Origin of the sequence: Streptomyces sp. T39, assembly GCF_008042045.1 — a bacterium.
In the GTDB taxonomy this organism is placed as follows: domain Bacteria; phylum Actinomycetota; class Actinomycetes; order Streptomycetales; family Streptomycetaceae; genus Streptomyces.
In genome coordinates, this window is record NZ_RDBP01000012.1 from 2,535,677 (window position 1) to 2,588,716 (window position 53,040).

51 protein-coding genes and 1 pseudogene (1 of these 52 running past the window's edge) are annotated in these 53,040 nt (G+C 73.1%); 19 read left to right on the top strand and 33 right to left on the bottom strand.

The features are described from left to right. Nucleotides 1-17: the 3' portion of a DUF6304 family protein gene (locus tag EAO77_RS12605; RefSeq protein ID WP_147988086.1), read on the top strand. It extends 424 nt beyond the left edge of the window; only the last 17 of its 441 coding nucleotides appear in the window; the start codon falls outside the window, past its left edge; the stop codon is at nt 15-17. Between the two features lie 458 nt (nt 18-475). Here EAO77_RS12605 and snpA read toward each other — a convergent pair whose 3' ends face one another. Next, nucleotides 476-1,150: a snapalysin gene (snpA, locus tag EAO77_RS12610; protein WP_147988087.1), complete on the bottom strand. Its 675-nt coding sequence runs from the start codon at nt 1,148-1,150 to the stop codon at nt 476-478. 203 nt (nt 1,151-1,353) lie between these two features. Here snpA and EAO77_RS12615 point away from each other — a divergent pair, with 203 nt between their 5' ends. After that, on the top strand, nt 1,354-2,331 hold the full coding sequence (locus EAO77_RS12615) for a LysR family transcriptional regulator (RefSeq protein WP_147988088.1): 978 nt from the start codon (nt 1,354-1,356) through the stop codon (nt 2,329-2,331). A gap of 141 nt (nt 2,332-2,472) precedes the next feature. Here the strand turns inward: EAO77_RS12615 and sodN are convergent, their stop codons facing one another. Continuing rightward, nucleotides 2,473-2,868: a superoxide dismutase, Ni gene (sodN, locus tag EAO77_RS12620; protein ID WP_100109020.1), complete on the bottom strand. Its 396-nt coding sequence runs from the start codon at nt 2,866-2,868 to the stop codon at nt 2,473-2,475. Between the two features lie 150 nt (nt 2,869-3,018). Between sodN and sodX the strand changes: the two genes are divergently transcribed. Further along, the gene (gene sodX, locus EAO77_RS12625; RefSeq protein WP_147988089.1) at nt 3,019-3,438 is read left to right on the top strand and encodes a nickel-type superoxide dismutase maturation protease; all 420 of its coding nucleotides are present in this window, start codon (nt 3,019-3,021) and stop codon (nt 3,436-3,438) included. Here sodX and EAO77_RS12630 read toward each other — a convergent pair. Next, nucleotides 3,342-3,971 (bottom strand): CGNR zinc finger domain-containing protein, encoded by a 630-nt coding sequence (locus tag EAO77_RS12630; RefSeq protein WP_147988090.1) that lies wholly within the window; start codon nt 3,969-3,971, stop codon nt 3,342-3,344. The two genes, sodX and EAO77_RS12630, sit on opposite strands and share 97 nt — an antisense overlap. An 89-nt stretch (nt 3,972-4,060) precedes the next feature. Between EAO77_RS12630 and EAO77_RS12635 the strand changes: the two genes are divergently transcribed. Next, the gene (locus EAO77_RS12635) at nt 4,061-4,828 is read left to right on the top strand and encodes a class I SAM-dependent methyltransferase (protein ID WP_261993879.1); all 768 of its coding nucleotides are present in this window, start codon (nt 4,061-4,063) and stop codon (nt 4,826-4,828) included. Nucleotides 4,829-4,887: 59 nt separating this feature from the next. Here the strand turns inward: EAO77_RS12635 and EAO77_RS12640 are convergent, their stop codons facing one another. Genes EAO77_RS12640 through EAO77_RS12650 form a run of 3 tightly spaced genes read right to left on the bottom strand, consistent with a single transcriptional unit; the run spans nt 4,888 to nt 7,617 of the window. Further along, a complete protein-coding gene (locus EAO77_RS12640; RefSeq protein ID WP_147988091.1) occupies nt 4,888-5,649 on the bottom strand; it encodes an amino acid ABC transporter ATP-binding protein in 762 nt (253 codons plus the stop codon). Further along, entirely contained in the window at nt 5,646-6,608 is a 963-nt protein-coding gene (locus EAO77_RS12645; RefSeq protein ID WP_147988092.1) for an amino acid ABC transporter permease, read from the bottom strand. The genes EAO77_RS12640 and EAO77_RS12645 overlap by 4 nt, the downstream gene beginning before the upstream one ends. A gap of 43 nt (nt 6,609-6,651) precedes the next feature. Then, entirely contained in the window at nt 6,652-7,617 is a 966-nt protein-coding gene (locus tag EAO77_RS12650) for an ABC transporter substrate-binding protein (protein WP_147988093.1), read from the bottom strand. Between the two features lie 517 nt (nt 7,618-8,134). On the opposite strand from EAO77_RS12650, the gene EAO77_RS12660 reads away from it, so the two are divergent. Continuing rightward, a complete protein-coding gene (locus tag EAO77_RS12660) occupies nt 8,135-9,346 on the top strand; it encodes an NADP-dependent malic enzyme (RefSeq protein WP_147988095.1) in 1,212 nt (403 codons plus the stop codon). Nucleotides 9,347-9,523: 177 nt separating this feature from the next. Then, nucleotides 9,524-10,489 carry a zinc-binding dehydrogenase gene (locus EAO77_RS12665; RefSeq protein ID WP_147988096.1) on the top strand — a complete coding sequence of 322 codons (966 nt, stop codon included), beginning with the start codon at nt 9,524-9,526 and terminating at the stop codon, nt 10,487-10,489. A 61-nt stretch (nt 10,490-10,550) separates the two neighbouring features. On the opposite strand, the gene EAO77_RS12670 is transcribed toward EAO77_RS12665, so the two are convergent. Continuing rightward, complete coding sequence (locus EAO77_RS12670; protein WP_147988097.1) at nt 10,551-11,546, bottom strand: PadR family transcriptional regulator; 996 nt, start codon at nt 11,544-11,546, stop codon at nt 10,551-10,553. Between the two features lies 1 nt (nt 11,547). Next, nucleotides 11,548-12,408 carry a DUF4097 family beta strand repeat-containing protein gene (locus EAO77_RS12675; RefSeq protein WP_147988098.1) on the bottom strand — a complete coding sequence of 287 codons (861 nt, stop codon included), beginning with the start codon at nt 12,406-12,408 and terminating at the stop codon, nt 11,548-11,550. A 205-nt stretch (nt 12,409-12,613) separates the two neighbouring features. On the opposite strand from EAO77_RS12675, the gene EAO77_RS12680 reads away from it, so the two are divergent. Beyond that, nucleotides 12,614-13,399 (top strand): hypothetical protein, encoded by a 786-nt coding sequence (locus EAO77_RS12680; RefSeq protein WP_147988099.1) that lies wholly within the window; start codon nt 12,614-12,616, stop codon nt 13,397-13,399. A gap of 55 nt (nt 13,400-13,454) precedes the next feature. On the opposite strand, the gene EAO77_RS12685 is transcribed toward EAO77_RS12680, so the two are convergent. The 8 genes from EAO77_RS12685 to EAO77_RS12720 form a co-directional block, all read right to left on the bottom strand. Then, the gene (locus EAO77_RS12685; protein ID WP_005312030.1) at nt 13,455-13,637 is read right to left on the bottom strand and encodes a DUF6104 family protein; all 183 of its coding nucleotides are present in this window, start codon (nt 13,635-13,637) and stop codon (nt 13,455-13,457) included. A 422-nt stretch (nt 13,638-14,059) separates the two neighbouring features. Continuing rightward, nucleotides 14,060-17,839: a multifunctional oxoglutarate decarboxylase/oxoglutarate dehydrogenase thiamine pyrophosphate-binding subunit/dihydrolipoyllysine-residue succinyltransferase subunit gene (locus EAO77_RS12690; protein WP_147988100.1), complete on the bottom strand. Its 3,780-nt coding sequence runs from the start codon at nt 17,837-17,839 to the stop codon at nt 14,060-14,062. A gap of 268 nt (nt 17,840-18,107) precedes the next feature. Next, nucleotides 18,108-19,211 (bottom strand): ATP-binding protein, encoded by a 1,104-nt coding sequence (locus EAO77_RS12695; RefSeq protein WP_147988101.1) that lies wholly within the window; start codon nt 19,209-19,211, stop codon nt 18,108-18,110. Then, on the bottom strand, nt 19,208-19,945 hold the full coding sequence (locus EAO77_RS12700; protein ID WP_147988102.1) for a response regulator transcription factor: 738 nt from the start codon (nt 19,943-19,945) through the stop codon (nt 19,208-19,210). The genes EAO77_RS12695 and EAO77_RS12700 overlap by 4 nt, the downstream gene beginning before the upstream one ends. Nucleotides 19,946-20,048: 103 nt before the next feature. Continuing rightward, complete coding sequence (locus EAO77_RS12705; RefSeq protein WP_147989101.1) at nt 20,049-20,750, bottom strand: spermidine synthase; 702 nt, start codon at nt 20,748-20,750, stop codon at nt 20,049-20,051. 150 nt (nt 20,751-20,900) lie between these two features. After that, nucleotides 20,901-21,197, bottom strand: a complete 297-nt coding sequence (locus EAO77_RS12710; RefSeq protein ID WP_147988103.1) for a hypothetical protein — start codon at nt 21,195-21,197, stop codon at nt 20,901-20,903. Nucleotides 21,198-21,441: 244 nt separating this feature from the next. Next, nucleotides 21,442-22,092 (bottom strand): GNAT family N-acetyltransferase, encoded by a 651-nt coding sequence (locus tag EAO77_RS12715; protein ID WP_147988104.1) that lies wholly within the window; start codon nt 22,090-22,092, stop codon nt 21,442-21,444. Between the two features lie 252 nt (nt 22,093-22,344). Beyond that, entirely contained in the window at nt 22,345-22,929 is a 585-nt protein-coding gene (locus EAO77_RS12720) for an SMI1/KNR4 family protein (RefSeq protein WP_147989102.1), read from the bottom strand. A 459-nt stretch (nt 22,930-23,388) separates the two neighbouring features. Here EAO77_RS12720 and lon point away from each other — a divergent pair, with 459 nt between their 5' ends. Then, on the top strand, nt 23,389-25,806 hold the full coding sequence (gene lon, locus EAO77_RS12730; RefSeq protein ID WP_147988105.1) for an endopeptidase La: 2,418 nt from the start codon (nt 23,389-23,391) through the stop codon (nt 25,804-25,806). A 140-nt stretch (nt 25,807-25,946) separates the two neighbouring features. After that, nucleotides 25,947-26,744 (top strand): pentapeptide repeat-containing protein, encoded by a 798-nt coding sequence (locus EAO77_RS12735; protein ID WP_147988106.1) that lies wholly within the window; start codon nt 25,947-25,949, stop codon nt 26,742-26,744. 42 nt (nt 26,745-26,786) lie between these two features. On the opposite strand, the gene EAO77_RS12740 is transcribed toward EAO77_RS12735, so the two are convergent. Beyond that, nucleotides 26,787-27,608, bottom strand: coding sequence for a lysozyme (locus EAO77_RS12740; RefSeq protein WP_147988107.1), 822 nt, complete (start codon nt 27,606-27,608; stop codon nt 26,787-26,789). 281 nt (nt 27,609-27,889) lie between these two features. Between EAO77_RS12740 and EAO77_RS12745 the strand changes: the two genes are divergently transcribed. After that, nucleotides 27,890-28,321 (top strand): MarR family winged helix-turn-helix transcriptional regulator, encoded by a 432-nt coding sequence (locus EAO77_RS12745; RefSeq protein WP_187283198.1) that lies wholly within the window; start codon nt 27,890-27,892, stop codon nt 28,319-28,321. Between the two features lie 66 nt (nt 28,322-28,387). Here the strand turns inward: EAO77_RS12745 and EAO77_RS12750 are convergent, their stop codons facing one another. Then, entirely contained in the window at nt 28,388-29,179 is a 792-nt protein-coding gene (locus EAO77_RS12750) for a protein phosphatase 2C domain-containing protein (protein WP_147988109.1), read from the bottom strand. Between the two features lie 366 nt (nt 29,180-29,545). Here EAO77_RS12750 and EAO77_RS12755 point away from each other — a divergent pair, with 366 nt between their 5' ends. From EAO77_RS12755 to EAO77_RS12775, 5 genes are read left to right on the top strand one after another with little or no spacing between them, the layout of a single operon-like run. After that, the gene (locus EAO77_RS12755; protein ID WP_410088433.1) at nt 29,546-32,776 is read left to right on the top strand and encodes a nitrate- and nitrite sensing domain-containing protein; all 3,231 of its coding nucleotides are present in this window, start codon (nt 29,546-29,548) and stop codon (nt 32,774-32,776) included. Continuing rightward, nucleotides 32,773-33,258: a roadblock/LC7 domain-containing protein gene (locus EAO77_RS12760; protein ID WP_147988111.1), complete on the top strand. Its 486-nt coding sequence runs from the start codon at nt 32,773-32,775 to the stop codon at nt 33,256-33,258. The genes EAO77_RS12755 and EAO77_RS12760 overlap by 4 nt, the downstream gene beginning before the upstream one ends. Next, nucleotides 33,255-33,665: a DUF742 domain-containing protein gene (locus tag EAO77_RS12765; protein ID WP_147988112.1), complete on the top strand. Its 411-nt coding sequence runs from the start codon at nt 33,255-33,257 to the stop codon at nt 33,663-33,665. Before EAO77_RS12760 ends, EAO77_RS12765 begins: the two co-directional genes overlap by 4 nt. Then, complete coding sequence (locus EAO77_RS12770; RefSeq protein ID WP_410088434.1) at nt 33,646-34,365, top strand: GTP-binding protein; 720 nt, start codon at nt 33,646-33,648, stop codon at nt 34,363-34,365. The genes EAO77_RS12765 and EAO77_RS12770 overlap by 20 nt, the downstream gene beginning before the upstream one ends. A 27-nt stretch (nt 34,366-34,392) precedes the next feature. Then, entirely contained in the window at nt 34,393-35,628 is a 1,236-nt protein-coding gene (locus EAO77_RS12775) for a styrene monooxygenase/indole monooxygenase family protein (protein ID WP_147988113.1), read from the top strand. Nucleotides 35,629-35,959: 331 nt separating this feature from the next. Here the strand turns inward: EAO77_RS12775 and EAO77_RS12780 are convergent, their stop codons facing one another. The 4 genes from EAO77_RS12780 to EAO77_RS12795 all read right to left on the bottom strand — a co-directional run bounded on the left by EAO77_RS12780 (nt 35,960) and on the right by EAO77_RS12795 (nt 39,275). Then, on the bottom strand, nt 35,960-37,039 hold the full coding sequence (locus tag EAO77_RS12780; protein WP_147988114.1) for a hypothetical protein: 1,080 nt from the start codon (nt 37,037-37,039) through the stop codon (nt 35,960-35,962). 174 nt (nt 37,040-37,213) lie between these two features. Then, nucleotides 37,214-37,489 (bottom strand): hypothetical protein, encoded by a 276-nt coding sequence (locus EAO77_RS12785; protein WP_147988115.1) that lies wholly within the window; start codon nt 37,487-37,489, stop codon nt 37,214-37,216. A 78-nt stretch (nt 37,490-37,567) separates the two neighbouring features. After that, complete coding sequence (locus EAO77_RS12790; RefSeq protein WP_147988116.1) at nt 37,568-38,296, bottom strand: TetR/AcrR family transcriptional regulator; 729 nt, start codon at nt 38,294-38,296, stop codon at nt 37,568-37,570. A gap of 43 nt (nt 38,297-38,339) precedes the next feature. Then, nucleotides 38,340-39,275 carry an AurF N-oxygenase family protein gene (locus EAO77_RS12795; protein WP_147988117.1) on the bottom strand — a complete coding sequence of 312 codons (936 nt, stop codon included), beginning with the start codon at nt 39,273-39,275 and terminating at the stop codon, nt 38,340-38,342. A gap of 176 nt (nt 39,276-39,451) precedes the next feature. Between EAO77_RS12795 and EAO77_RS12800 the strand changes: the two genes are divergently transcribed. Continuing rightward, nucleotides 39,452-40,579, top strand: coding sequence for a ferritin-like domain-containing protein (locus tag EAO77_RS12800; protein WP_147988118.1), 1,128 nt, complete (start codon nt 39,452-39,454; stop codon nt 40,577-40,579). A gap of 28 nt (nt 40,580-40,607) precedes the next feature. Here the strand turns inward: EAO77_RS12800 and EAO77_RS12805 are convergent, their stop codons facing one another. The 8 genes from EAO77_RS12805 to ligD form a co-directional block, all read right to left on the bottom strand. Beyond that, the gene (locus tag EAO77_RS12805; RefSeq protein WP_147988119.1) at nt 40,608-41,657 is read right to left on the bottom strand and encodes an amidase family protein; all 1,050 of its coding nucleotides are present in this window, start codon (nt 41,655-41,657) and stop codon (nt 40,608-40,610) included. A 427-nt stretch (nt 41,658-42,084) separates the two neighbouring features. Then, on the bottom strand, nt 42,085-43,542 hold the full coding sequence (locus EAO77_RS12810; RefSeq protein WP_147988120.1) for a penicillin-binding transpeptidase domain-containing protein: 1,458 nt from the start codon (nt 43,540-43,542) through the stop codon (nt 42,085-42,087). Next, nucleotides 43,539-44,921 (bottom strand): FtsW/RodA/SpoVE family cell cycle protein, encoded by a 1,383-nt coding sequence (locus tag EAO77_RS12815; RefSeq protein WP_147988121.1) that lies wholly within the window; start codon nt 44,919-44,921, stop codon nt 43,539-43,541. Before EAO77_RS12815 ends, EAO77_RS12810 begins: the two co-directional genes overlap by 4 nt. A gap of 144 nt (nt 44,922-45,065) precedes the next feature. Continuing rightward, nucleotides 45,066-45,392 (bottom strand): zinc-ribbon domain-containing protein, encoded by a 327-nt coding sequence (locus EAO77_RS12820; protein WP_147988122.1) that lies wholly within the window; start codon nt 45,390-45,392, stop codon nt 45,066-45,068. 56 nt (nt 45,393-45,448) lie between these two features. Beyond that, nucleotides 45,449-47,533 (bottom strand): HEAT repeat domain-containing protein, encoded by a 2,085-nt coding sequence (locus EAO77_RS12825; RefSeq protein WP_147989104.1) that lies wholly within the window; start codon nt 47,531-47,533, stop codon nt 45,449-45,451. 347 nt (nt 47,534-47,880) lie between these two features. Then, a complete protein-coding gene (locus EAO77_RS12830) occupies nt 47,881-48,312 on the bottom strand; it encodes a nuclear transport factor 2 family protein (protein WP_147988123.1) in 432 nt (143 codons plus the stop codon). A gap of 103 nt (nt 48,313-48,415) precedes the next feature. Then, nucleotides 48,416-49,324 (bottom strand): ATP-dependent DNA ligase, encoded by a 909-nt coding sequence (locus EAO77_RS12835; RefSeq protein WP_261993881.1) that lies wholly within the window; start codon nt 49,322-49,324, stop codon nt 48,416-48,418. Then, nucleotides 49,321-50,196 carry a non-homologous end-joining DNA ligase gene (gene ligD, locus EAO77_RS12840; RefSeq protein ID WP_147988124.1) on the bottom strand — a complete coding sequence of 292 codons (876 nt, stop codon included), beginning with the start codon at nt 50,194-50,196 and terminating at the stop codon, nt 49,321-49,323. The genes EAO77_RS12835 and ligD overlap by 4 nt, the downstream gene beginning before the upstream one ends. Before the next feature lie 127 nt (nt 50,197-50,323). Between ligD and EAO77_RS41300 the strand changes: the two are divergent. Further along, nucleotides 50,324-50,971: pseudogene (locus tag EAO77_RS41300) on the top strand (Ku protein); the annotation flags it as partial. On the opposite strand, the gene EAO77_RS41305 reads toward EAO77_RS41300, so the two are convergent. After that, nucleotides 50,893-51,576: a pentapeptide repeat-containing protein gene (locus EAO77_RS41305; protein WP_410088539.1), complete on the bottom strand. Its 684-nt coding sequence runs from the start codon at nt 51,574-51,576 to the stop codon at nt 50,893-50,895. The pseudogene EAO77_RS41300 and the gene EAO77_RS41305 overlap by 79 nt on opposite strands. On the opposite strand from EAO77_RS41305, the gene EAO77_RS12850 reads away from it, so the two are divergent. Beyond that, the gene (locus tag EAO77_RS12850; protein WP_147988126.1) at nt 51,575-52,207 is read left to right on the top strand and encodes a hypothetical protein; all 633 of its coding nucleotides are present in this window, start codon (nt 51,575-51,577) and stop codon (nt 52,205-52,207) included. The genes EAO77_RS41305 and EAO77_RS12850 overlap by 2 nt on opposite strands. Before the next feature lie 77 nt (nt 52,208-52,284). Beyond that, nucleotides 52,285-52,359 (top strand): 50S ribosomal protein bL37, encoded by a 75-nt coding sequence (locus tag EAO77_RS41310; protein WP_372449862.1) that lies wholly within the window; start codon nt 52,285-52,287, stop codon nt 52,357-52,359. A gap of 82 nt (nt 52,360-52,441) precedes the next feature. Here the strand turns inward: EAO77_RS41310 and EAO77_RS12855 are convergent, their stop codons facing one another. Further along, nucleotides 52,442-52,645 (bottom strand): acyl-CoA carboxylase subunit epsilon, encoded by a 204-nt coding sequence (locus tag EAO77_RS12855; protein WP_147988127.1) that lies wholly within the window; start codon nt 52,643-52,645, stop codon nt 52,442-52,444. Nucleotides 52,646-52,665: 20 nt separating this feature from the next. Beyond that, nucleotides 52,666-53,040, bottom strand: a 375-nt coding sequence (locus EAO77_RS12860) for a carboxyl transferase domain-containing protein (protein WP_315986090.1), incomplete at its 5' end; no start/stop codon positions are given.

The following is a 53,040-nucleotide window of genomic DNA, read 5'->3' on the forward strand; positions in this document are numbered from 1 at the left end:
AGCCCGCCGAGGCCTGAACACCGCCGCGCGGGGCCACCGCGCCACATCCGGACCGCGCCGGCGCCCGGCGCGGTCCTCTTCCGTTCCGGTACGCCGAGCGCCGAGCGCCGAGCGCCGGACGCCTGGACGCGCTAACGCCCGGACTCCCGGAGCCTGGAGGTGCCGACGCCTGGACGCGCCGACGCCCGGACGCCCGGAGCCTGGAGGTGCCGACGCCCGGACGCCCGGGATCTGGAGGTGCCGACGCCCGGACGTCCGACGCCTGGACGCGCCGACGCCCGGACGCCCGGAGCCTGGACGCGCCAACGCCCGGAGCCTGGAGGTGCCGCCGCCTGGACGCGCCGACACCCGGGCGCCCGACGCCCCGACGCCGCCGGCGGCGCGAAGCGCCCCGCCGGCGGACCAGCGGGGCGCGCGTGCGGCGAGGGTCACCCCAGCGGCCGCGGGGCGGCTGCGGCGGGGCCGAAGCCGCCGGTCAGGAGACGCGGGCGATCGCGGCCGCGAGCCCGTTGGCCCACAGCTGGTTCACCCGGCTGCGCTCCTGGGAGTTCGGGTAGGCGTTGGTGCACGACGTGCCGGGGCCGCCGCCGGACATCAGCTCGCTGCACGGGCCGGAGTAGTGGTCCGGCAGACCGAGCACATGGCCGGTCTCGTGGGCGGTGACGCGGGTCGAGTTGTAGATCTGGTTCTGGCGGTAGTCCAGGAAGATGTAGCCGCGCCCGTGGCCGTCGGTGCTGGCGTACGAGCCGCGCGAGTCGTTGCCCTCGTAGTAGGAGAAGTCCGCGCCGGAGCCCTCCACCAGCCGCACGTTGGACACCGAGCCGTTCCAGATTCTGGTGCTGCTGGCTATCTGGGAGCGGAAGCTCGGGGCGTTGGCGGCGTTGTAGACGACCGTCACGGCCTGGGCGCCCGGGTTCGCGGCGCGCTTCTTCGCGACCGAGGCGACGACCGCGTCGAAGAACGCCCGCGTCGCCTTCTCGTCCTCGGCCGAGCCCTCGTAGGCGGCGTAGGAGGCGGTGGCCGTCGTGGCCGCCGTGGCCGTGGGGGAGCCGGCGGCGGTGGACGTGGCGGCGGTCGCGGGCACGGCGCTCAGCGCGGCGGCGAGGCCGAGGCCGAGAACGGCGGAGAGTAACGTACGGGGATGACGCATGGGGGGCTCCTGCTCGTCTTGTCGAGACGTTCGGTGAGCCGAGTGTGGGGGAGCCCCGGCGCCGCGGGGAGGATGCCGGGAGGCGATAGCACGAGAGCATCACCCCTCGTGCGCGGGTCCGCCGGCGGACCTGTCCGGATCCGTCCGGCGTATCCCGACTAGGGTGTCTGGTGGGACAGTTGGGGCCGCTCTACGCTCGACGCATGGAGCTCGAGGTGAGGCACCTGCGTGCGCTGTGCGCCATTGCCGACACCGGCAGCCTGCACAAAGCGGCCCGTCGGCTCGGCGTCAGCCAGCCGTCCCTGACCACCCAGCTGCGCCGGATCGAGAACTTCCTCGGGGCGCCGCTGTTCTCCCGCGAGCGCACCGGCTGCCGGCCGACCCCGCTGGGGCGTGCCGTGCTGAGCCGCGCCCGCCCGGTCGTCGCCGAGATGACCGCGCTCGTCGTCGAGGCCCAGGCCGCGGCGGCCCGCGAGGGCGGTCCGGTGCTGCGCATCGGCTCCACCGCGAGCCGGGCGCTCGCCGGCTGGCTGCGGCTGCTGCGGGGGCGGTTCCCCGGCACCGACCTCTCGCTCCACATGGACGTCTCCGCCAACGCGCTGCTGGCGATGGCCGCCGCCGGGCAGCTCGACGTGGCCTTCGTGCACGAGGTGGAGGGCTGTCCGCTGCGCATGCCGGACGGTCTCCACGTCCGCGTACTGGTCGAGCGGGAGCCCCAGTTCGTCTCCCTGGCGGGCGACCATCCCGCCGCCGCGGCCGCCGAGGTGGACCTCGCCGACCTCGCCCACGACCGGTGGATGGTCGACCCCACGGTGGACGGCGAATGGGACGGGCTGCGGCGGGTGCTGGCCGCGGCCGGGATCAACCCCCCGGTGCTGCACGGGGATTACCACACGGCGGCCTCGCTGATCGCCGTGGGCGAGGCGGTCGCCCCCTGCCAGCCCACGTCCGTGCCGCGCGACGACATGGCGATCCGGCCCCTGCGGGGCGATCCGCTCGCCGTGCGGCTGCTGCTGTGCTCACGCCCGGGGACGCGGGAGCTGTTCGACGCGGCCTACGCGGACCTCGCAGCGGCCTACCGGGAGGCGGCGCTCCGGGCGGCGGCGTACCGCCAGTGGCTGCTGCGCCAGGGGAGCCCGCTGCTGCGCCCCGCCGACCCGACACCGGTCCCGGCGGCGTGAGCCCCCGCCGGGCCGTGGACCGTCCGGCGCGGGTGCCGGGACCGGACGTGGTCCGGTCCTTGACGGCCGCCGTCGGCGCCCCGGGACGCGGAAGGACCCGGCCCGGGGGTGCCGGACCGGGTCCTTCCGAGAACGGCCGGGTCAGGCCTTCTTCGTCTCCCAGAAGATCTTGTCGATCTGGGCGATGTAGTCGAGCGCCTTCTGGCCCGTCGCCGGGTCGGTGGAGCCCTTGGCGGCCGAGAGGGCCTTCAGGGTGTCGTTGATGAGCTGGTGCAGCTCCGGGTACTTCTCGAAGTGCGGGGGCTTGAAGTAGTCGCTCCACAGCACCGACACGTGGTGCTTGGCGAGCTCCGCGCGCTGCTCCTTGATGACGGTGGCGCGGGCGCGGAAGTGCGGGTCCTCGTTGGCCTGGTACTTCTCCTGGACGGCCTTGACCGACTCCGCCTCGATGCGGGCCTGGGCCGGGTCGTAGACGCCGCAGGGCAGGTCGCAGTGGGCGCTGACCTTGACCTTGGGGGCAAACAGGCGGGAGAGCATGAGCTGTCCTTCCTCGTGATCGTCTTCTCAGGTGGGACATTACTCCGTGAGAAGCGTGATTTCGCGAGTGCCCCCTGGGGCTTAGGGCAAAAGTCCGGGCCCGGAACGGGACCACGGGCGGAACGTACGGACGGGAGCGGGAGGCGACCGATGGCGGAGCAGGGCCTGGAGCCCGGTGCGCGGTTCGGGCTGGCCGAGGTGACGGGGCCGTCGATGGTGCCCACCCTCGTGCACGGTGACCAGCTGCTGGTGGACTACCGCGCGACGCTGCGGCAGGGGGACGTGGCCGTGCTGCGCCATCCGCTGCAGCAGAATCTGCTCATCGTCAAACGGCTGGCCGAGCGCCGCCCGGACGGCTGGTGGGTGCTGGGGGACAATCCGCACGCCCACGGCGACAGCCGTGAGTTCGGCGTCGTGCCGCCCGAGCTGCTGCTCGGGCGGGTGCGCACCCGCTTCAGGCCGCGCCCGCCGGATCAGCGGTCCGTGGCCGGGGTGGCGTCCTGGCTGGTGTCCGCGCTGAGGCCGGTGCTGCCCGACCGGTCGCTCTCCAGGCGCTTGCGGGCCCGGTAGGCCGCGACATTGGCGCGGGTGGCGCAGCGGTCCGAGCAGTAGCGGCGCGAGCGGTTGGTCGAGGTGTCGAGGTAGGCGTTGCGGCAGGGGGCGGCCTGGCACAGTCCGAGGCGGTCGACGCCGTGCTCGGTGAGGTGGAAGGCGAGTCCCATCGCGGCGATGGCCGCGTACCCCGAGGTCGCGTTCGACGAGTGGTCCGCGAGGTGCATGTGCCACAGCGGGCGGCCGTCGTCGTCGCGCTGGTCGTGCCCCGAGATCTGGGGGCTGACCGGGAACTCCAGCAGGAGCGAGTTGAGCAGGTCGACGGCGAGGGACTCCTCGCCGGCGTCGGCCGCCGTGAAGACGGCGCGCAGCCGGGCCCGTACCGAGCGGAACCGGGTGACGTCCGCGTCCGTGGCGCGCCGGGCCATCTGGGTGGAGGCGCCGAAGAGCTCGCGCACCGCGTCGACGGAGGTCAGCGAGTCCTTGCTGCGGGCCGGCTCCTCGGTGTTGACCAGGCGGACGGCGTAATCCGAGTAATGGGCCAGTTCCACTTGTAGTCCTTACTGCAAGGGTCTACCGTCGACAGGGCAGCCGTAACAGCTGCCATGTATTCGAGGGTATTACGGACGGGAGGGTTCCGGTGGCGGGAACCACGGCGGACACGGGAAGCGACTGGCGGGCCTGGCAGGAGAGCTGGGACCGCCAGCAGGAGTGGTACATGCCCGACCGCGAGGAGCGGTTCCGCGTCATGCTGGACATGGTCGAGGCCACGGTGGGCACCGCCCCCAGGGTGCTCGACCTCGCCTGCGGTACGGGCAGTATCACGGACCGGCTCCTCGCCCGGTTCCCGGACGCCACCAGCACGGGTGTGGACCTCGATCCCGCGCTGTTGACGATCGCCCGGGGCTACTTCGCCGGGGACGACCGCGTCACCTTCGTGACGGCCGACCTGACCGATCCCGGCTGGACCGCCGCGCTGCCGCACACCCGTTACGACGCGGTGCTCACCGCCACCGCGCTCCACTGGCTGCGCACCGGGCCGCTCACCACCCTCTACGGGCAGCTCGCGGGGCTGGTCCCGGAGGGCGGCGTGTTCATGAACGCCGACCGGATGAAGGACGGGTCGACGCCCCGGATCAACGCCGCCGAACGCGCCCACCGGCACGCCGGCATGGACCGCGCCCGGGCGGCGGGCGTGCTCGACTGGGCCGACTGGTGGGCCCTCGCCGCCGCGGACCCGGTGCTCGCCGCCCCGACCGCCGAGCGCTTTCGCATCTACGGCGAGCACGCGGACGGCGAGACCCCCTCGGCGGCCTGGCACGCCGAGACCCTGCGCGCGGCCGGCTTCGGCGAGGCGCGCCCCGTGTGGGCGTCGCCGAGCGACGCCCTGGTCCTGGCGATCAGGTAGGCGTACGCCACAGGGGCGGTCGGGGATCCCCCGTACCGCCCCTGTGCCACGGGTCCGGCTCAGAGCACCTTGGAGAGGAACGCCTTGGTGCGGTCGTGCTGCGGGTTGGTCAGGACGTCGCGCGGGTTGCCGGACTCGACCACCACGCCGCCGTCCATGAAGACCAGCGAGTCGCCGACCTCCCGGGCGAAGCCCATCTCGTGGGTGACGACGATCATCGTCATGCCCTCCTCGGCGAGTCCGCGCATCACGTCGAGGACCTCGCCGACCAGCTCCGGGTCGAGAGCCGAGGTCGGCTCGTCGAAGAGCATCAGCTTCGGCTCCATCGCCAGCGCACGGGCGATGGCGACACGCTGCTGCTGGCCGCCGGAGAGCTGCGCGGGGTAGTTCCCCGCCTTGTCCGACAGGCCGACCCGGTCGAGCAGGCGCTCGGCGCGGGCCCGGGCCACGGCCCTGGTCTCGCCCTTGACCTGCATCGGGGCCTCCATGACGTTCGCGAGCGCCGTCATGTGCGGGAACAGGTTGAAGCGCTGGAAGACCATGCCGATGTCCCGGCGCTGCGCCGCGACCTCGCTGTCCTTCAGCTCGTAGAGCTTGTCGCCCTTCTGCCGGTACCCCACCAGCCGGCCGTCGACCGACAGGCGGCCCGCGTTGATCTTCTCCAGGTGGTTGATGCACCGCAGGAAGGTGGACTTGCCGGAGCCGGACGGACCGACCAGGCAGAACACCTCCTGGGGGGCGACCTCCAGATCGATACCGCGCAGGATGTGCGCGGCCCCGAAGGACTTGTGGACGCCTTCGGCCTTCACCATGGCGTTCATGACCACGCTCCTTGGCGCTTGCCGGTGACGTTCAGCAGGTTCCTCTTGACCCGCTGCCAGGGGGTGGGCGGCAGCTGCCGCAGCGACCCGCGGGCGTAGTGCCGCTCGACGTAGTACTGGCCGACACTGAACACGCTGGTCAGGGCCAGGTACCAGACCGAGGCCACGAGCAGGGTCTCCATGATCGCGAACGACGTGGAACCGATGTTCTGCGCGGCCCGCAGCAGCTCGGTGTACTGCACGGCCGACACCAGGGACGAGGTCTTCAGCAGGTTGATGAACTCGTTGCCGGTGGGCGGCACGATCACCCGCATCGCCTGCGGAAGAACGATTCGCCGCATGGTCTTGGAGCTGGACATGCCCAGGGCGTTCGAGGCCTCCGTCTGGCCCTCGTCGACCGACTGGATGCCGGCCCGGACGATCTCGGCCATGTAGGCGCCCTCGTTCAGGCCGAGACCCAGCAGGGCGACCATGAACGGGGTCATCACGTCCACCATCTCGTCCTTGTAGAAACCAAGGTTGAGAACGGGGAAGATCAGCGCCAGGTTGAACCACAGCAGCAGCTGGACGTAGACCGGCGTGCCGCGGAAGAACCAGATGTAGAGCCAGGCGACGGCGCCGGTGACCGGGTTCTTCGACAGCCGCATGACGGCGAAGAGGACGCCGAGGACCAGGCCGATCAGCATGGACAGCACGCTGATCAGCAGCGTGGCCCCCATGCCCCGGACGATCCGGTCGTCGAAGATCAGGTCGCCGACCGTTCCCCAGTTCACATCGCCCTGGGAGAACGAATAGATCAGCGTGCCCAGCAGGGCGACGACGATCACGGCGCTGATCCAGCGGCCCCAGTGGCGGACCGGGATGGCCTTGATCTGCTCAGGGGGCGTGTACGTCCCCTTGTCGACCGCCGAGTGGGCGGATGGCCCGTCGGCGGGGGTCTTGTCGAACTTGTCAGTCACGATGACTGCCCTTCGGTGAACGCGTGAGGCAGGGGCGCCGGGATCACTTGCCGGCGTTGATGGTCGCCTCGGTCACGGCGCTGTTCGTGACGTCCCACTTCTCCAGGACCTTCTTGTACTCGCCGTTCTCGATGATCGCGTTCAGGGCGTCCTTGAGCGCGTCGCGCAGCTGGGTGTCGTCCTTGTTGACGGCGATGCCGAACGGCCCGGCGTCGGTCTGTCCGCCCGCGACCTCGAAGTCGTCGCCGCCGCCCGCGGTCTTCGCGATGTGCGCGGCGACCGGGTAGTCGTTCAGGTCGGCCACGGCACCGCCGGACTTCACCCGGGTCTGGGCCTCGGCGTCGGTGTCGAACGCCTCGATCGTCAGGGCGCCCTTGCCGTCCTTCTTACAGGTCTCGGCCTGCGCCTTGAAGGTGTCGTGGTAGATGGTGCCGCGCTGCACGGCGACCTTCTTGCCGCACAGGTCGTCCAGGGACGTGATGTTGTCCGGGTTGCCCTTCTTGACCAGCAGGGAGACGCCCGAGGTGAAGTAGTCGACGAAGTCGACGCCCTCACCCGTCTTCTTCCCCGTGTCGTCCAGGCCCTCCTGGCGCGCCTTGGTGTCGCTCATGGCGGACATCACGATGTCCTGGCGACCGGTGTTCAGGGAGGAGATGAGGCCGTCGAAGGTGCCGCTGGTGAAGACGAACTTGACGCCCAGCTCCTTGCCGAGGGCGGCCGCGATGTCGGGGTCGATGCCGACGATCTTGCCGCCCTCCTCGTACTCCATCGGGGCGTAGGCGGCGTCGGTGCCGACCTTGATCACGCCGGCCTTCTGGATGTCCTCGGGCAGCTTGTCGAACAGCGGCGCACCGGTGGCCTTGGTGCCCTCGCTCGTGGCGGTGTCCGAGCCGGAGTTGGTCTGGTCGCCACATGCGGTGAGCGTCAGGGCGCCGACGACCGCGATCGCGGCGACCGCGGTGATCCTGGACCTGGCGGCAGTCGTGCGACGGGTGGTGCTTGCGGTCATGATCGGGGTCCTCCGGCTGTGTAGAGGGGACTACGACGAGTCGTGCACTCACCTTCGAGTGTCGCGACCTTGTGTGTTTTCGGCATCTTGCCATTCGGACTAGCCCATTCAGGGGGCCGCGCATGTCAAAATCGGGTAACGGGTGATCCCCGAACATCGGCGACGGCATACCTGGACCGGACCATTCGCCGAGATGCCTGCTTCCCACCGGAAGATCTCTTGCCGGTGCGCCTTCTGGGTGGATTCCGCCGTACGGCGGGAGTTGACCCGGTTCCCCGCTATGAACCGCGTCACCGCGAAGGAAACGACTCGTGCGCGGTGCGGTCTGTCCGGTAAGAAGGATCCTTACACCCCTCATCCGGGGCTCAGGGCGCGTTGTGCGGCGCGCCCGCGCGTACGAGACACCCCCTGCCACGGCGGGCCAACCGCCTGGCGCAGAGGTCGTACGCGGGTCCGCCCACCCCTCCTCAACCAGGAGTGGCCACCCTCAACATGCAGACTTAAGGGGTCAACCCACATGGCAGCGGAGATCGTCAATCCTCGCAGCGACAGCGTCACCACGGAGAGTGCCGACGAGCCCTTCGATGCGGCGTTCGCCCTGCACCGCGGCGGCAAGATGGCCATCCAGGCCACCGTGCCGGTGCGGGACAAGGATGACCTGTCCCTCGCGTACACACCCGGCGTCGCCAAGGTGTGCACCGCAATCGCCGAGCAGCCCGAACTCGTGCACGACTACACCTGGAAGTCCCAGGTCGTCGCGGTCGTGACGGACGGGACCGCGGTGCTCGGCCTCGGCGACATCGGCCCGGAGGCGTCCCTCCCGGTCATGGAGGGGAAAGCGATCCTCTTCAAGCAGTTCGGCGGCGTGGACGCGGTCCCGATCGCGCTCGCCACCACCGACACCGACGAGATCGTCGAGACCGTCGTCCGGCTCGCCCCCTCCTTCGGCGGCGTGAACCTGGAGGACATCTCGGCGCCGCGGTGCTTCGAGATCGAGCGCAAGCTCCAGGAGCGCCTCGACATCCCCGTCTTCCACGACGACCAGCACGGCACCGCCGTCGTGACCCTCGCGGCCCTGCGCAACGCGGCGAAGCTGACCGGCCGGGGTCTGGGCGACCTCCGCGCCGTCATCTCCGGCTCCGGCGCGGCCGGTGTGGCCATCGCGAAGTTCCTGCTGGAGGCCGGCCTCGGCGACGTGGCGGTCACCGACCGCAAGGGCGTCGTCAGCCGCGACCGCACGGACCTCACCGACGTCAAGCGCGAGATCGCCGGGCTCACCAACCGGGCCGGGCTCTCCGGCACGCTGGAGACCGCGCTCGCCGGCGCGGACGTCTTCATCGGCGTCTCCGGCGGCACCGTCCCGGAGGAGGCCGTCGCGACGATGGCGCCGGGCGCGTTCGTCTTCGCCATGGCCAACCCGAACCCGGAGGTCCACCCCGACGTCGCGCACAAGTACGCGGCCGTCGTGGCCACCGGACGGTCGGACTACCCGAACCAGATCAACAACGTGCTCGCCTTCCCCGGCATCTTCGCCGGCGCGCTCCAGGTGCGGGCCTCCCGCATCACCGAGGGCATGAAGATCGCGGCGGCGAACGCGCTGGCCGACGTGGTCGGGGACGACCTGTCCGCCGACTACGTGATCCCGTCGCCGTTCGACGAGCGGGTCGCTCCCGCGGTGACCGCCGCGGTGGCCGCCGCGGCGCGTGCCGAGGGGGTCGCGCGGCGCTGAGCCGTCCGCCCGGAGCGCCATGTGCGGCGGGCCGGTCCACATCCCGTGCGGGGGTGGGGCCGGCCCGCCGGCGTTCCCGGGGTGCGTGGCGGGGTCGGACGCCGCCCGGGGGTGTGCGGGGCGTGTCACACAGGTGTGCGGTTCCGTGGGGAGGGCTGTCGCCCTACGCTCATGGTCATGTTCGCCGCCTACGCCGCACGCATCGACCGCGACCAGCCGTTGAACGGCCTCGAACTGGGTGAACGGCCCGCGCCCGGGGCGCGCCCGGGCTGGACGACCGTGACCGTCAGGGCCGCCTCCCTCAACCACCACGACCTGTGGTCCCTGCGGGGCGTCGGCCTCTCCGAGGACAAGCTGCCGATGATCCTCGGCTGCGACGCCGCGGGCGTCGACCAGGACGGCAACGAGGTCGTGCTCCACTCCGTCATCGGCCAGAGCGGCCACGGCGTGGGGCCCGACGAGCCGCGGTCCATCCTCACCGAGCGCTACCAGGGCACCTTCGCCGAGCAGGTGAGCGTGCCCACGTGGAACGTGCTGCCCAAGCCCGCGGAGCTCACGTTCGAGGAGGCCGCCTGCCTGCCGACCGCGTGGCTCACCGCGTACCGCATGCTCTTCACCAACGCCGGTGTCCGGCCCGGTGACTCGGTCCTCGTCCAGGGCGCGGGCGGCGGTGTCGCGACCGCCGCGCTCGTGCTCGGCCGGGCGGCCGGGCTGCGGATGTACGCCACCAGCCGCGACGAGGCCAAGCGCCGGCGCGCCGTCGAACTCGGCGCCGAGGAGGCCTTCGAGCCGGGTGCGCGGCTGCCGCGCCGCGTGGACGCCGTCATCGAGACGGTCGGGGCCGCCACCTGGTCCCACTCGGTCAAGTCGCTGCGCCCCGGGGGGACCCTCGTCATCTCGGGGGCGACCAGCGGCGACCGCCCCTCCCATGCCGAACTGACCCGCATCTTCTTCCTGGAGCTGAAGGTCGTCGGTTCCACCATGGGATCCCGGGACGAGCTGGAGGACCTGCTCTCCTTCTGCGCGGTGACCGGGGTCCGGCCCGTGATCGACCAGGTGCTCCCGCTGGACCGGGCCCGCGAGGGCTTCGAGCGGATCGAGAAGGGCGACCTCTTCGGGAAGATCGTGCTGACCGGGGCCTGACCCGGCCGCGGGCGCGAGGATGCCGCCGCGCCGTGGCGCGGCGGCATCCTCGCGACGCGACTCAGTCGCGGGGGGTGTTCAGCAGCGCGACGATGTGCGCCGCCGCCGTGGACAGATGACGCCGGGCCTCGCCGAGCTGGTCCGCGGTCACCCCGCGGTCGCGCGCCGCGTCCCGGACGTCGTCACGGAAGCGGTCCAGCAGCCGTTCCAGGTCCCGTACGGGATCCGCCGACGGCTCCGGGACGGTGTCCTTCGCCCATTCGGGATCCGTGGCGCCCGCGTCCGGCTCCACGTGCGGCGGCCAGGCGGTGCCGCGGGCCAGTCCGCCGAGCTGGCCCGCCAGTTCGGACAGGCCGTCGCGCACCCCGGCGGGCCAGTCGCCGCGCGCGAAGTGGACCTGGACCTGGTCCTGCACCTGGCGGGCGATGCGCTGCATCTCGGAGCGGGCGTGCTCCCGGGCCTCCTCGGCCTGACGGCGCGCCTTGCGGGCGTCCTCGCGCGCCCGGCGGGACTCGTCCTTCGCGCGGCGCGCCTGCTCCTTCCACTCCTGACGGGCGCGGCGCAGCTCCTCCTTCGCCGTCCGCCAGCCCTCGCCGTCGGTGGCCGGGTCCCCCGGATCCCCGAAGCCGTCCCCGGCCGCCGGGCCGCCGGGCCCGCTCGCGCCGCGTCCGCGCGCCTCGCCGGCCGCCGCGCGCATCTCGCTGCGCAGCCTGCCCGCCGCGCCCCGCACGTCGTCGCGGATCTCCGCCGCGAGTTCGGAGACCGACTCGCGGATCTCGAGTTCGAGGTCGGCCAGCTCGGCGCCGCGTCCGGCGAGTTCGGCGCGTCCGGCGTCGGTGATCGAGTAGACCTTGCGGCCTCCCTCGGTGGCATGGGTGACCAGGCCCTCGGCCTCCAGCTTGGCCAGCCGCGGGTAGACGGTGCCGGCGCTCGGCGCGTACAGCCCCTGGAAGCGTTCCTCCAGCAGCCGGATGACCTCGTAGCCGTGGCGCGGGGCCTCGTCGAGCAGCTTGAGCAGGTAGAGCCGGAGCCGGCCATGGGCGAATACGGGGGGCATGTCAGAGCGCCTTTCCGGTCGGGGCGTCGGCGTGCGTCCCGTCCTCGTCCGCCGGGGGCCTGCGCAGCAGGGCGATGGATCCGGACACCGTGGTCGCCGACAGGGTGCCGGTGCCCGCGCCGAGGGTGCCGGTGATCCGCTTGGCGCCCCACTGCCCGCGGACCCGCAGGTCCTCGAAGGCGTTGGACACGGCGCCGCTGGCGGTGTTGGCCTCCACCGTGGCGTCGGCCGGGTGGGGCAGCCGGATGGCGACCTCGCCGGAGACCGTGGTCAGCCGGATGTCGGCCGGTTCTCCGGCGGCGCCGATGTCGACGACCATGTTCCCGGTCACCGTCTCGGCCTTCACGGTGGAACCGGCGCCGTCGACGACGGTGAGGTCGCCCGAGACGCTGTGGAAGCGGAGGGCGCCGGTCAGCGCCTGTGCCTCGAGGTCGCCCGAGACCGTCTCGGCGAGCACCGGTCCGGCCAGCCCGACGAGCGTGGTGTCGCCGCTGACGCCGCGTACGGAGGTGGTGCCCCGGACGCCGGAGACGACGGCCCCCGCGCCCACGACGCCGACCTCGACCGAGGCGCCGGCGGGGACGACGAGGGAGACGACCGCGCTGCGGTGCCGACCCGTGAAGTCGAGCAGCTTGAGGAAGCCCTGCCAGGGCAGGTCCTCGTACGCGACGGTCAGGGTGCCGCCGTCACGGGTGACGACGAGCGGCGGCCCCTCGATCCGGGAGACCTCCAGCCGGGCGGAACCCTCGTCGGTGCCCACGACGTTGACCGTGCCGTTGACGATGCGCACCTTGAGGGTGGTCACCGGGTCGTCGAAGTCGAGCTTCTCCGGCTCGGCGACTACCCATGCCGTCTCTGTCATGGTGCTGACCTCCCGGGGCCGCCACGACGCAACATATCGCGTCTCCTGTCGAACACGATATATCGCGGGCCGACGATGTCAAGCGCCCTCTCGCGCGCTTCTCGCCGAGCGGACTGCGGGCAGACGGCTCCGGGCCGTGTCCGGCGGACGGCGCAGTCCGCCGCGCGCCGGGCGGGATGTGCCGGACTCGGCCTAGCGTGGAGGCATGAACGCGACACCCGTGGGCGCCCTGCTGCTGTGCCGGGCCGAGCCCGACGACGTACGCCGGCAGGTCCGGCTGCTGCGCGAGAACCTCCTCCTCGCCCCCGCGGGCGAGGGATGGAGCGTCATCGTCCCCGAGGGCCGTCCCTGGGTCGACGGCGGCGAAGCGGTCGACGCGGTGCTCGCCGGCTGGGCCGCCGCCGCGGCCGTCGGCACGGACCGTCCCGTCATCGCCCTCTGGTGGGACGGCGACCGGTCCGGGTTCACCCTCGTGTCCGGTTTCCGCCGCCCGGTCGGCTACGTCTGGCTCGCCGACGGCACCCCGGCCGGCGAGGACGAGGCCATGCGCACCTTCGCGGCCCGCCTCGGCCTCGACCCTGTGTTCGATCTCCAGGCCCTGGAGCCGCTGACCCTGCCCGATCCGGAGTCCGACGCCCACGCCCGGATGACCGCTCTCGCCGCGGTGCTCGCCCGGACCGGGCTCGACCTGCCCGAAGGGCTGACGCCGGGGCAGCCGGCCGACTGGCTGCGCGCGGCCGCCCGTGAGCGGGGCGCCGAGCACCTCGCCTGGTCCGGCTGGCGGGACGCCGTCGAGGAGGGCGCACTGGAGCCGTGGCTGCACGGCCCCGGCGCCCGCGTCCTCGGCACCGCCCAGCTCGCCGCGGGCCTCCCCTTGACCGCCTGGGCCCTGCGCCGCCGCAGCCCCGGCTGGGCCGCCGCCGGCGCGCTGCTGATCGCCCACGGGGCGCTGGGCCTGACCTACGCCCGCCTGCGCACCTCGGAGCCCTGACGGGTCCCCCCGGGGTCCACGCCCCCCGGGGGGACCCGTCAGGGCGCGGGCCGGATCACTCCTCGTCGTCCTCGTCGTCCAGCCGGGCCAGCCAGGTGGCCAGGCGCTCGACAGGGACCTCGAAGTCCGGGTTGAGATCGACGAACGTCCGCAGCTGCTCGGCGAGCCACTCGAAGGTGACCTCCTCCTCGCCGCGCCGCTTCTCCAGTTCCTCGATGCCGCGGTCGGTGAAGTACAACGGTGCTCCGTTTGCAGGGATCGTGTCGGACGCGGGATACGCGCTTCACCCGCCAGGATATGCACCGTTCCCTCGCGCCCGTCCCGCCCCCGGGGTCCGCGCCCGGCCGCCGAGCCGTGCGAGGCCCGCCCCGCGGCACGCCCTGCGAGCGCGGGGCGGGGTGCGGCCGCTTCCGCACCGCGTACGAAGCCGCTGCCGCCCGCGTGCGACCGCGGCACCGGGCCCCCGGCCCGGCGGGAGCACGCGCTGCGCGCCCGGAACGTCACCGCCCCCGCCCCGGGCGCCTGCGCCCACGGCGTGCGGCCGCCCGGACGCCACCGGGACGCGCTCGCCCGCACCGGCGGTCCGCCGAACGGACGCGCGAGGGCCCGGCACCCCGKGGGGTGCCGGGCCCTTCACGTCGTACCTGCCGGGAGGCCGGGTCAGGCGTCGAAGACCTCGTTGACGAGCTGCTCCTGCTCCTGCTCGTGACGCTTCTTCGAGCCCACGGCCGGCGACGAGCTGTGCGGGCGCGAGATGCGGCGCAGGCGCTCGCCGTGCGGGATGTCCGCGCCGACGGCCAGGTCGAGGTGGTCGATCAGGTTGAGCGCGATGAACGGCCAGGCACCCTGGTTCGCCGGCTCCTCCTGCGTCCACAGGTACTTCTCGGCGTTCGGGTACTTGGCGATCTCGGCCTGGAGCTCGGCACCCGGCAGCGGGTACAGGCGCTCCAGACGGATGATCGCGGTGTCCGTCGTGCCGCGCTTCTTCCGCTCGGCGTCGAGGTCGTAGTAGACCTTGCCCGCGCAGAAGACGACCTTGCGCACCGCGGCCGGGTCGACGCTGTCGTCCCCGATCACCGGACGGAAGCCGCCGGTGGTGAACTCCTCCGCCTTGGACGCCGCGGCCTTCAGACGCAGCATCGACTTCGGGGTGAAGACGATCAGCGGCTTGTGGTGCGGGTTGTGGACCTGCCAGCGCAGCAGGTGGAAGTAGTTCGACGGCAGGGTCGGCATCGCGACCGTCATGTTGTCCTGCGCGCACATCTGGAGGAAGCGCTCGGGGCGCGCGGAGCTGTGGTCCGGGCCCTGGCCCTCGTAGCCGTGCGGCAGCAGCAGCGTGACGCCGGAGTGCTGGCTCCACTTCTGCTCGGCCGAGGAGATGAACTCGTCGACGACGGTCTGCGCACCGTTGACGAAGTCACCGAACTGGGCCTCCCACATGACCAGCGCGTCGGGGCGGGCCAGCGAGTAGCCGTACTCGAAGCCCATCGCCGCGTACTCGCTGAGCAGCGAGTCGTAGACGTTGTAGCGGGCCTGCTCCTCGGTCAGGTAGAGCAGCGGGGTGTAGTCCTCGCCGGTCTCCTGGTCCACGAGCACCGCGTGGCGCTGGCCGAAGGTGCCGCGGCGGGTGTCCTGGCCGGACAGCCGGACCGGGGTGCCCTCCATCAGCAGCGAACCGATGGCCAGGGTCTCGCCCATGCCCCAGTCGATCGTGCCGTCCTCGACGGAGGCGGCGCGGCGCTGCATCTGCGGCAGCAGCCGCGGGTGCACGGTGATGGTGTCCGGGATGTTGACCTGGGACTCCGCGATCCGCTTGACGACCTCCTGGGAGACCGCCGTGTTGACCGCGACCGGGAACTCCGGCTCGGCGTCCGGGACATGCGTCGGGGCCGGGTTGCTGGTGGCCTCGCGGACCTCCGCGAACACCTTCTCCAGCTGGCCCTGGAAGTCCTGGAGCGCCTGCTCCGCCTCTTCCAGCGTGATGTCGCCGCGACCGATCAGCGACTCGGTGTAGAGCTTGCGCACCGAACGCTTCTTGTCGATCAGGTTGTACATCTGCGGGTTGGTGAACTGCGGGTTGTCGCCCTCGTTGTGACCGCGGCGGCGGTAGCAGATGAGGTCGATCACGACGTCCTTGTTGAACGCCTGGCGGAACTCGAAGGCGAGCCGCGCGACCCGCACGACGGCCTCCGGGTCGTCGCCGTTCACGTGGAAGATCGGCGCCTCGATCATGCGGGCCACGTCGGTGGCGTACATCGAGGAGCGCGAGGACTCCGGGGCGGCGGTGAAGCCGACCTGGTTGTTGATGACGATGTGGACCGTGCCGCCGGTGCGGTAGCCGCGCAGCTGCGACATGTTCAGCGTCTCGGCGACGACACCCTGCCCGGCGAAGGCCGCGTCACCGTGCAGGGCGACCGGCAGGACGGTGAAGTCCGTGCCGCCCTTGTTGATGACGTCCTGCTTGGCGCGGGCGACACCCTCCAGGACCGGGTCCACCGCCTCCAGGTGGGAGGGGTTGGCGACCAGGGAGACCTTGATCTGCTCGCCGTCGAGCCCGGTGAAGGTGCCCTCGGCGCCCAGGTGGTACTTCACGTCGCCGGAGCCGTGCATCGACTTCGGGTCGAGGTTGCCCTCGAACTCGCGGAAGATCTGGGCGTACGACTTGCCGACGATGTTGGCCAGCACGTTGAGGCGGCCGCGGTGGGCCATGCCGATGACGACCTCGTCGAGGCGGGACTCGGCGGCCGAGTCGATGACCGCGTCGAGCAGCGGGATGACGGACTCGCCGCCCTCCAGGGAGAAGCGCTTCTGGCCGACGTACTTCGTCTGCAGGAAGGTCTCGAACGCCTCGGCGGCGTTCAGCCGGCGCAGGATGCGCAGCTGCTCCTCGCGCTCCGGCTTGGAGTGCGAGCGCTCCACCCGGTCCTGCAGCCACTTGCGCTGCTTCGGGTCCTGGATGTGCATGAACTCGATGCCGGTGGTGCGGCAGTACGACTCGCGCAGCACGCCGAGGATGTCGCGCAGCTTCATCATCGACTTGCCGGCGAAGCCGCCGACGGCGAACTCGCGCTCCAGGTCCCACAGGGTGAGGCCGTGCTCGGTGATGTCCAGGTCGGGGTGCTTGCGCTGGCGGTACTCCAGCGGGTCGGTGTCGGCCATGACGTGGCCGCGGACCCGGTAGGAGTGGATCAGCTCGAAGACCCGCGCGGCCTTGGTGACGTCGTCGTCGTGCGAGGCGTCGATGTCCTTGAGCCAGCGGACCGGCTCGTAGGGGATGCGCAGCGACTCGAAGATGTCGTCGTAGAAGCCGTCCTCGCCGAGGAGGAGGTTCGCCACGATGCGCAGGAACTCGCCCGACGCGGCACCCTGGATGACCCGGTGGTCGTAGGTGCTGGTGAGGGTCATCACCTTGGAGATGCCCAGCTTGTTCAGGGTGTCCTGCGAGGTGCCCTGGAACTCGGCCGGGTAGTCCATCGAGCCGACGCCCATGATGACGGACTGACCGGGCATCAGACGCGGCACCGAGTGGACGGTGCCGAGGCCGCCGGGGTTGGTCAGCGAGACGGTGACGCCGGTGAAGTCGTCCATCGTCAGCTTGTTGTTGCGGGCGCGCCGGACGATGTCCTCGTAGGCCTGCCAGAACTCGAAGAAGTTCAGGGTCTCGGCCTTCTTGATGCCCGCGACGACCAGCTGGCGGTCGCCGTTCGGCTTCACCAGGTCGATCGCCAGGCCGAAGTTGATGTGCTCCGGCTTGACCAGCGTCGGCTTGCCGTCCTTCTGCGTGAAGGACCAGTTCATCGACGGCATGGCCTTGATGGCCTGCACCATCGCGTACCCGATGAGGTGGGTGAAGGAGATCTTCCCGCCACGGGCGCGCTTGAGGTGGTTGTTGATGACGATGCGGTTGTCGAACAGCAGCTTCACCGGCACGGCGCGCACGGACGTGGCCGTGGGCAGCTCCAGGGAGGCGCCCATGTTCTTGGCGACCGCGGCGGCCGGGCCGCGCAGCGTCACGAACTCGGGGCCGTCGGCGGCCTCCGCGGGGGCGGCCGCGGCCTTGGCCGGTGCGGCCTTCGCCGGAGCTGCCTTCGGGGCGGGCGCCGGCGCGGCGGCGGGCTCGGCGGCGGCAGGAGCCGGAGCCGGTGCCGCGGGGGCGGCCTGGGCGGGCGCCGCCTGCTGCGCGGCGGGCGCGCTCGCGGTCGTGGTGGGGGCGGTCGTGGCGGCGGGTGCCGCCTTGTCCTTGTCCGCCGCGCCGGCTCCCGGCTTGTAGTCGGCGAAGAAGTCCCACCAGGCCCGGTCGACCGAACTCGGGTCCTGGAGGTACTGCTGGTAGATCTCGTCGACGAGCCACTCATTGGCACCGAACGCGGCGGCAGGGTTGGAACCCTGCCCGCCTTGGTCGGCCTGGAGGCTTGAGTTACTGGGGGACTGAGACGACACGGCGAGAACCGCCCTCTTCCGCTTCACAAGGTGATGGACAGCGGAAATAAAGGCTACGCCTCCTTGGCCGAGAGGTGCAGGCCGGGCCGGTCATCGTCGCGCAAGTCACACCGAAAGGCGGGTTTCGGGCTTGTGAATGGCGGGAAACAAGTCCAGTTTCGCCTCTGTGAGGGTGCGACGCCTCACGACTGCACCCGTGTGGCCTGCAGCCTTCTGCCCGCTCTGCTTCCCACCACGCAGAACGACCCGCTCCGGTTCGAACCCTACGTCAACCTCTCGGTGCGGGGATTCCCGGAAGGGTGACCCGTATCCGGCAACCGCGCGCAGATTCGGCCACTCCGATACGACCGCCGTGCAGATCCACCGCCCAGCGCGCGATCGCGAGCCCGAGCCCCGTGCCCCCGTCGCTGCCCGGCCCGTGCGGCGCGGCGACCTGACCGCGGTTGAACCGCTCGAAGACACGGTGCCGTTCCTGCTCCGGGATGCCCGGACCCTCGTCCAGCACCTCCAGGTCCAGCGACTCCCGGCCGAAGCCGCGCCGGGCCCGTACCGTGACCCGGCCGTGCGGCGGCGAGTGCTTCACCGCGTTGTCGATGAGATTCGCCACTACCTGGTGCAGCCGCTCCGCGTCCGCGTGCGCGGTCAGCTCGGGCGGCGAGACGTCCAGGTGCAGATGCACGTCCGTCCGCGTGTGATGGCCCGAACCGGAGGCGAGCCCGCGCTGCGCCGACGCCAGGTTGGCCTCCTTCAGCACTCCCGAAAGGTACGGCCACACCTCGAATCGGCGGGCCCGCAGCGGCAGCACCCCGTTGTCCAGCCGGGAGAGGTCCAGCAGCGTCTCCACCAGCCGGCCGAGGCGCTCCGTCTGCTTCAGCGCGGTCCGCATGGTCTCCGGATCGGCCGCGGACACCCCGTCGACCACGTTCTCCAGCACGGCGCGCAGAGCGGCGATCGGCGTGCGCAGTTCGTGCGAGACGTTGGCGACCAGCTCCTTGCGGTTGCGGTCAACCGCCTCCAGGTCGTCCGCCATGCGGTTGATGGTCGACGCGAGGTCGCCCAGCTCGTCGCGGCGGTCGGCGCCGCGCACCCGGCGGGTGTAGTCGCCGTGCGATATGCCCCGGGCGACCTTGTTCATCTCGTCCAGCGGCGCGGTCAGGCCGTGCGCCACGAACTGCGTGATCAGCAGCGTGGCGATCATCGTGAAGATGGTGATGAACCGCACCTCGGTCTTGCTGTGGAAGGCCATCAGCATCAGACCGGTGGTGATCAGGACCGAGACGACGACGAGCGTGCTCAGTTTCGTCTTGATCGAGATCGTGAGGGAGTCGATGCCCAGCCGCCTGCGCAGCCGGCCGCGCGGCCGCCCGCTCATGGCGCCGGCGTCTCCAGGGCGTAGCCCACGCCGTGGACGGTGCGGATCCGCTCCGCGCCGATCTTCCGCCGCAGCGCCTTGATGTGGCTGTCGACCGTCCGGGTGCCGGAGGCGTCGGCCCAGTCCCAGACCTCGGCGAGCAGCTGCTCGCGGGAGAGGACGGCGCGCGGGGTGTTGGCCAGGCACACCAGCAGATCGAACTCGGTCGGCGTCAGATGGACGTCCTCGGCCCGCACCCGCACCCGGCGCTGGGCGTGGTCGATCTCCAGCTCGCCCAGGCGCAGGATGCCGCTGCGCGGGGTGACCGCGGCGAGCGCGGCCCGTTCGACGCGGCGCAGCAGGACATGGACCCGGGCGGCGAGCTCGCGCATCGAGAACGGCTTGGTCATGTAGTCGTCGGCGCCGACGCCGAGCCCGACCAGCATGTCCGTCTCGTCGTCACGCGCGGTGAGCATGAGCACCGGCACGGGACGCTGGGCCTGCACCCGGCGGCAGACCTCCAGGCCGTCGAAGCCCGGGAGCATGACGTCGAGCACCATCAGATCGGGCTGCCACGCCTCGGCGGCGTCGACGGCGGCGGGCCCGTCGAGCGCGGTCTGGACCAGGAAGCCCTCGGCCCGCAGCCGTGCCGCGATGGCGTCCACGATCGTGGCGTCGTCCTCGACGACGAGCACCCGGCGCTGGGCTCCTGGCGTGGCCGCGACGCCGTTGTGCGTGGTGTGTGTCTGCTCCATCGCCCCGCCCCTGTTACCTGTTCACTGCGTGCTGCACATGGTGACGGACCGCTGCCGGGCCCGTTTGTGTCCCAGCAGCGTAAGGGCATCGAGCGGGTCCCGGCTACGCAGGGCGAACTCCGAGGTGCACCACGTCCGGTACGCCTCGGGCAACGCGGATCTCTTCGGTTCTTACCCCGCTGAATCCGGCATTCCGCAATGCTTCCTCGAACGCGGACGACGGCTGCGCCGACCAGACGGCGAGCACCCCGCCGGGCTTCAGCACCCGTGCGCAGGAGGCCAGTCCGGCGGGCGAGTACAGCTCCCCGTTGCCCTCGGTCACCGTCCAGTCGGGCCCGTTGTCGATGTCCAGGCACAGGGCGTCGAACCGGTCCTCCGTCGTCCGCAGATGCTCCACGAGATCCGTGTGCAGGATCACGCAGCGCGGATCGCCGAGCGCCGCACCGGAGACGGCCGCGAGCGGCCCGGAACGGTGCCATTCGATGATCGCCTCCTCGCGCTCCACCACCACGATGTGGCGCCAGTGCTCGCTCTCGGCGGCGTGGGCCAGCGAGAAGCCGACCCCGAGCCCGCCGATGAGCAGACTCGGCGCGACGTTCCCCGTCTCCAGGGCGCCGGACGCCGCGTCGACGAGCAGCCGTTCGGACCGCCCGTCGGAGGTGTCCATCAGGAAGCAGCCGTTGGCGATGATCTCGTGCACCGGCTCCCCGCCGGTCTGGCGCCTGCGCAGCACCACCTCGCCGTGCGGGCCCTCGCGCCGGTCCAGGACGACGGGCGCTCCGGTGTCGGACGCGGGGAAGGGCATGGGGACGACCTCCGGACGGCTGGCGGTGACGACAGGGATCCGCATCCATCCTCGCGGCAAGCGGACGGTGCATTCAAACCACTTCCCGCAACGGGACGCCGTACGCGGGCCCCGGCCGCTCCCTCGTGCCCGGCCGGGACCCGCGCGGGTTCAGCGGCGGCCCCGGAAGGCGCCCCGGTAGGCGTACAGGGCCGCACCCAGCACGAGGACGGCCCCCGCCACCGCCCAGGAGACCGGCTCGGTGCCCGGCTGCGCGGGCCAGAGCCAGGACGGGGCGCCGCCGCCCGCGGCGCGGGGCGGAAGATGCACGGCGCAGGTGCAGGCGGCGACCGGCAGCCAGCTCGCCCGTGCGTCGGCGGCCGACGCGGCGGCCGCCGTGACGCCGGCCGCGGCGGCGGTGTCGCGGATCACGGCGAGCGCCGCCGCGCCGCCGTCCCGGCTGGCCACCCCGCGCCCGACGCCGCGCGACGGCGCGGCGGGGCGAGGTGGTTGGCCACGGCCGGCGGCGGGGCTGCGGCGACGGCGCTGCGGGGCCCCGCCCACGGCGGCGGTCGGTCGCCCGGCCCGGAGAGCCGTGCCCGGCTGGAGGGTGCTGCCCACCGGCCCGGAGAGCCGGGGCGGGCGCGGCGGCGAGGCGCGGTCGTGCACCGGTGCGGGGTGTGCCGGGGCCGGGGCCGGGCACGAGCGCGGGTCAGCCGTCCGCGGCGTGGAAGAGGCTGACCAGCGGGGCCTGGACGTGCCAGCCGAGCGACTCGTACAGCGCGCGGCCGTCGGGCGTGCCGCCGAGGATCGCGACGCCGGCGCCCTGATCGATCGCTGCCTGCTGCAGGGTGTGCATCACCAGCCGCCCGAGGCCCTTGCGCCGGTGCTGCGGTGCGGTCTCGATCTGGTCGACGACGGCGGTCGCCCCGGTCGCGGCGATCTGGCCGCGGGCGGCGAACGAACCGTCGGCGTCGGTCACCAGGACGCGCACGACGCCCCCGCGGGTCCAGGTCCGCAGGGTGTGACCGGCGGGCGGGGCCACCGCTGCGGGCGCCGGGCGCAGCCGGGTCCACATCAGCCAGCCCGGCTCGTCGACCTGCCAGTCGGGCCCGGCCCACCGCACGACGGCCGCGGGCTCGGCGAACACCTTCAGCCACACGGTCGGCGCGGAGACCTCGGCGGCGACCGCGCGCACGGTGGCCTCGTCGTCGGCGGTCAGCACATGGCGGGTGGCGTGCCGGACCTGTCCGACGTCGACCGTGAACCCCCAGGGGGTGGCCACCGGGTCGGCGGCCCCACGGGAGACGACCCAGCCGCGCACCCATGCGTCGACGGCGGCGGCAGTGGACTCGAAGGCCATCGGAACTCCCCGTCCCCACAACAGATGTAATAGACGTTTCTTGCTGGTGGCTATTACAACCCGCTGAGGCGTCCGCGTCGAGGTGATGTGGATCACGTCGGGTCGGCGGTGGCTGTCTTGTGAGATTGATCTCTGGATTCAGAAGGGGCTGCGACCTCGGGAACGCAAAGTGATTCGACCTGTGAGGAGGACACTCTGTGCAGACTTACCCTGCGTTTTCCTTGTCCATGGGGATCGCCACATGGGTCACGTTCAGTTGCTGACGTCCTGCTTGATCTGCACCAGCGCCTCGTCCCACACGTCCCCTCCATCCGCCCAGGTCCACAGCCATTGGCGCAGAGACGGTGCTGCGTAGCACAGGCCATCGTGAGGGTTCTGGCCCCAGTCTGGCTCCCAGCCGTCGGCGTCCCAGAGGAGCACTGGGTTGTCTATCGCTATAAGGGAGACGTGCCACTCCATGGTGCAGCCGCCACCCGTCAGGAAGAACCACGACGCCGGTGGCCCCCATCCTGGCCGCTGGTCGTGGACGGTGGTTGCGCAGTGCCAGTCCTGGACGTGCCAGTGCGGAATGCTGCGCGGTATCAGTGATGCGAGCCCGCCCTCCGGCCCGAACCCTCCGTCACCGATCTCGGTGTAGATGCGCCGGAGCAATTCGGGCAGCCGATAACCGAGCTTCTGTTCCGCGTGCTCGACTTGGGCGAACGTGACAGGCGGGAAGGGCTTGTCGGGGAGGCTTCCGCGGGAGGGGATCGCGCCTCCGGCGCCCCATGCGAGTGCGTGCAGTTTCTCCAGAAGCGCGTCGTCGTCCGCAGCAGTGCGGTGGGTGGCATCGGTCACGAGCCGGAACTGTAGTGGGGAAGGGTTGCTGCTTCGGGGACCGCCGACCGTCGCAGACCACCACAGGCCCGGCAGATGCGCTATCCCTTGTACGACTTGAACGCGCGCACCGGCGCTACGTCCTCGAACCGCACCGCCCGGGCGTCCAGCAGAGGCAGGCGGAACTCCGACCCGCACCGGTCGGCGTACGCGACCTCGAACCCCTCCGCCGGCGGCTCCGAGACACCACCCGGCAGAACCCCCAACGCACGTGCCACGACGCGCTAACCCCGCCCCGCAGCGAAAGGTCACTCTGCAAGGCGAACGATCACGCGAAGAGTAAAGCTGCGAAGCGAAGAGACCGGCGTCACAGGACAGTGGCGGAGGGTGATCGCTCAGAGCGAACGCAGCCGGGGGAACATCTCCGGGCTCACGTGCATTGAGTCCATACAGCTCAACTTGACTGCGTTAGGGGAGATCATGGCTGCCGATGCCGACGACTTCACTGTCCACTCGCCGCTCACTCTGCCCGTGCTGCCGCTCGACGACGAGGTCGTGCTGCCGGGCATGGTCGTACCGCTCGACCTGTCCGACACCGAGGTGCGGGCCGCGGTCGAGGCCGCCCAGGCGGCAGCCCGTCCCTCGGGCAACAAGCCGAAGGTGCTGCTCGTTCCCCGGGTCGACGGCACGTACGCCGCGACGGGTGTGCTCGGCACGGTCGAGCAGGTCGGCCGGCTGTCCGACGGCGACCCCGGCGCGCTGATCCGCGGCGTCGGCCGGGTGCGCATCGGCGCCGGGACCACCGGCCCCGGCGGGGCGCTGTGGGTCGAGGGAACCGTGGTCGAGGAGGCCGTCACCGGTGCGCCCGGCGCCGTCTCCGAGCTCGTCACCGAGTACAAGGCCCTCGCCACCGCCTGGCTGAAGAAGCGCGGTGCCTGGCAGGTCGTGGACCGGGTCCAGCAGATCGACGACGTCGCCCAGCTCGCCGACAACTCCGGATACTCGCCGTTCCTCACCACCGCCCAGAAGATCGAACTGCTGGAGACCTCCGACCCGGTCGCCCGTCTGCGGCTCGCCACCGAGCAACTGCGCGAGCACCTCGCCGAGCAGGACGTCGCCGAGACCATCGCCAAGGACGTCCAGGAGGGCGTGGACAAGCAGCAGCGCGAATTCCTGCTGCGCCGTCAGCTCGACGCCGTCCGCAAGGAGCTGCGCGAGCTCAACGGCGAGGCGGAGGGCGACGAGTCCGACGACTACCGCGCCCGTGTCGAGGCCGCCGATCTGCCCGGCAAGGTCCGTGAGGCCGCCCTCAAGGAGGTCGAGAAGCTGGAGCGGGCGAGCGACCAGTCGCCCGAGGGCTCCTGGATCCGCACCTGGCTCGACACCGTCCTCGAACTGCCGTGGAACGAGCGCACGGAGGACGCCTACGACATCCAGGGCGCCAAGGCCCTGCTCGACGCCGAGCACGCGGGTCTGGCGGACGTGAAGGAGCGGATCACCGAGTACCTGGCGGTGCGCAAGCGGCGCGCCGACCGGGGGCTGGGCGTGGTCGGCGGCCGCAGGGGCGGCGCCGTGCTCGCGCTGGTCGGTCCGCCCGGCGTCGGCAAGACCAGCCTCGGCGAGTCCGTCGCGCACGCGATGGGCCGCACCTTCGTCCGGGTCGCCCTCGGCGGCGTGCGCGACGAGGCGGAGATCCGCGGACACCGGCGCACCTACGTCGGCGCCCTGCCCGGCCGGATCGTCCGGGCGATCAAGGAGGCCGGCTCCATGAACCCGGTCGTCCTGCTCGACGAGATCGACAAGGTCGGCTCCGACTTCCGCGGCGACCCCGCCGCCGCCCTGCTGGAAGTCCTCGACCCGGCTCAGAACCACACCTTCCGCGACCACTACCTGGAGGTCGAACTCGACCTCAGCGACGTGGTGTTCCTCGCCACCGCCAACGTCCTGGAGTCCATCCCGGAGGCCCTGCTCGACCGTATGGAGCTGGTCAGGCTCGACGGCTACACGGAGGACGAGAAGGTCGTCATCGCCCGGGACCACCTGGTGCCGCGGCAGCTGGAGCGGGCGGGCATCGAGCCCGGCGAGGTCACCCTCGACGACTCGGCCCTGCGCCGGCTCGCCGGCGAGTACACCCGCGAGGCCGGCGTGCGGAACCTCGAACGCTCCGTCGCCCGGCTGCTCCGCAAGATCGCGGCCCAGCACGAGCTGGGCGACCGGGAGCTGCCGTTCACCGTCACCGACGCCGATCTGCGCGACCTGATCGGCCGGCCGCACCATGTGCCGGAGTCCGCCCAGGACCCCTCGGAGCGCAGGACCGCGGTGCCGGGCGTGGCCACCGGTCTCGCCGTCACCGGCGCGGGCGGGGACGTGCTGTTCGTGGAGGCGTCGCTCGCCGACCCGGAGACGGGCGCGGCGGGACTGACCCTGACCGGCCAGCTCGGCGACGTGATGAAGGAGTCCGCGCAGATCGCGCTGAGCTTCCTGCGCTCGCACGGCGCGGAGCTGGAGCTCCCGGTCGCCGACCTCAAGGACCGCGGAGTGCACATCCACTTCCCGGCGGGCGCGGTCCCCAAGGACGGCCCGAGCGCCGGCGTCACGATGACCACGGCCCTCGCCTCGCTGCTCTCCGGACGCCAGGTGCGCACGGACGTGGCGATGACCGGCGAGGTGTCGCTGACGGGGCGGGTCCTGCCCATCGGCGGGGTGAAGCAGAAGCTGCTGGCCGCCCACCGGGCGGGCATCACCACGGTGATCATCCCGAAGCGGAACGAGGCCGACCTGGACGACGTCCCGGCCGAGATCCTCGACACGCTGGACGTGCACCCGGTGACCGATGTGCGGCAGGTGCTGGAGCTCGCGCTCTCGCCGGCCGGGTCCCTGGTCACGGCCGCCGCCTGACCGGGCGGCGGGCGGGGAGCGCCACGAGGCCCGGCCGCGGACGGATCGTCCGCGGCCGGGCCTCCGGCGTGCCCGCGAGGCACGCGGGAAGGTGGTCGGCCGGGTCGGCCGGCGGCCGCCGGGCCCCGCACAATGGACGGATGGACACCCTGCGAGCCGACTGCTCGAACTGCTTCGGGCTGTGCTGCGTCGCCCTGCCCTTCGCCGCCTCCGCCGACTTCGCCGCCGACAAGGCCGCCGGCACGCCGTGCGCCAATCTGCGCACCGATTTCCGGTGCGGCATCCACGACAGGCTGCGCGCCGACGGCTACCAGGGCTGCACCGTCTACGACTGCTTCGGCGCCGGCCAGCAGGTCTCGCAGATCACCTACGCCGGTACCGACTGGCGCACGGCGCCGGACACGGCGGGCGAGATGTTCGCGGTGTTCCCCGTGATGCGTCAGCTCCACGAGCTGCTGAGGTACCTGGAGGAGGCGCTCGCCCTGCCGGCCGCCGCCGGGCTGCATCCCGGCCTGAGCGCCCAGCGCGCGGCGGTCCGCGAGCTGACGGGACTGGCTCCCGCCGGCCTCCTGGAGCTGGACGTGGCCGCCCGCCGCCAGGAGGTGAACGTCCTGCTGCTGCGCACCAGCGAGCTGGTGCGCGCGGAGGTCCGGCGCAGGAAGAAGGACCGCAGGGGAGCGGACCTGCTGGGCGCCCGGCTGCGCGGCGCGGACCTGCGCGGGGTGAGCCTGCGCGGCGCGTGCCTGATCGCCGCCGATCTGACGGGCGCCGACCTGCGGCTCACCGATCTCATCGGCGCCGACCTGCGCGACGCCCGGCTGGCGGGCGCGGATCTGACCGGCGCGTTCTTCCTCACCCAGCCGCAGCTCAACGCCGCACGCGGGGACGGGGCGACCCGGATCCCGGACGGGCTGACCCGCCCCGCGCACTGGTCGTGACAGAGCGGCGGGGCGGGCCCGGGGAAGGGGTGCGGGGGCGGCTCAGCCGTTGGCGAGCGCCACGACGCGGTCGTAGGCGCCGTTGAACTTGTTGTGGTCGCCGACGATCGGTCCGGACGACGTGTACTGCCACATCGTGTAGTAGGGCCAGCCGGCCGGCAGGGTGCCGGGCGTGGTGTTGTAGCGGGCCACCCACAGCGGGTTCGTGGCGCCGAAGCCGGCGTAGTTGCCGGTGCACTGGGTCCACCAGCTGGTCGCCGTGTAGATGACGGCGTCCCGGCCGGTGCGGGCCTTGTAGCGGTTCAGGAAGTCGCGGATCCAGGTGACCATCGCGGACTGCGACTTGCCGTAGCAGGCGGCGCCGTACGGGTTCCACTCGATGTCGAGCGCGCCCGGGAGCGTCCTGCCGTCCCTGGACCAGCCGCCGCCGTTGTTGACGAAGTAGTCCGCCTGGGCTGCGCCGGTCGTGGTGTCGGGGGTCGCGAAGTGGTACGTGCCGCGGATCATGCCGATGTTGTAGGAGCCGTTGTACTGCTGCGTGAAGTACGTGTTCTTGTAGTACGTGCCTTCGGTGGCCTTGACGTAGGCCCACCTGACGCCGCTGTTCCACAGCGCGGCCCAGTCGACGTTCCCCTGGTGGCTGGAGACGTCGACGCCTTCGGTCTGGACCGCGCGGGTGTCGCGGGGGGTGCCGCCCTGGCCGTCGTGGGCGACGACGCCCATGCCCATGTGGGCCGAGCCGCGTTCCGGCTTCGGATCGGCGGCGGCCCCGGGGGCGGTGAGGAGGAGGGAGAGGACTGCGACGAGAGTGCCGGTTGCCGCGAGACGCGTACGACCGGTCTTTCCGGATCTGTGCACGGGCATAGCGTGCCTCCGAAGACCTCGGTGGGGGGATCTGACGACGTGTCGACATGCCGTGGCGGAACCGTATGGTGTGGACATGCCAGCAAAAACTCTACGCACGTAGAACCCGGGGAGGAAGGGCACCCGGGTGCCGCCGTTGGTCTACTCCTGCGAAATACTTGCCCAACTGCGGCGATGACGGCCCGCGGAGGAAACTTTCAGAACCGGGAAAGCGCGCGATGGGTGCTGACGTGCACGAAAGTGGTACGGCGAGTGAAGCCGGGCTCAAGGGAGGAAGTGGTATGGACCGCGAATTCCTCGCTCTCGAACGCGAGTTGGCGGTCTTCCTCCGCCGGGCACGGGCCTCTTCGGGCGAGATGGCCCGCGAGGTCCACCCCGATCTGGAGCCCGCCGCGTACGGGCTGCTGGTCCGCCTGGAGGAGGCCGGGGCGCAGCGCGGCACCGAGCTCGCCGGCTACTTCGGGGTCGGCAAGGCGACCATGAGCCGGCAGCTGCGCGCGATGGAGGAGGTCGGCCTCGTCACCCGTGAGCCGGACCCGGCCGACGGCCGGGCGTCCCTCGTACGGCTCACCGGCGAAGGGGTGGCCCGGTTCCGCCATGTGCGCGATGCGCGCCGGGACCGCTACATGAGCAAGCTCGCGGGCTGGGACCGCGGGGAGATCGCGGAGCTGGCCCGGTTGCTCCACCAGCTCAACACGAGCGCCGAGAGCTGACGCGGGCCGCGCCCGGGCGGTCCTTCGGCGGCGCCGTCCGCGGCGGGCTCCGCGGAGCTCCGCCCCTCAGAGCTCCGCGAACACCGCCGACGCGTCGTCGTGGAGCTTGAAGCGCCGGGCGCCCGGACGCTGCCCGGCGCCCGCGTCCTCCAGCGCCCGCACCCGCTCGACCAGCGACCGGGCGCCCTCCTTGCGCAGCACCTGGACGCAGGCGTGCCAGTCGCCCTCCCCGAAGAGGTCCACCCAGCGCGACGCGCCGTCCGTCAGCGCCGCCACCGCCCGCACGCCCGCCCGGGGCACGCTGCCCGTCACCGCGCGCGCCGCCACCGCCGGGTCGGCGGCCGCCGTGAAGAAGCCGCCCTCCGCGTTGCGCAGGGCGTCCGCCGACGCGAGGGTGCGCAGGGCCTCGCGAGGCAGCCGGTCGAGCCGGTCGTCCAGCACGGCGGTCACCGCGCCGTCCGGTGACTCCAGGAGGAGGGCGGAGTCGGAGAGCACGAGGTACTCCACCTCTCCCTCCGGCCCGCCCCACCGGGTCAGGACGACGGTTGCCTGCGGAGTCCGGACGTGAGAAAGGTCACATGTGCCGCGGTGCGCGTCCGCCGTGCGCCGGATCGCCGCGGCGAGGACGTCCGCAAGCGACAGATCGCGCCGTGAAGCGGACAGTTCGGTCAGCGCGCCGCCCAGCCGGGCCGTGAACCAGGGGACGTCGTGCACGCACCCGGCGTCGTCGAGCGGCGGAGTGACGCCGTCCAGCACCACCAGCGCTCCGCCCTGGCCCGAAGCGGGAAGGGACGCCGACACCCAATCCTCGTTGGGGCGTTCCCGGCTGCCGGGTTCGGTCGCGAGGTCGATACGCATGGACGCCAGTCTGCATGACTCCTTCACCGCTCCTGCACGAAGCGCGGATTGGCCCGTACCAGCAGGTCAGGCGGGTGCCTTCGACCCGATTGGGGCACTGTGCGCACCTGCGGGCGGGCATCCTGCCAAAGGGCGGCCCCGAGGTCCAACCCGCGCGCCGTACGGGCCGTGCCGGACCGGGCGCGGGAGTTGTTCGCCAACTCCGGCATGTTGTTCACTCGTTCGGGTGGCGGAGCGGCCGATGCGCGCCTCCCTCCCGAAGGCACTGGAATGGTCGGAAGCCGTACCAGGGGTGGGGCTCTCGCGTGTGACCGGTCGTCATCTCTGCTTCATGGGTGGACGAGTCAAGCAAGATTGCGAGCACCGGTGCAGAAGAAGCGGCCTCGGGGCAAAGGCGGCAGGCCCACGGAGAACGCGGGCGGCACGCCTGCCCCGATGACGGCGGCCCCCCTGCCCCCGAAGGACGACACGACCCCCAAGGGACACCCGGTCAGGGTGCGCACCAGGCTGGTGGCCGGTGTCGCGCTCGCGGGACTCGCCGTGGTCGGCGCGGGTGTCCCCGGCGTCCTGGCCGTGTCGGCCGATCTGACCTCGTCCCAGGAGCTCGTGACCCTCGCGGCCCTCGACCGCCAGGCCGTCACCCTGGCCCACTCGCTCTCCGACGAGCGGGACGAGGTCGTCGCCTGGCTCGCCGCCGGCGGCGAGAACCAGAAGGGCGACAAGGAGGACCGCCGCACCCTGACGGACGGCCTCAGCGCCCGCGTCGACCGCCAGATCGACGAGGTCCGCGAGGAGACCGAGGGCGACCACGCCGAGCTCGGCCGCAGTCTCGCCTCGGTGCCGTCCCTGCGCCGCACCGCGCTCTCCGGCAGGAGCACCCCCGTCGAGGTCCACCGCACCTACACCGCGGTGATCGACCGGCTCCACGCGCTCGCCTCCGAGCTCTCCGAGCGGACACCGCCGCGTGCCGCGGCGGGGACCCGGGCCCCCGCCGACCTCGGTCACGCCGTGGAACAGGCATCCGCCGTTCGCGGTCTGCTGCTCGCGGCCCTGTCCGTGCCGCAGCCGGAGCCCGTGCTGAGCTACGACCCGATCACCGGTCTGCCCGAGGAGACCGACGGCGAGGACACCGGCGAGAACGCCCGGACCCGCGACGCCCTGACCGCGGCCGCCCAGCAGGCCCGGGTGCGCGAGCTCGGCGCGCTCGCCGACTTCGACCAGTCCGCGGGCAAGGAAGCCCGCGAGAAACTGGCCGCCACCGTCACCGGCTCGGAGGTCAAGGCCGCCGAGGCCTTCCTCGTACGCCTGACCGACCAGCCCCGGCTCACCGGCAGCGAGCGCCGCACCGACCGCGCCGAGCTGGAGGCCGCGCTCACCGCCCGTATCGAGCAGATGCGCGGGGCCGAGACGGCGCTCGCCGCGGACCGCCTCGCCGCGTTCGAGCAGCTCCGCGACGACGACGTCACCGCCCTCGAGATACGGATCGCCCTGCTCGGCGGCCTGCTCGTGGTCACCGTCGGCGTCCTCGCCGCGGTCGCCCGCACCCTGACCCGGCCGCTCGCCGTGCTGCGCATCGGCGCCGCCCGGCTCGCCGACGCCCAGGGGGCAAGCGACCCGGTGCGCTTCACCGGCCGCAACGACGAGTTCGCCCAGGTCGTGCGCTCCCTCAACGCCCTGCACGGCCGGCTGCGCGAGCTCGCCGGACGGGTGGCGCGCCTGGACAGCGACCGCGGCGACCTGATCGGCGCCCGCGAGGCGGCCGCCGCCGAGCTCGCCGCCGCCCGGGCCGAGCTGGGCGAGCGGGCGGCGGAGATGACCGCCGAGCTGGAGCGGCTGCGCCACACCGTCCACCACACCTTCGTGAACCTCTCGCTGCGGACCCTCGGGCTGGTCGAACGCCAGCTCGGCGTCATCGAGAAGCTGGAGGAGCGCGAGCAGGACCCGGAGCGCCTGGCCACCCTCTTCAAGCTCGACCACATGGCCACCGTCATGCGCCGCCACAGCGAGAACCTGCTGGTCCTCGCGGGCACCGAGCACGGGCAGGGCCATGTCGGACCGGTGCCGCTCGTCGACGTGCTGCGTGCCGCCGTCAGCGAGATCGAGCGCTACGACCGCGTCGTCATCCAGTCCCTCCCCCCGCACGCCCAGGTCGCGGGCTTCGCCGCCGACGACCTCAGCCACCTGGTCGCCGAACTCCTGGAGAACGCCACCTCGTTCTCCCCGCCCGACGCGCAGGTCGAGATGTCCGGCTGGCTCCTGGAGAACGGTGAGATCATGCTCTCCGTGCAGGACGCGGGCATCGGCATGACCCCCGCGCGCCTCGACGAGGTCAACGCCCGCCTGGACGACCCCTCCGGCTACGAGACGCCGGACGGCCGCGAGGCCGAGGGGCTCGGTCTGCGCGTGGCCGCCCTGCTGGCCGCGCGGCACGGCGTACGCGTCCAGCTGCGGGAGCACAAGCAGGGCGGCGGCATCACGGCCGTGGTCGTCGTACCGGCGGCCCTGCTTCCCCAGGGTCTGCCCGCGACCGCCGCCCAGCCGGTGACGGTCGCCGGCCAGGCCCCCGCCGTCCAGCTGCCGGGCTCGGTCGCCGAGGCCAACTCCAACGCCCTGCCCCCGAGCGCCCGGCGCGGACCGTCCCCCCGTCCGGACGCGCCGGCCGACACGGCTCCCGCGGGAGCGGACGAGCCGCAGGCCGCGCCGTTCCCGGGCACGGACGCGGGGGTGCCGGACGCCGGGCTTCCGGACGCCGCTGCGCAGGCAGCGCCGGCCCCCGGGTCCGCCGACCCCTTCGTGGCGGCGGCCGAGCGGGCGGTGCGTGCCGCGGAGGCGGAGGAGGAGACCCACGAGCGGAGCGCCGACGGCGAGCCCGTGTCGGACGGGATCGACCAGGAGACGTTCACCATGCGGCTGCCCCGGCAGCCCGCGCCGGAGGGTGACGCGACGGGCTTCGCGCCGCAGGGGCACGCGCCGGAGGGTGACGCGGCGGGCTTCGCCCCGCAGGGGCACGCGCCGGAGGGTGACGCGGCGGGCTTCGCCCCGCAGGGGAACGCCCCGGAGGGTGACGCGACGGGCTTCGCCCCGCAGGGGAACGCCCCGGAGGGCGCGGCTCCCGCGTTCGCCCCGGACGCTGATGTCGCGGCCGTCCCCGCGCCGAGCGCGCCCGAGGCCGCGGCCCCCGCGCCGAGCGCGCCCGAGCTGAGCGAGGCCGAGGCGCCCGCCCCCGCGTGGGACCGCGTCACCGACAAGGGCCTGCCCAAGCGGACGCCCAGGAACGTCGCCCCCGCGGCCGCGCCCACCGGGCGCACCGGGGCCGTCGACGCCGACGCCCTGCGGCGCCGGCTCGGCGGCTTCCAGCAGGGCGCCAAGGACGGGCGCCGCGACGCCGAGGCCGAGATCACGCAGGCCACGCAGACCACACAGATCCCGCGGAGCGCGCCGGGAGCCGAGACCACGCCCGCCCCCCACGCAGGCCGGCCGCACGGGACCGCGCACCGCACGGACACGCAGTACCCGGAAGCGACGGACACAGGCACACCGGACACCGGCACACCGGACACAGAAGCGGGGGACACAGTCGAGGAGGCACGCAGTTGACTGCGACCGGCACATTCGGGCTGAGCAGCGAGGCCCGTAATCTGCAGTGGTTGTTGGGCAATCTCGTGGAGGAGGTGCCAGGAGTCCGCTCGGTCGCCGTCGTCTCGTCCGACGGTCTGATGCTGCTCTCCTCCGACCCCGAACCCGACCGCGGACCGGCCCCCGCCGCCGCCCGCCCGGAGGGCCCCCGGGGCTCCAGCGCCGACCTCGCCACGATCGTCTCCGGCATCGGCAGCCTGACCATCGGCGCCGCCGGACTGATGGACGGCGGCGGGGTGAAGCAGACCATGATCGCCATGGAGGAGAGCAGCGTGCTCGTCATGTCGATCAGCGACGGCTCCCTCCTCGGCGTCCACGCCACCCCCGACTGCGACATGAGCGTCGTCGCCTACCACATGGCCCTGTTCGTGGGCCGTGCCGGACACGTACTCACCCCCGAAGTCCGCAGTGAACTGCGCAAATCGATGGAGAGCACCCGATGACCGCCGCCGCTTCGTCCCCCAAGCTCCCGGTGCGCGGCCAGGAGCGACGGCCCGCGCGGGTCCGCCCGTACTCGCTGACCGGCGGCCGGACCCGCTTCGGTCACGTCCTGCTGGTGGAGACGTTCGTCGCCGCGCTCGAGGCCCCGCCGGAGCGCCGGGAGCTGCCGGGCGGCACCCTCGCCTCGCGCGTCATGCCCGAACTGCGGGCCATCGTCGAGCTGTGCCGCCGTATGCGTACCGTCGCCGAGATCTCGGCGCTGCTGAAGATGCCGCTGGGTGTCGTCCGGGTGCTGCTCAGCGACCTGGCCGACCAGGGAAAGATCCGCGTGTACGGGACCGGTCACGGTGCCGGCCAGCCCGACCGCGCACTGCTCGAAAGGGTGCTGAGTGGACTCCGCCGCCTCTGACACGCTCTTCGCCCGCCCGCAGGCGGGAGACCCCGCCGCCACGGCGGATCCGGATCCCGCCGGCCCGATACCGGGCGGGCAGGCCCCGGACGGCTCCCGGGGCGCCCCGCTGTCCGACGAGGGCGTCCAGGCATGGCAGCTGGACACCACCCGTGCCCCCATCGCGACGAAGATCGTGGTCGCGGGCGGCTTCGGCGTGGGCAAGACGACGTTCGTCGGCGCGGTCTCGGAGATCACCCCGCTCCAGACCGAGGCGCTGATGACGCAGGCCAGTGAGGAGACGGACGACCTCACGGCCACTCCCGACAAGACCACCACCACGGTGGCGATGGACTTCGGCCGGATCACGCTCGACGACGACCTGGTGCTCTACGTCTTCGGCACGCCCGGCCAGCAGCGCTTCTGGTTCATGTGGGACGACCTGGTGCGCGGGGCGATCGGTGCCGTCGTGATGGCGGACACCCGACGGCTGCCGGACTGCTTCCCCGCTCTCGACTACTTCGAGAGCTGCGGGCTGCCGTACGTCGTCGCCGTCAACCACTTCGAGGGAACGGCGGCCTACGAGGCCGAGGACGTCAGGGAAGCCCTGACGGTGCCTCCGCACGTGCCGGTGGTGATCATGGACGCGCGCAACCGCGTCACGGTCATCGAGTCGCTGCTCGCGCTCGTCGCCCACGCCCTCGAAGCAACCCCCGAATAACCTCCCGAACCACAACGGAGTCCCGCCATGCGGAAGATACTCGTCGTCGGGGCCGGACAGTCCGGTCTCCAGCTCGCCCTCGGCCTGCAGTCGCAGGGCTACGAGGTCACCCTGATGTCCAACCGCACGGCGGACGAGATCCGGTCCGGCCGGGTCATGTCCACACAGTGCATGTTCCACACCGCCCTCCAGCACGAGCGCGATCTCGGCATCAACTTCTGGGAGTCCCAGGCACCGAGAATCGAGGGCCTCGGCGTCTCGGTCGCCGCGCCCGACGGCTCGCGTCCCATCGACTGGGTGGGCCGGCTGGACGGCTTCGCCCAGTCCGTCGACCAGCGCGTGAAGATGGCCGGCTGGATGGAGACGTTCGCCCAGCGCGGCGGACAGCTCGTCATCCACGGAGCCGCCGTCTCCGACCTGGACTACTTCTCCCGCACCTACGACCTGGTGCTGGTCTCGGCGGGCAAGGGCGAACTGGTCTCGATGTTCGGCCGGGACGCCTCGCGCTCCCCGTACGCCGAGCCGCAGCGCGCGCTGGCGGTGGCCTACGTCCACGGCCTCGGGCCGCGCCCCGAGCATCCCGACTTCGACGCGGTGCGGTGCAACCTCGTGCCGGGTGTGGGCGAGCTCTTCGTGATGCCGACGCTCACCACCTCGGGCCGCGCCGACATCCTCTTCTGGGAGGGCGTCCCCGGCGGCCCGCTCGACGCCTTCCAGGGCGTCAAGGACCCGGCCGAGCACCTCTCCCTCACGCTGGAGCTGATGGAGCGCTTCACGCCGTGGGAGTACGCGCGGGCCACCAAGGTGGAACTGACGGACGCCCAGGGCACGCTCGCCGGACGGTACGCCCCGACCGTGCGCAACCCGATCGGCCGGCTCCCCGGCGGCGGACTCGTCCTCGGTGTCGCGGACGTCGTCGTCGCCAACGACCCGATCACCGGTCAGGGCTCCAACTCGGCGTCCAAGTGCGCCGCTTCCTACCTGGCCTCGATCGTCGAGCACGGCGACCGCCCGTTCGACGCGGAGTGGATGCAGTCCGCCTTCGACCGCTACTGGGAGACGGCGCAGCACGTCACCAAGTGGACGAACGCGATGCTCGGCGTGCCGCCGGAGCACGTCCTCAACCTGATCGGCGCGGCGGGCCAGCTGCAGCCGGTGGCGGACCGTTTCGCCAATGGGTTCAACGACCCGTCCGACTTCGAGAACTTCTTCTACGACCCGGAGAAGACGGGCGCCTACCTGGCCTCGGTCTCCGGCGCCTGATCCCGCCGGCACGGCAGCGCCCCCGGTCCCTCCGGCGGACCGGGGGCGCCGTCGTGCGCCGCTGGTCCGGCGGCGGCCTCCTGGCCTTCCGGCCTTCCGGCCGCCGGGCCGGGACGGACCGGCGCGCCGTCGCACACCGGCCCGGGACGGGGAGGCGGGCCGCCGGGCCGGTCACGCGGGCGGGTGGGACGGCCGTGCTCTCACTCGATGCACGGCTGGGCGGGTCACAGGGCGTGCGGGTCCGCTGCGCCGCGCGGGGTACGCCGGAGCAGGCCGCCGGGGCGCAGCCCGGTCCCGCGTCGGACCTCTTCGTCCTCGGCCAGCTGCTGACCTACGCGGCGACGGGGACGACCCCGCTGGCCGACGCGGACGCCATCGCACACGGCGAGCCCGACCTCGCGGCGGTCCCGGACGGCCTGCGCGGGGTGGTGGCCGGTGGCGGTGGCTGGAGGTCTGCGGGCGCGGGTGTGCCGTGCGGGTCCGCCGCCGGGGTGTCCGCATCCGCGGCGTCCGCGGCGCTCCCCGCCCCCGCCGGGGCGGTGCCCGACAGGTGGGCGACCTCCGCCGCCTGCGCGGCGAGTGCGGCGGTGACGGCGTCGGGGAGCCAGGTGCCGCGGGCGAGGGCCGCTGCGCCCTCCAGGGCGAGGTCCGCCGCCACCGTTCCGGCCGGGGGGCGGTCCTCGGGGGACTTCGCCAGGCACCGGGCCACCACCCCGCGCAGGCCGTCCGGGACCGCCGCGAGGTCGGGCTCGCCGTGTGCGATGGCGTCCGCGTCGGCCAGCGGGGTCGTCCCCGTCGCCGCGTAGGTCAGCAGCTGGCCGAGGACGAAGAGGTCCGACGCGGGACCGGGCTGCGCCCCGGCGGCCTGCTCCGGCGTGAGGTAGCCGAGTTTCACCGTCAGCTGGCCGTCGGCTCCGGCCTCGGCCACGACCGCCGCGCCCAGCGCGCCCAGGGCGGTCAGCCGCGGGCCGTCCGCCGCGAGCAGCACGGTGTCGGGCGACAGCCCCTGGAGCACGGTCCCGGTGGCGTGGACCCGTGACAGCGTCTCGGCGAGCGCGGCGCCCAGGACCCGCACCGCCCGCTCCGGCAGCGGCCCGGCGAGCGTGATCGCCTCGCGGAGGGTGACCGCGGGCAGATAGCCGCTCGCCGTCCACAGCAGCGGACCGTCCGTGGACGCCTCCACCGGCTCCACCCAGCCCCCGGACAGCCGCTGCGCCCTGCGCGTCTCGTGCCCGAAGCGGCGCCGGTAGGCGGGCACCTCGGCGAGCTGCGGCCGGACCAGTGCCACCACGGACGGTGTGCCGTCCGCGGCGAGCGCGAGGTACCGGACCGAGCCCGCCGACTCCCTCGTCCTGGCCAGCACGCGGTACGGGCCGATCCGCAGCGGATCGTCCTGGTGCAACGGCTCCATCGCGAGCATCCCCCTGGTGACGCGGCCCTGAGGCCCGGCTCGCCTCCGGGGCGTCCACGGCGGTTCCGACGGTCGATCGCGCCCGGCCCCCGTTCCCCGGGACCTGCGCGTCCTCCCTCGCGGCGCCGCCGCGCCCCTTCGGCTCGTACGCCGTGTGTGACGGTCGCCGTGATCCTATGGCGTGCCGTTCGGCTTCGACCAGGGCCAGCGCAGCTCGCGCCGCTCGACGCCCTCGGGCGCGTACTCGTACTTCCAGCCGCGCAGCAGCCCGAGGCGCCGGGTGTAGCCGGAGGGCACGCGGCGGTAGGCGTGCACGGTCGGCGGGGTGCCGTCGTCGTGCGGGACGGGGACCTTGTACCACTTCGGAGGGTGGCCCGTGGGGCCGGTCAGGACCGGCAGCACGCGCCCGTCGAGGGGGCCGCCGACGAACGGGGTGTTCTCGCTTCTCACCCGGACAGTGTCACAGCAGGCGGCCCCGGGCTCACAGCGGACGGCCCGGACCAGGGAGGTCCGGGGGAAGGGGCCGGCTCACAGCAGACGGGCCGCGCCGCCCAGCACGGGGCCCAGCCGCTCCGCCAGCCTCGCGACCCGCCCGCCCGGTTCCTCCTGGGGCAGCAGCCCGGCGACGACGGCCGCGGTCTCCGCGTCCGACGCGGCCGTGACCGCGAGCAGCCCGAGCAGGTGGTCCACCAGCCAGTCGCGCAGCTCCCCGGCCGGCGGCGCCTTCTCCTCGTCGATCCAGATCAGCGAGGCGGCCTCGACGGACGCGATCCAGGTGCGGACCATCAGGCCGAGCCGGTGTCCGGGGCGGCCCACCCCGAGATGGACGAGGATCTGCTCGGCCGCGGCCCGCCGCACCTCGTCGACGATGGCCGTCGTGCGAGAGGTCTCCGCGACGCTCCCGCCGCGCATCAGCGCGCTGAAACCGGCGTCGTGCTCGTCGACGAACCGCAGATAGCGGTCGAGGACCCGGGCGACGCGTTCGGTCGGCGGCCCGGCGGCCGGTTCGGCGAAGCAGCTCTCCAGCTGGTCGGCGGCCGAACGCAGCGCCGCCTCGTAGAGCTGCTGCTTCCCGCCGGGGAAGTAGCGGTAGACGAGCGGCCGGGAGACTCCGGCCGCCTCCGCCACGTCGTCGAGCGAGACGTCCTCCGGCGGCCGGTGTGCGAAGAGTCCGAGCGCCGACACGAGCAGCTGCGCCCGGCGCTCCTCCACACTGAGCCGTCGGTACGCGGGGCCGGCGGAAGCGGGACTGGTCATGCACCGCAGACTAACCGCCGTCTTCACCGCGTCTCCCCGTTCCTCACGCGAGAAGCCCGGAGCTCTTCCACAGCCGGCGGCCGGGGCCGCGCAGCACGCCGATGTCGTCCAGGAAGTCGGTCAGCCTGCGGGCGCCGCTCTGCATGACCTCCCGGCGGTGCCCGCTGGCGTTCACCTGGGCCACCGCCTCCCGCCGGTCGAGGCCGACGTTCTCGTACACCTGGGGGTTGACGAAGCAGACGCTGAACACCCGGGCCGCCTGCCCGCAGCTCAGCCGGGTCAGCTCCTGCTCCCAGCGCGGGGCGGTGACCATCTGCCGGCGCAACTCCTCGCGGGCGTACCGCACATGACGGGCCTCCTCCACCACGTGGATGCGAGTGACCCCGCGCACCAGCGTCTGCACGCGCTCGTCGGGGAACGTCAGACGCTGCATCCAGTCGAGGATCTCCTCGCCGAGCAGGGTCGCCGCGAACGAACCGGGCGTCGTGGAGACGGTCTTCAGCACCCGGGCCAGGTTGTGGTAGATCCTCGGCACCGCATAGGCGGGAGCGCCGCCCTTCTGGATCATCCGCGCGAACATCATCGAGTGCCGGCACTCGTCGGCGATCTCGGTGAGCGCGTACCGCACGTGGTTGCTGGTCACCGACTTGTCGTAGATGTGCCGGACCAGGAGCTGCATCAGGATGATCTCGAACCAGATGCCGAGGGAGGCCAGCGAGGCGGCCTCGTGCCGCGCCAGGTCCATCCGCTGCTCCTCGGACATCCTGCGCCACATCGGGGTGTCGTAGAGGGACACCAGCTCCGGCGGCCAGAACCACCTGCCGTCCTCGATCGGGGCGTCCCAGTCGAGCTCCTTGTCGGGGTCGAAGGAGTGCTTCGCCGAGGACTCCAGCAGCCGGGCCGCGACCTGCTCGCGGTCCCGGAGGGGTCCCAGCGCGTCGCGGAGCAGCTGGATGTCGCCGTGGGCTGCGGTCGTCATGAGGGCACCTCGCGATGGACTCGGAGCGGTTCGACAGTTATGAGACCGCTTGTCAGCAGAGCCGTCAATCCTTCGCGCACGACTTGTTGACTCCGTGTCTACCACCGTGTGACTCTGCCAACTGCCCCTGCACAGCGGTGAGTACACAACGGACGACGAGCCGAAGGAGCCGCCCCGTGTCGACGCAGGACCGCTACACCACAGCGCCGCAGAGCACCCTCTGGCAGGTGCCGGCCACCGGCTCGGCGCGCTTCACCTGGGAGTACGAGGACGGGCGCGACCGGCTCCTCGCCCTATACCAGAAGGGCAAGGACAAGCAGTGGGACGGTGCCCGGCGCATCGACTGGGAGCTGGAGGTCGACCCGTACGACCCCCTCGGCACCCCCGACGAGGCGCTGACGCTGTACGGCACCCGCCACTGGGCGAAGATGTCCGAGAAGGACAAGGCGGAGCTGCGCCGGCACTACACCTCCTGGCAGTTCAGCCAGTTCCTCCACGGCGAGCAGGGCGCCATGGTCTGCGCGGCCCGGATCGTCGAATCGGTGCCCGACCTCGACGCCAAGTTCTACTCCGCCACGCAGACCATGGACGAGGCCCGGCACGCGGAGATCTACAGCCGGTTCCTGCACGAGAAGGTCGGGATGCTCTACCCGATCAACGACAACCTCCAGTCCCTGCTCGGGGACACGCTGCGCGACTCGCGGTGGGACATGCCCTACCTCGGGATGCAGGTCCTCATCGAGGGGCTCGCCCTGGCCGCGTTCGGCATGATCCGCGACACCACCACCAAGCCGCTGCCGAAGCAGATCCTGGCCTATGTGATGCAGGACGAGGCCCGCCACGTGGCCTTCGGACGGATGGCCCTGCGCGACTACTACCGGCAGCTCGGCGACGCCGAACTGCGCGAGCGCGAGGAGTTCGTCATCGAGGGCTGCTACCTGATGCGCGACCGGCTGCGCGGCGTCGAGGTCCTGGAGAACTTCGGCGTCTCGAAGAAGGAGGCGGAGGAGTACACCGAGCAGTCGGAGTTCCTGCACCTGTTCCGCAAGCTGTTGTTCAGCCGGATCGTGCCCTGCGTCAAGGACATCGGCCTGTGGGGCGAGCGGCTCCAGAAGGCCTATCTCGACATGGGCGTCTTCGAGTTGGGCGACGCCAGCCTCGACCTGCTCATGACCCAGGACGAGGAGATCGCCGAGCAGCTCGACCGCGAACGCTTCGCCGTGGAGGAGCGCGAGCGGGTCGCCGAGGTGACCCGGGCGATCGACGAGGGCGCCAAGATCACCGGGGACGGGGCCGCGGGCTGACCGGTCCCGCCGCCGTGCACCGCTGCCCTCACGGCCGCAGGGCGGGCAGATGCCGCTGCGCCGCCACCGCGGTCTCCAGCAGCGCGGCGTCCGCGCCGCGCCGCGCGACCAGTTGGAGTCCCACCGGGCAGCCGTCGGGGCCGAGGCCCGCGGGGACGGAGGCCGCCGGGTGGCCGCTCAGGTTGAACGCCCAGGCCAGCGACGTGGAGTAGACCCGGCCCGGACCGTCGTGACCGTGCGCCCGGTTGGGGGTCGCCGGGGTGAGCAGCACGTCCGCGTCGGCGAAGACGGCGTCGAGCCGGCGGTCGTTCTCCGCGCGCACCGCCGCTCCGTCCGCCGGCCGCGCGGCCCGCACCGCGCTCCAGGCGTCCGCGGGGTCCAGCAGGACGGCGTCCCGCCCCGACAGCCGGATCACCCCGGCGGACTCCAGCCGGGCCACCGCGGCGCCCGCGACGGCCAGCACCTCCCGGTCGACCTCGGCGAACCCGAGCGCCGGCGACCACACGGCACGCAGCGGCAGCAGCGGGGGAGCCGCCTCGCCCGAGCCGAGCAGGCAGCGCAGAAACGGGCGGGCGTCCTCGGCCGTACGGGTCAGCAGACCGGGCGACGCCAGCCCCGTGCGGTCGGGGGTCGGCAGCAGGCCGTTCGTCGTCTTCAGCCCGAACACCCCGCACCACGCGGCCGGGATGCGCACCGAGCCCGCCCCGTCCCCGCCGGTGGCGACCTGGGCCATGCCCGTCGCGACGGCCGCCGCCGCCCCGGCGGAGGAGCCGCCCGGCGTCCGGTCGGCACGCCACGGGTTGCGGGTCGGGCCGTGGGCCCCGAGCCCCCACGTCATCCACTCCGAGCCGGACCGGGGCACCGAGGTCGCGCCGACGGGGACGGCGCCGGCCGCCGTCAGGCGCCGGGCGGCGTACGCGCGGATGCCCGCCGGCCCCTTGACCGCCAACGGCACCCCGGCGAGCGGCAGCGACGCCTCCGGCTCCGCCGCCCGGGCCTCCGCGGCCCACACCTCGGTGAAGGCGCTCACCTCCGGGTCGAGCCGCGCGACGTTCTCCAGTGCCTCCGCCAACTCCATGCCCCCATCCTCCCGGGCGCGGCGCACCCCGACCGGCGTTCCCTGCGACGGGGCTGCGTGACGGGGCGTCTTGGGGGGCCTCGATCGCCGGCGGGGCCGGTTTCCCGGCGTGCAGCCGGGTCCGGATGCGTGGCCGGGTCCGGTGGGGCTCTGCCCGCATCCCGCGCCTCACGCGCCGGCGGGGCCGGTCTGCCGGCCACGGCCGCAGGCCGTGCCGCGTCCGCCGGGGCGCCGGTGGGTCCGGATGCGCAGCCAGGTCCCGGTGGGGTTGGTCTGCCGGCGTGCAGCCAGGTCCGGATGTGTGGCCGGGTCCGGCGGGGCTCTGCCCCGCGCCCCGCGCCTCAAGCGCCGGCGGGGCTGGTCTGCCGACCACGGCCGCAGGCCGTGCCGCGTCCACCGGGGCGCCGGTGGGGCTGGTCGACCCGGTCTAGCCGCGCAGCGCCGCACGCATCACCGACCGCGCGATCGGCGCGGCACTCCCGCCGCCGCTGATCTCCGCGCGGTCGGCCGAGGCGTCCTCGACCACCACGGCCACCGCCACCCCCGGCTGCGGTGCGTCGTCGGCCTGTGCCCAGGAGATGAACCAGGCGTACGGGGTGCCCTTGTTGCCGACGCCGTGCTGGGCGGTGCCGGTCTTGCCGCCGACGGTCGCGCCGCCGATGGCGGCCTTGCGGCCGGTGCCCTCCTCGACCGCCTGCACCATCATCTCGCGCAGCCGCATCGCGGTGGCCGGGTTCATCGCCTGCCGGTACGCCCGGGGGCCGTGGTGCTCGGCCGTCTCGCCGCCGGCCCGGGTGACCTTCTCCACGAGGTACGGCCGGCGCAGGGCCCCGCCTCCGGCGACGGCCGACGCGACCATCGCCATCTGCAACGGTGTCGCCGTGGTGTTGAACTGCCCGATCGACGACAGCGCCAGCTGGTCCGCCGACATGTCGGTGTCGAAGTTGGAGCGCGACACGGCGGCCGGGATCCGCAGCCCCGGGTCGTTGAAGCCGAACCCCGCAGCCGCCTCCACCATGCCCCGCAGGCCCACCCGGGCCCCGAGGCCGGCCATCACCGTGTTGCACGACCACTGGAGGGCGTAGGCGAGGGAGGCGTTCTCGCAGCCCTCGGCGGCGTCGGGCAGCACCGTGCTGGTGCCGGGCAGGACGTACGGGTGGGGGGTGCGGGTCGGGGCGTCCACGTCGTCGACCGTGCCCGAGTCCAGGGCCGCCGCCGCCGTCACGATCTTGAACGCGGAGCCGGGCGGATAGGTCTGCCGGATGGCCCTGTTGAGCATCGGCCGCGCCGGTGCCCCGTTCAGCCGCGCCCAGGCGTCCGCGCTGGCGCCGTCCGTCCCGGCGAAGCGGCCGGGGTCGTAGGACGGGCTGCTGACGAGCGCCAGGATCCGGCCGGAGGAGGGTTCGATCGCCGCGACCGCGCCGCGCCTGCCGTCCAGGCCCCGGTACGCGGCCTCCTGCACGGCGGCCCTGATGGTGGTCACCACATGGCCGCCGGGCGGCCGGATCCGGTGGAGGCCGTCCCACAGCGGCAGCGGGGAGAGCACCGGATCGGTCCCGGCGAGGATGCCGTCCTCCAGGTTCTCCAGCAGGGACGTGCCGTAGGTCTGCGAGGCGTAGCCGGTCACGGGGGCGTAGAGCGGACCGTCGCGGTAGGTGCGTTCCCAGCGCAGCCTGCCGCCGGTGTCGCGGGAGCCGGTGACGGGGCCGGAGTCGACGAGGATGTCGCCGCGCGGCACGCCGTAGCGGGCGATGTCGGCGCGCCGGTTGCCCGGGTTCTCGTCGAGCGCGGGGGACTCGACGACCATGACGCGGGCGGCGTTGACCAGCAGCGCGGCCAGCAGCAGCGCGCAGATCCAGGCCGCGTGCCGGGTGCAGCGGATCACCGCAGGGCCACCGGGCGGGCGGGGGCGGCCTCCGGTTCGGCGGGCACGGGCCGTGGCGCGCGGGCCGCGTGGCTGAGCCGGATCAGCAGGGCCACGATCACCCAGTTGGTCACCACCGACGAGCCGCCCTGGGCGAGGAACGGCATCGCCATGCCGGTCAGCGGGATCAGTCCCGTCACCCCGCCGGCGATGACGAACACCTGGAGCGCGACGATCGACGACAGCCCGACCGCGAGCAGTGTGCCGAAGGCGTCGTCCAGCCCGGTGGCCGCCTGGAAGCCGCGGCCCACGAGCAGTCCGTACAGCAGCAGCAGGGCGGTCACTCCGGCGAGACCCAGTTCCTCGCCCGCGGTGGCGAGGATGAAGTCGGACTTGGCGGCGAAGCCGATGAGGACGGAGTGGCCGAGCCCCAGGCCGGTGCCCAACACGCCGCCGGTGCCGAAGGCGAACAGCGACTGGGCGAGCTGCCCGGCGCCCTGCCCGGATCCGATCCCCGCGTACGGGTCGAGCCAGTCCTCGACCCGACCGTGCACATGCGGCTCCAGCGTGCCGACGGCGTACGCCCCGGCGGCTGCGAGCATCAGTCCGACCGTGATCCAGCCGAGGCGTCCCGTCGCCACGTACAGCAGGACGACGAAGAGTCCGAAGAACAGCAGCGAGGTGCCGAGGTCGCGCTCCAGGACCAGCACCAGCATGCTCGTCAGCCAGACCCCGACGACCGGGCCTGCGGCCCGTCCGGCCGGCAGCCGCACCGCCCCGAGGGCGCGCCGGGCGGCGCCGGTGAGTGCCTCCCGGTGGGCGGCCAGCTGGGCGGCGAAGTACACGGTGAGCAGCACCTTCGCGAACTCGCCCGGCTGGAGGGAGAGTTCACCGATCCTGATCCAGATCCGGGCGCCGTTGACCGGCGGGAAGAGGATGGGCGCGCAGAGCAGCAGGAGCGCCGCGGTGACGCAGGCGCGCGCGTGGCGGCGCAGGGCGCGGTGGTCGCCGAGGGCGATGACCGTGGCGACGCAGAGCGCCACCCCGAGCGCCGACCACACCAGCTGGGTGGGGGCGGCGATGTCCCGCGGGGTCTCCAGGTCGAGCCGGTGGATGAGGACCAGGCCCAGGCCGTTGAGCAGGACGGCGACGGGCAGCAGCAGCGGATCCGCCCAGGGGGCGCGGAAGCGGACGGCGAGATGGGCGACGAGGGCCAGTGCGCCGAGGCCCGCGCCGTAGCGGGCCGCGTCCGGGGGCACGGCGCCCTGGCGGGCGAGGCCGACGCAGGCGTAGCCGTACACGGAGACGAGGACGGCGCAGACCAGGAGCGACAGTTCGACGCCCCGCCGCCGGGCGGGGCGCTGCTCGGGCGGGGACGCTTCCGCCGTCGGTGCGGTCATGCCACGCAACGTAGCAAGCCGTCAGAGTGTTTGTCCCTTTATGTCATAGTGCGTCCTCGCTCTGCCGCCCGCGCCGGGCCGGCGCCCCGCCGCGCCCGGGTCGCCGGGACGTCCTCCCGGCGACCCAAGGGAAGTGACGTTTCCTCAGTGCTGGTACGGGTTCTGCCCGCCCGGCTGACCACCCTGCCCCGCGGCCTGCCCCTGTCCGTACTGCTGCCCGCCCTGGGCCTGGCCGCCCGCGGCCTGGAGCTGGAGCTGCTCCGCCTGCGCCGAGGTGATCTGCTGCTCGGCGCCGCAGAAGGTGCACTGCGTCGCGTACTTCGTCGAGAACGGGAACAGCGGGACGAAGAACAGGGTGAACTTGGTGACGCGCTTGCGCAGGGTGTGGGCCGAGGGGTTGCCGCAGTGGCCGCAGACCAGCGTGAGGATGGCCAGCTGGTACAGATAGCCCTTGGTGCCGAAGATGATCATTTCCGATGTCCTCCGTCGTGATCCGCCACTCGCCGGTGGGCCGGGGCCCGTGCGGTTCACGGCGTCCCCGTGACCGCCCGCCTGCACAGCGCCAGCAGTCTCTCGTCCTCAAAGATGTCATGACCGCCCGTGCTGCCGCCCACCGCGTTGTGGCGGCGCAGCGTCAGCAGTTCGCGGTCCACCAGCCGGTCGGCGCCGTCCGCCTCCCGCGTCGACAGGTCGGCCAGCGCCCCGGCCACCCGCACCCGGGCGTGCGGCATCTCGGCCCACGCCCGGCGCAGCACCGGCCAGGCCCGGTCCGGATCGCCGGTCACGCGCCACAGTGCCGCCGCCGCCTCCACCCTGGTCCACGGCTCGGCCGACCACAGCAGCGAGCCGAGCAGGGGGGCGGCGGGGGCACCGGCCGCGCCGAGGCCGCCCACCACGGTGGCCGCCGCGCGCCGCCCGTCGTGGTCCGGCCCGCCCAGCAGGCCGCACAGCGCCGGCAGGACCGCGTCCGCGTCCCGCTCGATCGCCCAGAGCGCACCCGCGGCCCGCGCGCCGGCCTCGGGGGGCAGCCCGGCGGGCGGTGCGCAGAGCAGGGCCCGCAGTTCGGGGGCGGCGGGCGCGGCCGCCGGCCCGAAGGCGGTGAGCGTCCGCAGGGCCTCGCCGACGACCAGCTCGCGTCCGTGGTCCGGGGCGCCGCGCAGCACCCGCAGCACCGCGGGCACCGCGTCCGGCAGCAGGTCGGCCGCCCGCAGCGCCGACAGGCCCCGCAGGAGCGGAGTGGCCCGCTCGGGCAGACGCCCGTCCAGCCGGACCCCGGCGAGCAGGTCGCACAGGGCGGGCGCCAGCGGTGCCGCCGCCGTTCCCAGGCCGTCGAGCGAGGACGCCAGATCGCCGGCGGCGTCGCCCTGCCCGAGGATGCCGGCGAGGACCGGGACCACCCGCGGGTCGCCCGCCCTGACCAGTGCCATGACCGCGGGGCCCAGCCGGGCCGGGCCCTCGCCCCAGGAGCGCACCCAGCAGCCCGGGTCGGCCTCCACCCGCTCCAGCAGCGCGTCCGCGGCGGGCACGGCCAGCTGGAACAGGCCGCCCAGTACGCCGGCGGCCGCGTCCGCGAGCCGGGGCTCGCAGTCGCCGACCTGCTCCCCGAGCAGGACGACCAGGTCGTCGTAGGCGCCGCGCCAGGTGCGCAGCAGGTTCTCGCTCATCCGCACCGCGTCCAGCCGGCGGTCCCGGTCGGTCCTGCTCAGCTGGTCGGCGAGCAGGGCGATGCGGTCCTCCACCCGGTCGCCGAGACCGGTGTGGAGGGTGCGCAGCAGATCCGCGGTCCAGGGGGCCGCCAGGCCGGCCACCGCGGCCGCCCGGATCTCCCGGGGCGGACCGGTGAAGGAGGCCGGCAGCGGATCGGCGGCGGCTATCGCCGCCGCCTCCTCGTCCAGCCTGCGCAGCATCGTGTTCACCCAGGGCACGACGTCGTGCGGCAGCGCGGCGGGCGCGCAGCGGGCGAGCTGCGCGAGGGCGCCCAGGCGCAGGCCCGTGCAGTAGGCGGGGCCGGTGACGGTGGTCAGCCATTCGACGACGTCCGGCGTCAGGTCCTTGTGCCGGAGCGCTATCCGCCCGCCCGCCTCCACGCAGGCGAGGCGCACCTCGTCGTCCTTCTCGACCTCCAGCCGGTGCCGCAGCAGGCGCAGCACCCGTACCGGGTCGCTGTGCAGGCTCGCCAGCGTCAGCGGGACCACCAGCCGCACCTCGCGGTCGTGGTCCCCCGCCAGGTCCAGGAACACCTCGCAGCCCGCGGTGACCGCCGACGCGGCCATGGCGTAGTTGGCCGCGTCCTCGAATCCCTCGTCGTCGGGGTCCAGTTCGTCGTCGCCGTCGAGATCGATGCCGCCGATGCTCGTCAGCAGCTCGATGATCGCCGCCCGGTCCTCGACCAGCGGATCGGCCACGAGTTCCATCAGGAACGGTATGCAGGCGAGCGTCGAGTCGTAGACGTCGCCGTGGTGATGCACCGTCCCGTACATCCCGTCGAGCGCGCTCTCCCGTTCCGACGGGTCCGCGGACGCCAGTCCCCGCAGTAACTCCGGCACGTTGTCGGCCGGGCCGTAGGAATGCTCGAGAGAGGCCCAGTCGACCTCGTCGATCCCCGCGAACACCATTGCCCCCATCCAGGAACCCTTGCGCCGTCCATGTGTCTGGGGAGAGTGTGCCCCACGACCCGGACAGGGCGACCGGTATCACGCCGCTTGCCGTGCCGCCGGGCCGCCCCCGCCGGCCTGCTCGGCCGCCTCCCGTGCCGACACCGTGACCGCCGCTTGCGGGGAATGCGGTTGAACGGCGCACAATACCGGGTGCGGATCATCCTTTGTCGGGATCTTCCGGACGTGTGCGCCCGCCCGGGGCGGGCGCGGCACAACGGCCGGATCAAGGTGGTTCCCGCCCGGTACGGTCGGCGCGGGCTCTCGGCCGGCACCGGGCGGCACGGGTTGTCGACCGGTTCGGGTCAGCGCAGGTTCTCGCCCCAGCCGCTCTGGACCATGGTCTGGAACGCCCATCCGCCCTCCCGGCGGATCAGCACGTCCGCGTAGCGCAGCCGCTGGGTCGCCCCGCCCGCGGTCATGACCGAGTCGGTGAAGACGACGGCCATCGCGGGGGAGAGGAAGACGGGGGTGCGCTCGGAGGTGAACGAGAGGGCCTCGCCGCCCTGGCCCATCACCTGCGTCATGGTGGCGACGAACTGCTCCCGGTCCCACTGGGCCGAGGCGCCCGTGCCGGCGGCGTCGTCGCTGACCAGGTTGAGCGGGAAGACGGCCATGTCGGCCATGCCCTCCACGTCCCGCGCGGCGCTGAGCGCGTCGTAGGCCGCGAACCACCGCTCGATCTCCGCCAGGTCCTCGGGGGTGGGGGTGTATCCGGTCTCGGGCAGGGTGGTCATGCGGACTCCTCGCTGTTCACGTGGGCTGCCGGGTGCCCGAAGGTACTGCCCGCCTCCCTCGGTAGTCAAACTTGATTAATAGGGGGACCGGCCCGGCCCCGGGTCATGGCTCCTGCTCCTGGGGCAGCCGCAGCCGCAGCACCGTGACGACCGGGTGCCGGGTCGTCCCCAGCTCCACCTCGGCCGTCGTGCCCGCCGCCACGAGCCGGTAGGCGACCTCGCCCACACCGACCGCCGTCGCCGTGCCCCCGCCCGCGAGCATCCGGCCGGCGAGGACCGCCCCGGCCTGGGCGCGCAGCGCCGGCGGGAGCGGGGCCGAGACCACCGGGGTGTCGTCGTCCGGCAGCGTCAGGACCAGCGCGGACGGGCGCGCCGGCGGGCCGGTGAAGCCGGTCACCGCCGCGTCCCTCCCGGTCGTGTGCCGCAGCTTGCGCCAGGCGCGGCTCCCGCCCCGGTACGCCTGGTCCACCCGCTTGATCACCAGCCCCTCGACGCCGATCGTGTGCAGCGTCCCGAACCACGTCAGCGCCTCGTCCGCGTCCCGTGTCATCGGCACCGGCTGCAACGGCGGCCCCAGCGGACCCACCAGCGCCTCCAGCCGTGCCCGCCGCTCCCCGTACGGGAGCGGCCGCAGGTCCTCGCCGTCCTCCGCGAGCAGGTCGAACGCCGCGTACGAGGCGGGCAGCGCCCGGGCGAGCGCGGGCGCCCGGGAGGCGGTGGCGGCCGCCCGGCGCTGCACGGCCGCGAAGTCGGTGCGGCCCTGACGCCACACGACGACCTCCCCGTCGAGCACCGTCCCGTCCGGCAGCCGCCGCGCCGCGCCGGCGAGGTCGGGGAACGCGCCCGTCACGATCCGCCCGGACCGCGCCTGGAGCAGCACCCCCGCCTCCCGCACGAAGACCACCATCCGGTGACCGTCGAACTTGGGCTCGTAGGCGAGGTCCGCCCCGCGCGGCAGGGAGCTCACCGGCTCCGCCGACGCCACCCGCAGCGGAGGGCCCGGAGCGCTCACGGCAGGCTCCCCGGACGCTCCGGGTCGGCCAGCGGCGCGAGCAGGTCCCCCAGACGCGCGAGGCGCGGGGCGATGTCGCCGATCGTGAACACCAGCTCGCCGCCCGCCGCGATCTCGTCCCAGCTCACGGGGGCCGAGACGGTCGGCTCGGCGCGGGCCCGCAGGGTGTAGGGGGTGGCCGTGGTCTTCGCCGCCGCGTTCTGGCTGTGGTCGACGAAGACCTTCCCCGGCCGCAGCGCCCGCGCCATCCGGTGCAGCACCAGCCGGGGCAGCGCCGCCTCGCCGGCCACGGCCAGCGCCTTCGCATAGGCCGACACCCGCGCGGACGGCGTCGGCGTGAGCGGGACGAGCAGGTGGAGGCCCTTGGAACCCGAGGTCTTCGCGTACGCGTCGAGGCCGTCCTCCGCCAGCCGGTCGCGCAGCCAGAGCGCGACCTCGCAGCACTCGTCGATCCCGGCCGGCGGGCCGGGGTCGAGGTCGAACACCATGCGGTCGGCGACGCCCGGATCACCGGCCCGCCACTGCGGGGTGTGGAACTCGACCACCAGATTGGCCGCCCACACCAGCGACGCCAGGCCGTCCACGACGACCTGGCGGGCGCCGGGGTCCTCGGAGCGCGGGACCGGGGCCGTGCGCACCCATCCGGGCATCCCCTGGGGCGGGTTCTTGGTGAAGAACACCTGCCCGCCGGGCCCGTCCGGATAGCGCAGGAAGGAGACCGGCCGGTCCCTCAGATGGGGGAGGATCACCTCCGCCGTGACGGCGTAGTAGTGGACGATCTCGCCCTTGGTGGTCCCGGTGGCGGGGTGGATGACCTTGTCCAGATTGGTGAGCGTCAGCCGTCGCCCCTCCACCTCGGTGATCGGCGTCATACGATGAGAATCCCATGATTTCGGGACCAAAGGGATTTCGGGACCAAAGGCACGGAAGGGGCACGGCGTGCGCTCGATATGGAACGGTGCGATCTCCTTCGGGCTGGTCAGCATTCCGGTCAAGCTCATGAACGCGACCGAGAACCACTCGCTCTCCTTCCGCCAGATCCATGCCGCCGACGGGGGCAGGATCCGCTACCGCAAGGTGTGCGAGCTGGAGGAGAAGGAGGTCTCGGGCGACGAGATCGGCAAGGCGTACGAGGACGCCGACGGCTCGATGATCCCCATCACGGACGAGGACCTCGCCGCCCTTCCGCTCCCCACGGCGAAGACGATCGAGATCGTGGCCTTCGTGCCCGCCTCCGAGATCGACCCCCTCCAGATGGACACCGCCTACTACCTGGCGTCCAACGGGGTGCCCGCGGCCAAGCCGTACACGCTGCTGCGCGAGGCGCTCCGGCGGAGCCGGAAGGTGGCCGTCGCCAAGTTCGCCCTGCGGGGCCGCGAACGCCTCGGCATGCTCAGGGTCGTCGACGACGTCATCACCCTGCACGGGCTGCTGTGGCCCGACGAGATCCGCGAACCGGACACGGCGGCCCCGGGCAGCGACGTGACCGTTCGCGACGCCGAACTCGACCTGGCCGACGCCCTCATGGACACGCTCGGCGAGGTCGACCTGGACTCGCTCCACGACGACTACCGCGAGGCGGTCGAGGCGATGATCGCCGCGAAGGTCGAGGGCGGCGGCGAGACGGCCGGGGCCGAGGGGCCCGCCGACACGGGCGGCAAGGTCATCGACCTGATGGCGGCCCTGGAGGGCAGCGTGCGGGCGGCCCGGGAGGCGCGCGGCGGCGACAGCGGCGGGGGCGCCGAGGTCACCCCGCTGAAGCGCCCGTCGGGACGCAGGGCGCCGACGGGCGGCAGGTCCGCGGCGAAGGCCGGGAGTGCGGCGAAGGCGGGCGCGCCGGAGAAGTCCGCGCCGGAGAAGTCCGCGCCGGAGAAGTCCGCGCCGGAGAAGTCCGCGCCGGGCAAGAGGGCTTCCGGGAAGGCGGCCGGGTCGGGCAGGGCGGCGTCCGGGAAGGCGGCCGGATCGTCGGGTCCGGCCCGGCGCGCGGGGTCCTCGGCGAAGGAGGAGACCGGGGCCGCCCGGAAGAGCACGGCGAAGAAGACCGCCGCCGCGTCCTCGGCGTCCTCCGCCAGGAAGTCCACCGCCACCTCGTCGGCCGGGAGGACGGCCGCGAAGAGGACCGTGAAGTCCTCGGCGAAGAAGACCGCGTCACGCGGGCGCAGTTCGGCGTGAGCCCGGCCGCCCCCGGCCGGTGCGATACTCCAGCCGGGGCCGCCCGGTGAGCCGGGGCGGCAGGGGAGGGGAGTCCGCATGACGGAGTCCGTGGGGGAGGCGAGCGCCGAAGAGCGCCGCGGACGCACGGTCAGGATCCTGCTGGCGGTCGCCGCGGTGGGGGCTGCGGCCCTGCCCGCGGGCCTGTGGGCGGCACGTCCCGGGGGTCTGCTCCTGCTCGCACGCGTCTTCGACCACCCGCTGCTGTTCGGCTGGGTGACCGCCGGCGCGCTGACCGCGGCCGCCCTGGTCGGCCTGCGGCGCACGGCGCTGCGGGTGCTGGTGGGGGTGCTGGCGGGCGCGTGCGCGCTCGTCGCCGTGCCCCTGTCGCTGCTGCTCGTGATGTTCTCGCTGCCGTGGCCCGAGACGACCCTCGACCGCGCCGCGCCGGAACGGGACGACCGCCGGCTCGTGGTCGAGGAGGGCGCCGACATGATCGACCCGGTGTGGTGGGTGTCCCTCGACACCGGCAGCGGTCTCGGCGTGCGCCGCTGGCCCCTCGCGTGCTTCAACGGCGACGACCCCGCCGACGCGCTGACGGAGGCGGCCTGGGAGGGGCCGCACCGCCTGCGGCTGGTCTCGGGCGAGGGCGAGGAGGCCCGCACCCAGTACGTCGACGTCGACCCCGCCACGGGCAGGCCGGGCCCGGCCGAGGACCGGGGCGCGTGCTGAGCGGCCTCGCGGAGCTGTCGGAGCCGGCCCTAGACTGGCCAGCGCCCGTAATGTCCCGGAAAAGGGAGATGGTCGGTATGTCGAAACGAGGGAACAAGCGCCGCGCCCGGAAGAAGAAGGGCGCGAACCACGGCAAGCGCCCCAATTGCTGAAGGCGTCACGCGGTGCGTGACACCGCCGCCGGGAGCCGGACCCGCTGTGCCGGGTCCGGCTCCCGGCGTGCGGCCCGCCGCCTCAGGAGCCGCCCTGCCAGGAGTGGGCGGTGAGGAAGGCGGGGCGTGGCGCCGGGAGCCGGCCGGCGGGGCGGCCGGGCGGGGGGACGGGCGCGCCGCGCGCCCCCGCGCGTGCCATCAGGACCGCCGTCACGGCGGCCAGTTCGACGGGATCCGCGTGCCCCTTCGTCACATGCAGCAGGGGCTGTGTGCTGCCGGTTTCCACAGGTCGCTCCTCGACGCTGGTCACTGCGGGGGGTTGCCGTGCTTGCGGGACGGCAGGTCGGCGTGCTTGGTGCGGAGCATGGCGAGGGACCTGATGAGGACCTCGCGGGTCTCGGCCGGGTCGATGACGTCGTCGACGAGGCCGCGCTCCGCGGCGTAGTAGGGGTGCATCAGCTCGGCCTTGTACTCCTTGACCATGCGGGTGCGCATGGCCTCGGAGTCCTCGGCCTCGGCGATCTGGCGGCGGAAGATGACGTTCGCCGCGCCCTCGGCGCCCATGACCGCGATCTCGTTGGTCGGCCAGGCGTAGGTGAGGTCGGCGCCGATCGACTGGGAGTCCATGACGATGTAGGCGCCGCCGTAGGCCTTGCGCAGGATCAGGGAGATCCGCGGCAC

Excerpts from the sequence above, each read along its gene's own strand:
- EAO77_RS12700 (WP_147988102.1), bottom strand. The coding sequence starts at position 19,945 with ATGGAGCAGACACACACCACGCACAACGGCGTCGCGGCCACGCCAGGA.
- EAO77_RS12750 (WP_147988109.1), bottom strand. The coding sequence starts at position 29,179 with ATGCGTATCGACCTCGCGACCGAACCCGGCAGCCGGGAACGCCCCAAC.
- EAO77_RS12830 (WP_147988123.1), bottom strand. The coding sequence starts at position 48,312 with ATGACCACCCTGCCCGAGACCGGATACACCCCCACCCCCGAGGACCTG.
- EAO77_RS12660 (WP_147988095.1), top strand. The coding sequence starts at position 8,135 with ATGGCAGCGGAGATCGTCAATCCTCGCAGCGACAGCGTCACCACGGAG.
- EAO77_RS12615 (WP_147988088.1), top strand. The coding sequence starts at position 1,354 with ATGGAGCTCGAGGTGAGGCACCTGCGTGCGCTGTGCGCCATTGCCGAC.
- sodX (WP_147988089.1), top strand. The coding sequence starts at position 3,019 with ATGGCGGAGCAGGGCCTGGAGCCCGGTGCGCGGTTCGGGCTGGCCGAG.
- EAO77_RS12775 (WP_147988113.1), top strand. The coding sequence starts at position 34,393 with ATGCGGAAGATACTCGTCGTCGGGGCCGGACAGTCCGGTCTCCAGCTC.
- EAO77_RS12650 (WP_147988093.1), bottom strand. The coding sequence starts at position 7,617 with ATGACCGCAAGCACCACCCGTCGCACGACTGCCGCCAGGTCCAGGATC.
- EAO77_RS41305 (WP_410088539.1), bottom strand. The coding sequence starts at position 51,576 with ATGCGGACTCCCCTCCCCTGCCGCCCCGGCTCACCGGGCGGCCCCGGC.
- EAO77_RS12735 (WP_147988106.1), top strand. The coding sequence starts at position 25,947 with ATGGACACCCTGCGAGCCGACTGCTCGAACTGCTTCGGGCTGTGCTGC.
- EAO77_RS12780 (WP_147988114.1), bottom strand. The coding sequence starts at position 37,039 with ATGGAGCCGTTGCACCAGGACGATCCGCTGCGGATCGGCCCGTACCGC.
- EAO77_RS12805 (WP_147988119.1), bottom strand. The coding sequence starts at position 41,657 with ATGGAGTTGGCGGAGGCACTGGAGAACGTCGCGCGGCTCGACCCGGAG.
- lon (WP_147988105.1), top strand. The coding sequence starts at position 23,389 with ATGGCTGCCGATGCCGACGACTTCACTGTCCACTCGCCGCTCACTCTG.
- EAO77_RS12670 (WP_147988097.1), bottom strand. The coding sequence starts at position 11,546 with ATGCCCCCCGTATTCGCCCATGGCCGGCTCCGGCTCTACCTGCTCAAG.
- EAO77_RS12665 (WP_147988096.1), top strand. The coding sequence starts at position 9,524 with ATGTTCGCCGCCTACGCCGCACGCATCGACCGCGACCAGCCGTTGAAC.
- ligD (WP_147988124.1), bottom strand. The coding sequence starts at position 50,196 with ATGACGCCGATCACCGAGGTGGAGGGGCGACGGCTGACGCTCACCAAT.
- EAO77_RS12795 (WP_147988117.1), bottom strand. The coding sequence starts at position 39,275 with ATGACGACCGCAGCCCACGGCGACATCCAGCTGCTCCGCGACGCGCTG.
- EAO77_RS12790 (WP_147988116.1), bottom strand. The coding sequence starts at position 38,296 with ATGACCAGTCCCGCTTCCGCCGGCCCCGCGTACCGACGGCTCAGTGTG.
- EAO77_RS12740 (WP_147988107.1), bottom strand. The coding sequence starts at position 27,608 with ATGCCCGTGCACAGATCCGGAAAGACCGGTCGTACGCGTCTCGCGGCA.
- snpA (WP_147988087.1), bottom strand. The coding sequence starts at position 1,150 with ATGCGTCATCCCCGTACGTTACTCTCCGCCGTTCTCGGCCTCGGCCTC.
- sodN (WP_100109020.1), bottom strand. The coding sequence starts at position 2,868 with ATGCTCTCCCGCCTGTTTGCCCCCAAGGTCAAGGTCAGCGCCCACTGC.
- EAO77_RS12765 (WP_147988112.1), top strand. The coding sequence starts at position 33,255 with ATGACCGCCGCCGCTTCGTCCCCCAAGCTCCCGGTGCGCGGCCAGGAG.
- EAO77_RS12815 (WP_147988121.1), bottom strand. The coding sequence starts at position 44,921 with ATGACCGCACCGACGGCGGAAGCGTCCCCGCCCGAGCAGCGCCCCGCC.
- EAO77_RS12705 (WP_147989101.1), bottom strand. The coding sequence starts at position 20,750 with ATGCCCTTCCCCGCGTCCGACACCGGAGCGCCCGTCGTCCTGGACCGG.
- EAO77_RS12695 (WP_147988101.1), bottom strand. The coding sequence starts at position 19,211 with ATGAGCGGGCGGCCGCGCGGCCGGCTGCGCAGGCGGCTGGGCATCGAC.
- EAO77_RS12675 (WP_147988098.1), bottom strand. The coding sequence starts at position 12,408 with ATGACAGAGACGGCATGGGTAGTCGCCGAGCCGGAGAAGCTCGACTTC.
- EAO77_RS12745 (WP_187283198.1), top strand. The coding sequence starts at position 27,890 with ATGGACCGCGAATTCCTCGCTCTCGAACGCGAGTTGGCGGTCTTCCTC.
- EAO77_RS12715 (WP_147988104.1), bottom strand. The coding sequence starts at position 22,092 with ATGGCCTTCGAGTCCACTGCCGCCGCCGTCGACGCATGGGTGCGCGGC.
- EAO77_RS12850 (WP_147988126.1), top strand. The coding sequence starts at position 51,575 with ATGACGGAGTCCGTGGGGGAGGCGAGCGCCGAAGAGCGCCGCGGACGC.
- EAO77_RS12680 (WP_147988099.1), top strand. The coding sequence starts at position 12,614 with ATGAACGCGACACCCGTGGGCGCCCTGCTGCTGTGCCGGGCCGAGCCC.
- EAO77_RS12640 (WP_147988091.1), bottom strand. The coding sequence starts at position 5,649 with ATGAACGCCATGGTGAAGGCCGAAGGCGTCCACAAGTCCTTCGGGGCC.
- EAO77_RS12820 (WP_147988122.1), bottom strand. The coding sequence starts at position 45,392 with ATGATCATCTTCGGCACCAAGGGCTATCTGTACCAGCTGGCCATCCTC.